The sequence below is a fragment of the Kineococcus esterisolvens genome (assembly GCF_050871405.1).
In the GTDB taxonomy this organism is placed as follows: Bacteria; Actinomycetota; Actinomycetes; order Actinomycetales; family Kineococcaceae; genus Kineococcus.
Map to the genome: position 1 here is coordinate 1 of NZ_JBJLRI010000034.1, position 42,853 is coordinate 42,853.

At 77.0% G+C, this 42,853-nt stretch carries 37 protein-coding genes, 5 tRNA genes, 1 other RNA gene and 1 pseudogene; 26 read left to right on the forward strand and 18 right to left on the reverse strand.

Annotated features, from left to right (window positions below; genetic code table 11):
- Positions 1-161: 161 nt before the first annotated feature.
- The 6 genes from ACRYR8_RS12015 to ffs all read right to left on the reverse strand — a co-directional run bounded on the left by ACRYR8_RS12015 (position 162) and on the right by ffs (position 6,223).
- On the reverse strand, positions 162-1,229 hold the full coding sequence (locus ACRYR8_RS12015) for an aspartate-semialdehyde dehydrogenase (protein WP_432484376.1): 1,068 nt from the start codon (positions 1,227-1,229) through the stop codon (positions 162-164).
- Positions 1,226-2,518 (reverse strand): aspartate kinase, encoded by a 1,293-nt coding sequence (locus ACRYR8_RS12020; RefSeq protein ID WP_432484378.1) that lies wholly within the window; start codon positions 2,516-2,518, stop codon positions 1,226-1,228. Before ACRYR8_RS12020 ends, ACRYR8_RS12015 begins: the two co-directional genes overlap by 4 nt.
- Before the next feature lie 114 nt (positions 2,519-2,632).
- Complete coding sequence (locus ACRYR8_RS12025) at positions 2,633-3,229, reverse strand: DUF5063 domain-containing protein (RefSeq protein ID WP_432484380.1); 597 nt, start codon at positions 3,227-3,229, stop codon at positions 2,633-2,635.
- Positions 3,222-3,821: a recombination mediator RecR gene (gene recR / locus ACRYR8_RS12030; RefSeq protein ID WP_432484381.1), complete on the reverse strand. Its 600-nt coding sequence runs from the start codon at positions 3,819-3,821 to the stop codon at positions 3,222-3,224. The genes ACRYR8_RS12025 and recR overlap by 8 nt, the downstream gene beginning before the upstream one ends.
- A 40-nt stretch (positions 3,822-3,861) precedes the next feature.
- On the reverse strand, positions 3,862-6,084 hold the full coding sequence (locus ACRYR8_RS12035) for a DNA polymerase III subunit gamma and tau (RefSeq protein WP_432484382.1): 2,223 nt from the start codon (positions 6,082-6,084) through the stop codon (positions 3,862-3,864).
- Between the two features lie 42 nt (positions 6,085-6,126).
- Positions 6,127-6,223, reverse strand: an RNA gene (gene ffs, locus ACRYR8_RS12040) — signal recognition particle sRNA small type.
- Between the two features lie 98 nt (positions 6,224-6,321).
- On the opposite strand from ffs, the gene ACRYR8_RS12045 reads away from it, so the two are divergent.
- The 3 genes from ACRYR8_RS12045 (at position 6,322) to ACRYR8_RS12055 (ending at position 7,472) form a co-directional block, all read left to right on the forward strand.
- Positions 6,322-6,406: transfer RNA gene (locus ACRYR8_RS12045), tRNA-Ser, on the forward strand.
- A gap of 120 nt (positions 6,407-6,526) precedes the next feature.
- Positions 6,527-6,826, forward strand: a complete 300-nt coding sequence (locus ACRYR8_RS12050; protein ID WP_432484383.1) for a type II toxin-antitoxin system VapB family antitoxin — start codon at positions 6,527-6,529, stop codon at positions 6,824-6,826.
- A 10-nt stretch (positions 6,827-6,836) separates the two neighbouring features.
- Positions 6,837-7,472, forward strand: a complete 636-nt coding sequence (locus ACRYR8_RS12055) for a LytR C-terminal domain-containing protein (protein ID WP_432484781.1) — start codon at positions 6,837-6,839, stop codon at positions 7,470-7,472.
- A 70-nt stretch (positions 7,473-7,542) separates the two neighbouring features.
- Here the strand turns inward: ACRYR8_RS12055 and ACRYR8_RS12060 are convergent.
- From ACRYR8_RS12060 to ACRYR8_RS12070, 3 genes are all read right to left on the reverse strand, one after another.
- Positions 7,543-7,629: transfer RNA gene (locus ACRYR8_RS12060), tRNA-Ser, on the reverse strand.
- Between the two features lie 78 nt (positions 7,630-7,707).
- Positions 7,708-8,172, reverse strand: a complete 465-nt coding sequence (tadA, locus tag ACRYR8_RS12065) for a tRNA adenosine(34) deaminase TadA (protein WP_432484426.1) — start codon at positions 8,170-8,172, stop codon at positions 7,708-7,710.
- Between the two features lie 5 nt (positions 8,173-8,177).
- On the reverse strand, positions 8,178-8,723 hold the full coding sequence (locus ACRYR8_RS12070) for a tRNA adenosine deaminase-associated protein (protein ID WP_432484385.1): 546 nt from the start codon (positions 8,721-8,723) through the stop codon (positions 8,178-8,180).
- Between the two features lie 27 nt (positions 8,724-8,750).
- On the opposite strand from ACRYR8_RS12070, the gene upp reads away from it, so the two are divergent.
- From upp to ACRYR8_RS12085, 3 genes are all read left to right on the forward strand, one after another.
- A complete protein-coding gene (gene upp / locus ACRYR8_RS12075) occupies positions 8,751-9,425 on the forward strand; it encodes a uracil phosphoribosyltransferase (RefSeq protein WP_432484386.1) in 675 nt (224 codons plus the stop codon).
- A 149-nt stretch (positions 9,426-9,574) separates the two neighbouring features.
- A complete protein-coding gene (locus tag ACRYR8_RS12080; protein WP_432484387.1) occupies positions 9,575-9,736 on the forward strand; it encodes a hypothetical protein in 162 nt (53 codons plus the stop codon).
- A 17-nt stretch (positions 9,737-9,753) separates the two neighbouring features.
- On the forward strand, positions 9,754-10,413 hold the full coding sequence (locus ACRYR8_RS12085; RefSeq protein WP_432484388.1) for a PH domain-containing protein: 660 nt from the start codon (positions 9,754-9,756) through the stop codon (positions 10,411-10,413).
- Between the two features lie 87 nt (positions 10,414-10,500).
- On the opposite strand, the gene ACRYR8_RS12090 is transcribed toward ACRYR8_RS12085, so the two are convergent.
- From ACRYR8_RS12090 to ACRYR8_RS12100, 3 genes are all read right to left on the reverse strand, one after another.
- Positions 10,501-11,181 (reverse strand): Lsr2 family DNA-binding protein, encoded by a 681-nt coding sequence (locus ACRYR8_RS12090; RefSeq protein ID WP_432484389.1) that lies wholly within the window; start codon positions 11,179-11,181, stop codon positions 10,501-10,503.
- Positions 11,182-11,889: 708 nt separating this feature from the next.
- Positions 11,890-11,965 (reverse strand) — tRNA-Arg (locus tag ACRYR8_RS12095).
- 235 nt (positions 11,966-12,200) lie between these two features.
- Positions 12,201-12,291, reverse strand: a tRNA-Ser gene (locus ACRYR8_RS12100).
- A gap of 44 nt (positions 12,292-12,335) precedes the next feature.
- Between ACRYR8_RS12100 and ACRYR8_RS12105 the strand changes: the two genes are divergently transcribed.
- The 8 genes from ACRYR8_RS12105 (at position 12,336) to ACRYR8_RS12140 (ending at position 19,549) form a co-directional block, all read left to right on the forward strand.
- The gene (locus tag ACRYR8_RS12105; protein WP_432484390.1) at positions 12,336-14,309 is read left to right on the forward strand and encodes a penicillin-binding transpeptidase domain-containing protein; all 1,974 of its coding nucleotides are present in this window, start codon (positions 12,336-12,338) and stop codon (positions 14,307-14,309) included.
- A gap of 329 nt (positions 14,310-14,638) precedes the next feature.
- Positions 14,639-15,763 (forward strand): septum site-determining protein Ssd, encoded by a 1,125-nt coding sequence (gene ssd / locus ACRYR8_RS12110; RefSeq protein WP_432484391.1) that lies wholly within the window; start codon positions 14,639-14,641, stop codon positions 15,761-15,763.
- An 8-nt stretch (positions 15,764-15,771) separates the two neighbouring features.
- Positions 15,772-16,968, forward strand: a complete 1,197-nt coding sequence (locus ACRYR8_RS12115; RefSeq protein WP_432484782.1) for a TadA family conjugal transfer-associated ATPase — start codon at positions 15,772-15,774, stop codon at positions 16,966-16,968.
- The gene (locus ACRYR8_RS12120; RefSeq protein ID WP_432484393.1) at positions 16,965-17,615 is read left to right on the forward strand and encodes a hypothetical protein; all 651 of its coding nucleotides are present in this window, start codon (positions 16,965-16,967) and stop codon (positions 17,613-17,615) included. Before ACRYR8_RS12115 ends, ACRYR8_RS12120 begins: the two co-directional genes overlap by 4 nt.
- On the forward strand, positions 17,612-18,238 hold the full coding sequence (locus ACRYR8_RS12125) for a type II secretion system F family protein (RefSeq protein WP_432484394.1): 627 nt from the start codon (positions 17,612-17,614) through the stop codon (positions 18,236-18,238). The genes ACRYR8_RS12120 and ACRYR8_RS12125 overlap by 4 nt, the downstream gene beginning before the upstream one ends.
- 173 nt (positions 18,239-18,411) lie before the next feature.
- Positions 18,412-18,705: a DUF4244 domain-containing protein gene (locus ACRYR8_RS12130; protein WP_432484395.1), complete on the forward strand. Its 294-nt coding sequence runs from the start codon at positions 18,412-18,414 to the stop codon at positions 18,703-18,705.
- Between the two features lie 5 nt (positions 18,706-18,710).
- A complete protein-coding gene (locus ACRYR8_RS12135; RefSeq protein WP_432484397.1) occupies positions 18,711-19,151 on the forward strand; it encodes a TadE family type IV pilus minor pilin in 441 nt (146 codons plus the stop codon).
- Positions 19,148-19,549 (forward strand): Rv3654c family TadE-like protein, encoded by a 402-nt coding sequence (locus tag ACRYR8_RS12140; RefSeq protein WP_432484399.1) that lies wholly within the window; start codon positions 19,148-19,150, stop codon positions 19,547-19,549. The genes ACRYR8_RS12135 and ACRYR8_RS12140 overlap by 4 nt, the downstream gene beginning before the upstream one ends.
- An 11-nt stretch (positions 19,550-19,560) precedes the next feature.
- On the opposite strand, the gene ACRYR8_RS12145 is transcribed toward ACRYR8_RS12140, so the two are convergent.
- Positions 19,561-21,972: a DNA 3'-5' helicase SftH gene (locus tag ACRYR8_RS12145; protein WP_432484400.1), complete on the reverse strand. Its 2,412-nt coding sequence runs from the start codon at positions 21,970-21,972 to the stop codon at positions 19,561-19,563.
- Positions 21,973-22,104: 132 nt separating this feature from the next.
- Here ACRYR8_RS12145 and ACRYR8_RS12150 point away from each other — a divergent pair, with 132 nt between their 5' ends.
- The 8 genes from ACRYR8_RS12150 (at position 22,105) to ACRYR8_RS12185 (ending at position 35,064) form a co-directional block, all read left to right on the forward strand.
- On the forward strand, positions 22,105-22,473 hold the full coding sequence (locus ACRYR8_RS12150) for an STAS domain-containing protein (protein WP_242128081.1): 369 nt from the start codon (positions 22,105-22,107) through the stop codon (positions 22,471-22,473).
- 8 nt (positions 22,474-22,481) lie between these two features.
- On the forward strand, positions 22,482-22,904 hold the full coding sequence (locus ACRYR8_RS12155) for an ATP-binding protein (protein WP_432484401.1): 423 nt from the start codon (positions 22,482-22,484) through the stop codon (positions 22,902-22,904).
- A gap of 133 nt (positions 22,905-23,037) precedes the next feature.
- The gene (locus ACRYR8_RS12160; RefSeq protein WP_432484402.1) at positions 23,038-25,374 is read left to right on the forward strand and encodes a sodium-translocating pyrophosphatase; all 2,337 of its coding nucleotides are present in this window, start codon (positions 23,038-23,040) and stop codon (positions 25,372-25,374) included.
- A 19-nt stretch (positions 25,375-25,393) separates the two neighbouring features.
- Entirely contained in the window at positions 25,394-26,905 is a 1,512-nt protein-coding gene (locus ACRYR8_RS12165; protein ID WP_432484403.1) for a DUF7059 domain-containing protein, read from the forward strand.
- Positions 26,906-27,105: 200 nt separating this feature from the next.
- Positions 27,106-29,988 carry a type I DNA topoisomerase gene (gene topA / locus ACRYR8_RS12170; RefSeq protein WP_432484404.1) on the forward strand — a complete coding sequence of 961 codons (2,883 nt, stop codon included), beginning with the start codon at positions 27,106-27,108 and terminating at the stop codon, positions 29,986-29,988.
- Positions 29,989-30,105: 117 nt separating this feature from the next.
- Entirely contained in the window at positions 30,106-32,292 is a 2,187-nt protein-coding gene (gene tmk, locus ACRYR8_RS12175) for a dTMP kinase (protein WP_432484405.1), read from the forward strand.
- Positions 32,289-33,467 (forward strand): DNA polymerase III subunit delta', encoded by a 1,179-nt coding sequence (locus ACRYR8_RS12180; protein WP_432484407.1) that lies wholly within the window; start codon positions 32,289-32,291, stop codon positions 33,465-33,467. Before tmk ends, ACRYR8_RS12180 begins: the two co-directional genes overlap by 4 nt.
- A 64-nt stretch (positions 33,468-33,531) precedes the next feature.
- Positions 33,532-35,064 carry an alpha/beta hydrolase gene (locus ACRYR8_RS12185; protein WP_432484408.1) on the forward strand — a complete coding sequence of 511 codons (1,533 nt, stop codon included), beginning with the start codon at positions 33,532-33,534 and terminating at the stop codon, positions 35,062-35,064.
- Positions 35,065-35,082: 18 nt separating this feature from the next.
- On the opposite strand, the gene ACRYR8_RS12190 is transcribed toward ACRYR8_RS12185, so the two are convergent.
- Positions 35,083-35,637, reverse strand: a complete 555-nt coding sequence (locus tag ACRYR8_RS12190; protein ID WP_432484409.1) for a TetR/AcrR family transcriptional regulator — start codon at positions 35,635-35,637, stop codon at positions 35,083-35,085.
- Between the two features lie 23 nt (positions 35,638-35,660).
- On the opposite strand from ACRYR8_RS12190, the gene ACRYR8_RS12195 reads away from it, so the two are divergent.
- The gene (locus tag ACRYR8_RS12195) at positions 35,661-37,175 is read left to right on the forward strand and encodes an MFS transporter (protein ID WP_432484410.1); all 1,515 of its coding nucleotides are present in this window, start codon (positions 35,661-35,663) and stop codon (positions 37,173-37,175) included.
- A gap of 78 nt (positions 37,176-37,253) precedes the next feature.
- A tRNA-Thr gene (locus ACRYR8_RS12200) sits at positions 37,254-37,327 on the forward strand.
- Between the two features lie 23 nt (positions 37,328-37,350).
- On the opposite strand, the gene ACRYR8_RS12205 is transcribed toward ACRYR8_RS12200, so the two are convergent.
- From ACRYR8_RS12205 to ACRYR8_RS12220, 4 genes are all read right to left on the reverse strand, one after another.
- Entirely contained in the window at positions 37,351-37,788 is a 438-nt protein-coding gene (locus ACRYR8_RS12205; RefSeq protein ID WP_432484411.1) for a PGPGW domain-containing protein, read from the reverse strand.
- A 95-nt stretch (positions 37,789-37,883) separates the two neighbouring features.
- Complete coding sequence (locus ACRYR8_RS12210; RefSeq protein ID WP_432484412.1) at positions 37,884-39,248, reverse strand: DUF2254 domain-containing protein; 1,365 nt, start codon at positions 39,246-39,248, stop codon at positions 37,884-37,886.
- 87 nt (positions 39,249-39,335) lie between these two features.
- Entirely contained in the window at positions 39,336-40,349 is a 1,014-nt protein-coding gene (locus ACRYR8_RS12215; protein WP_432484414.1) for a zinc-dependent alcohol dehydrogenase, read from the reverse strand.
- 41 nt (positions 40,350-40,390) lie between these two features.
- Positions 40,391-40,744 carry a hypothetical protein gene (locus ACRYR8_RS12220; protein WP_432484415.1) on the reverse strand — a complete coding sequence of 118 codons (354 nt, stop codon included), beginning with the start codon at positions 40,742-40,744 and terminating at the stop codon, positions 40,391-40,393.
- Positions 40,745-41,096: 352 nt separating this feature from the next.
- Here ACRYR8_RS12220 and ACRYR8_RS12225 point away from each other — a divergent pair, with 352 nt between their 5' ends.
- Positions 41,097-42,425: a bifunctional o-acetylhomoserine/o-acetylserine sulfhydrylase gene (locus ACRYR8_RS12225; RefSeq protein WP_432484417.1), complete on the forward strand. Its 1,329-nt coding sequence runs from the start codon at positions 41,097-41,099 to the stop codon at positions 42,423-42,425.
- Positions 42,426-42,505: 80 nt separating this feature from the next.
- Positions 42,506-42,853: pseudogene (locus tag ACRYR8_RS12230) on the forward strand (hypothetical protein); the annotation flags it as partial.

A 42,853-nucleotide genomic window follows, 5' to 3' on the forward strand; every position in this document is an offset into this window, starting at 1 on the left:
GCTGTCGTACTCCGTGGAGTACGTCGCCGGCTGCCTGCTCGCCGAGGTGGGGCTGACCCGGGCGCTGGTGCGGTTGTTCGAGGCGCGCTTCGCGCCCTCGCGCCCCGGCCAGGACGCCACCGCCCCGGTGGGGGCGGTGGGCCGTCGCGCGCGGGGAGCCGTCAGGCGGTCAGCTCGGCCGCCACCAGCTCGGCGATCTGCGCGGTGTTCAGCGCGGCACCCTTGCGCAGGTTGTCGCCGCACACGAACAGGTCGAGGGTGTTCGGGAAGTCCAGCGCCTGCCGGATGCGGCCCACCACCGTCGGGTCGCCGCCCACCGTCGTGGCCGGGGTCGGGAACACGCCGTTCGCCAGGTCGTCGCGCACCTCCACGCTGGGCGCCGCCTCCAGCGCCGCGGTCGCCTCCTCGACGGAGACGTCCTGCGCGAAGGTGGCGTGCACCGCCAGGGAGTGCGTCGTCAGCACCGGCACCCGCACGCAGGTGGCCGACACCTTCAGGTCCGGGATGCCGAGGATCTTGCGGGACTCGTTGCGGACCTTCAGCTCCTCGCTGGTCCAGCCGTCCGCCTTCAGCGACCCCGCGACGGGGATGACGTTCAGGACGAGGTTCTCCTGGAACGGGGAGTCCGCGCCGAGCTTCGCCTCGATCGCGGCGGCGGTGTCGCCCGCCCGCTGCCCCAGCGTGCGCTGGCCGGCCACGACCTCCAGCTCGTCGTAGAGCCGGTCCACGCCGGGCTGGCCGGCGCCGGAGGCGGCCTGGTAGCTGGCCACGACCAGTTCGGTGAGCTGCCACTTCTCGTGCAGGGCGCCGAGGGCGTCCATCATCGTCAGCGTCGTGCAGTTCGGGTTGGCGATGATGCCGCGCGGGCGGTTGCGGGCGGCCGCGCCGTTGACCTCGGGCACCACGAGCGGCACGTCCGGGTCCATCCGGAACGCCCCGGAGTTGTCCACCGCGACCGCGCCGCGCTGCGCCGCGACCGGCGCCCACTGCGCCGAGACCTCGTCCGGGACGTCGAACATGGCGACGTCCACGCCGTCGAAGACCTCCGGCGTCAGCTCACGCACGACGACGTCCTCGCCGCGCACCCGCAGCACCTTGCCGGCGGAACGGGCCGAGGCCACCAGGCGGATCTCCCCCCACACGTCGGGGCGCTCGGACAGGATCCCGAGCATCACGGAGCCGACGGCGCCGGTGGCGCCGACGACGGCGAGGGTGGGCTTGCGGCTCATCGTCCGGTACCTCCGTAGACCACGGCTTCTGCTTCGGCGTCCAGGCCGAACGCGGTGTGCACGGCGCGCACCGCGTCGTCGAGCTGCTCGGCGCGGGTGACGACCGAGATGCGGATCTCCGAGGTGGAGATCATCTCCATGTTGATGCCCTGCGCGCCGAGGGCGTCGAAGAACGTCGCGGACACGCCCGGGTGCGAGCGCATCCCCACGCCGATCAGCGACACCTTGCCGATCTGGTCGTCGAACTCCAGGCGCTCGAAGCCGACCGTCGACTTCACCTTGTCCAGCGCCACCGCCGCCGTCTGGCCCTCCGACTTCGGCAGGGTGAAGGAGATGTCGGTGCGGTTGGAGGCGCCTACGGAGTTGTTCTGGACGATCATGTCGATGTTGATCTCCGCCTCGGCGACCGCCTTGAAGATGGCGGCGGCCGTGCCCGGGGTGTTCGGCACCCCCACCACGGTGATCTTCGCCTCGCTGCGGTCGTGCGCGACGCCGGAGATGATCGGCTGTTCCACGGTTTCCTCCACGGCGTGGGAGCTGAGGCCGGCGGGGACGGGGGAGTCCGTCACCCAGGTGCCCTCGTGCGCGCTGAAGGAGCTGCGCACGTGGATGGGCAGGTCGTAGTTCCGCGCGTACTCCACGCAGCGCAGCATGAGGATCTTCGCCCCCGACGCCGCCATCTCCAGCATCTCCTCGCTGGCGATGCGGCTGATCTTGCGGGCGCTGGGCACGATGCGCGGGTCGGCGGTGAACACGCCGTCCACGTCGGTGTAGATCTCGCAGACGTCGGCGCCCAGGGCCGCGGCCAGCGCGACGGCCGTGGTGTCCGAGCCGCCGCGGCCCAGGGTGGTGATGTCCTTGGTGTCCTGGCTGACGCCCTGGAAGCCGGCGACGATGGCGATGGCGCCCTCGTCCAGGGCGGTGCGGATGCGCCCCGGCGTGACGTCGATGATGCGCGCCCGCCCGTGCGAGGAGTCGGTGATGACGCCCGCCTGCGACCCGGTGAAGGAGCGCGCCTCGAGCCCGAGGTTGCTGATGGCCATCGCCAGCACCGCCATGGAGATGCGCTCGCCCGAGGTGAGCAGCATGTCCAGCTCGCGCGCCGGCGGCATCGGGGTGACCTGCTCGGCGAGGTCGATCAGCTCGTCGGTGGTGTCGCCCATCGCCGAGACCACCACGACGACCTCGTGGCCGGCGCGCTTGGTCGCCGCGATCCGCTTGGCGACGCGCTTGATCCCGTCGGCGTCAGCGACCGACGAACCGCCGTACTTCTGCACCACGAGAGCCACGACGGGCGATTCTACGGAAGCGGCACCGGTGCTCCCGGCCGTGCCCGGCCCCGGCCTCGCGGGACGGGCAGAGCGCCCACCCGCACCGGGCCCGGGTGGGCGTTCTGCTCAGCCTCAGGGGTGCAGGGCGTCGAACTCGGCGTCCGAGACCGTCTCGGCGTCCACGTCCAGGCGCAGGTGGGCCAGCAGCGACTGCAGCACCCGCAGGGCCGAGGTGGCCCGCACCCCCCAGGAGGACAGGTACGAGAACTGCCACCACCACAGCGCCTCCGTGACCTCGCCGCGCTCGAAGTGCCGGACCCCGTGCACGAGGTCCGCCGCCACGGAGGCCAGGTCGTCCGACAGCGCCCCGCGCACCAGCTCCGCGTTCGTCAGCGGGTCCACCACGTCGGCGTAGTCGTCCACGCCCTCCAGGACGTTGGCCAGGCCCGCGCGCACCGGGTCCACGTCCGGGTCCGGGCCCGCGTCCGGCTCGAAGCGGCGCGCCGGGACGACGTCGGCCACGGCGCCCAGCCGGGCACCGGTCACCTGCAGCTGGCTGACGGCCAGCAGCAGCACCGACAGGGCGGTCGAACCCAGCTGACCGCTGGCCACCTCGGTCACGGCGTCGAGGTAGTCGCGCGCCTCGACGGCCGTCGCCGCCGCCAGCTGCCCCAGCTCCACGGCCTCGGCGGCCTCCGCGCCGGTCGTCTCGAACGTCTCGTCAGCCATCCAGGGACCTCCGTCCGGCGAACGCCCGTCCGAGCGTCACCTCGTCGGCGTACTCCAGGTCGCCGCCCACGGGCAACCCCGAGGCCAGGCGCGTCACCTTTAGGCCCATCGGCCGCAGCAGCCGGGCCAGGTACGTGGCGGTGGCCTCGCCCTCCAGGTTCGGGTCGGTCGCGATGATCGTCTCGGTGACCTCCCCGGAGCTCAGCCGCGCCAGCAGCTCGCGCATCCGCAGGTCGTCCGGGCCCACGCCCTCCATGGGGCTGATCGCCCCGCCCAGCACGTGGTAGCGGCCGCGGAACTCGCGGGTGCGCTCGATGGCGACGACGTCCTTGGACTCCTCCACCACGCAGATGACGCTCGGGTCGCGGCGGGGGTCGCGGCACACCCGGCACAGCTGCTCCTGCGAGACGTTGCCGCACACCTCGCAGAACCGGACCCTGCTCTTGACCTCGGTGAGGACCTCGGCGAGGCGGCGCACGTCGGCGGCGTCGGCGGACAGCAGGTGGAACGCGATGCGCTGCGCGCTCTTGGGGCCGACGCCGGGCAGCCGTCCGAGCTCGTCGATCAGGTCCTGGACGACTCCTTCGTACACGCGGCGAGCCTACGTGCCGCCGACGACACCGGCCGCCGCCTCAGCGCCCCTCGTCGGTGGAGATGACCTTGCCCCCCAGCAGCTGCTCCACGACGGCCGCGCCCACGAGCTGGGAGTCCTCGGCGTCCTCGTCGTCGCGGCTGGGCACGTCCTCCTCCGCCGGTGCCGCGGGATCCGGCCACGGCGCCTGCTGCGGGGCTGCCCGCTGGTGCTGCGACGGCTGGTGCGACGGCTCGTGCGGGGCCCGCTGGGCGGGGCGCGGGCGGCGCGGGGCCGACAGGTGCTCCTCGCCGGGATCGTCGATGGGCGCCTCCGGCGGCGGCACGTCGTCGTCGGGCCCGGCCGTCACCGGCGGCGGCGACCCGGCGGGCTGCTGCACCCGCCGGGAGGCGGCGGGTGCCGGGGGCTGGGCTCCCGATCCCCAGCCCCCGCCACCGCCGCCCGCACCCCCGCCGCCCGCACCCCCGCCGCCCGCACCCCCGCCGGCGGGTCGCGCGCGGCGGGGAGCCGCGCCGCGGCCGCCTCGGGCGGCGGCGCCCTCGGCGCCGGCGGCCTGCACGCTCGCCTCGATGCCGGTGACGTCCAGCAGCGCCTCGGCGACGAACCCGGCGTGGCTGCCGCGCCCGAACGTCGCGGCCAGGCCGGGGGTCTTGAACTGCAGGGTCAGCACTCCGCCGCGGCAGTCCTGCACCGTGGCGTTCTCCGCGACCAGCGACCACGTCGTCCGCTTGAGCCGGAACAGCGCGCCGAGCACGTCCGTCCACAGCCGCCGCACCGCCTCGGCCTCCGACGCGCCGTCGGCGGGTGCGGGGGCCGCGGCGGCCGGGGCCGGGGAGTCCGCCGGGGTGGGGCCGGGCCGCCCCGGGGCGTCGGTGGCCCCGGTGGCGGGCGCGGGGGAGCCCGGGGTGCGGGCGACCGGCCAGCCGTCGTCCGAGGTGGCGGGCACCTCCGGCGCGGCTGGTCCCGCCGCTCGCTCCGCCACCGGGCTCGCGGCCGGCTCCGCCGCGGGGCCGCTCCCGGGCCCCGCAGCCGGGACGTCCTGGACCGGGCGCGGGACGGGGGGTTCCGCCGCGGGAGCCGCCACCGGTGCTGCGGGGACCGGGACGCCCGCCGCCAGCCGGCGCTCCAGCCGCTCCAGGCGCGGACCCAGGCCGCCGTCGGCGTCCGCCCCCGGCAGGAGCAGGCGCGCGCACAGCAGTTCCAGCTGCAGGCGCGGGGAGGTCGCCCCCGTCATCTGCTCCAGCCCCGCGGCGACCACGTCGGCCGCCCGGGACAGCTCCGCGCGCCCCAGGTGCGCGGCCTGCGCGCGCAACCGCTCCAGCGCGTCCTCCGGCACCGCCAGCGCGTCGGCCGCACCCTCGCCCACGGCGGCGACGACGACGAGGTCGCGCAGCCGCTGCAGCAGGTCGTCGGCGAAGCGGCGCGGCTCCTGCCCCGACTCCACCACCCGCTCCACCGCGCGGAAGACCGTCGCGCCGTCGCCCGCCGCGACGGCCTCGACCACGTCGTCCAGCAGGGAGGCGTGGGTGTAGCCCAGCAGCGAGACGGCCACGTCGTAGGTGACGCCCTCGTCCCCGGCGCCGGCGATGAGCTGGTCCAGCACCGACAGCGAGTCGCGCACCGAGCCGCCGCCGGCGCGCACCACCAGCGGCAGGACGCCCTTGCCGATGCCCACGCCCTCGCGCTCGGCGAGCTCGCCCAGGTAGGTGCTCAGCCGGGCCGGCGGCACCAGGCGGAACGGGTAGTGGTGGGTGCGCGAGCGGATCGTGGTGAGGACCTTGTCCGGCTCGGTCGTCGCGAACACGAACTTCACGTGCGGCGGCGGCTCCTCCACGGTCTTCAGCAGGGCGTTGAAGCCCTGCGGGCTGACCATGTGGGCCTCGTCGATGATGTAGACCTTGAAGCGGTCGCGCGCCGGCGCGAACGACACCCGCTCGCGCAGGTCGCGGGCGTCGTCGACACCGCCGTGGCTGGCGGCGTCGATCTCCACCACGTCGACGCTGCCGCCGCCGCCGTTGGCCAGGTCGACGCAGGAGTCGCACGTCCCGCAGGGCGTGGGCGTGGGGCCCTGCGCGCAGTTCAGGCAGCGGGCCAGGATGCGCGCGCTGGTCGTCTTGCCGCAGCCGCGCGGACCGGAGAAGAGGTACGCGTGGGTGACGCGGCCCTTGGCGATGGCCTGCGACAGCGGCACGGTGACGTGCTCCTGGCCGATGACCTCCGCGAAGCTCTCGGGCCGGTAGCGGCGGTACAGGGCGCTCGTCACGACCCCGAGGCTAACCCTCCCCGCCGACAGCCCCGCCGGGCACGAAGGGACCCCCCGCGCACCCGCCAGAGCCCGCCTACCCTTGCTGCCTTCCGGCCCTGGGGGGGTTCAGCTGGATGACGCCACGCGAGGGGTCTGCCTCCACTGTACGGGGCGGGCGGGGGTGCGGTCCAACCGCGGGGGCCGCACCCCCTCGGGTCGAGGGCACCCCTCGGGGCGCGCTACGCTGGGGGCACTGGAGGATTCGCCTAGTGGCCTATGGCGCACGCTTGGAAAGCGTGTTGGGTTAACGCCCTCGCGGGTTCAAATCCCGCATCCTCCGCCGGCCGAGGGGCCCGGGACCGCTGCGGCGGTCCCGGGCCCCTCGTCGTGACCGCTCCCCGGGCACGCCTCGCGCGTCCCTCCCCGCACCGGCGCTCAGGGACGCCTAGAATCACTCACCGTGATCTTCCAGGCGGTCGGTGCGGAGCGGCCCTACCCGCGTCACGGGTACGAGACGCCCGGCCAGTGGTCCGCGGTCCCCCCGCGGCAGGTGCGCCTGGACGAGCTGACGACCACCCGGCGCACCCTCGACCTGGACGCCCTGCTGGCCGAGGACTCCACCTTCTACGGCGACCTGTTCGCCCACGTCGTCGCCTGGCGCGGTCGCCTGTACCTGGAGGACGGCCTGCACCGCGCCGTGCGCGCCGCGCTGCACCAGCGCCAGGTGCTGCACGCGCGCGTGCTCACGCTCTCGGACTGAGGGAGGTCCCGTGGACGACGAGCGCGCAGGCGCCCGGCCCGACGACGGTCTCGAACCCGACGGCGGGGTCCTGGCCGGTGCCGGGGACGACCTCGACGAAGCCTCGTACGAGCGCCTGCAGCGGCGGCGCGTGCGCCGCCGTCGCCGGCAGCGGATCGTCTTCGCCGTCGTGGTCGTGCTGGTCCTGGCGGTCGGCGGCGCCGCGGCCCTGGTGTGGACCGGGCGCTGGCAGCCTGGCGCCGACCCCGTCGCGGCGCCGGCGAGCCCGACCTGCGCCCCACCGGCGGAGCAGCCGCTGCCCGCGCCCGCCGAGGTGCCGGTGGAGGTGCTCAACGGCACCACCCGCACCGGCCTGGCGGCCGGGGTCGCCGACCAGCTGCGGGGCCGCGGCTTCACCGTGCCCGACATCGGCAACGCCCCCGTGGCCGCCGGACCCGTCACCGCGGTGGTGCGGTACGCGCCCGAGCTGCTGGCGCAGGCGCGTGCCGTCGGCGCTCGCGTCCCGGAGGCCCAGCTCGTCGAGGACCCCGCGGCCACGCCCGTGGAACTCACCCTCGGCGACGGCTACCAGCAGCTGCTGCCCGAGGACGCCCTGGCACCGCCCGCACCGCCGCACCCGCTGCGCCAGCCCGACCCGCCCGGCTGAGCCGCCGGGGGCTTCCCGGGAACGACGAGGGCCCCCGGTTCCGCGGAACCGGGGGCCCTCGTCGTGCGAGCGGTGGCGGTGGGATTTGAACCCACGGAGGAGTTGCCCCCTCACACGCTTTCGAGGCGTGCTCCTTAGGCCGCTCGGACACACCACCGACGCCAACGATACACGCTGCCCGGCAACCCTCCCGCCGGGGTGGACGACCCCGCCGGGGCGGGCGGCGCGGTGGTGCTCACCCGCGGCGATCCGCGAAGAAGCCGTCCAGCAGCGCCGAGCACTCCGCCTCCAGCACACCGCCGGCCACCTCCACCACGTGGTTGAGCCGGCGGTCGCGGACCACGTCGCGCAGGGAGCCCGCGGCACCGAACCGCGGGTCCCACGCCCCCAGCACCAGCCGGTCCACGCGCGCCAGCACGAGCGCGCCGGCGCACATCACGCACGGTTCCAGCGTCACCACCAGCGTGCAGCCGGACAACCTCCACCGGCCGCGCGCGCGGGCCGCCGCCCGCAGGGCCAGCACCTCGGCGTGCGCGGTCGGGTCGCCCGCGGCTTCGCGCTCGTTGCGCCCCGCGCCCAGCACGGTGCCGTCGGCGTCCACCACGACCGCCCCCACCGGCACGTCCCCGGTGTCACGGCACGCCCGCGCCTCCCGCAGCGCCAGCCGCATCCACTCCGGCCACTCCGGCGGGTGCGCCAGGCCCCTCAGCGCAGCGACTCCAGGACGTCGGCGAACCCGAGCAGCTCCCCGACCTCCACGGTCGCCGCCGACGGGTCCGTCCCGGCCAGCGCCAGCCGGACCAGCACCGCCGGCGGGCAGCCCAGGTCGGCGAGGAGGTCGGGGTCACCGGCCCACACGGCCTCGGCGACGGCCGGCGCGGCGACCGCGGCGGCAGGTGCGGCGTCGGCCCCCTCCGGGACGGTGCCGGCGTCCCCGCCGCCACCGTCCGCGTCGCCCGCACCGGGCGCCGGCACCTGCGTCGCCGGGGGCAGCTCGGCGAACAGCTCGGCGTAGGAGCTGTCGGCCGCGGCGACCGCGTCGGAGACGAACACCCGCGTGTCGTCCCCGTCGGTGCGCACCAGCGCGAACCACTCGTCCTCGCGCTCCAGGACGGCCAGGACCACGGCGTCGTCGCCCACGGCGCCGCGCAGCACGTCGCCCAGCTCCTCGGGGGAACCGGCTTCCAGATCGACGTCGACGGAACGCCAGCCGTCGCCGTCGGGGGTCAGGACCGCGGTGAAGTACGCCACGCGACCATGGTGGCAGCACGCTCGCCGATGCCGCCAGCACCGACGGGGCGGCTAGGTTGGGCCCCCGTGCGCCTCTCCGTCATCGAGCACCCCCTCGTCGCCCACAAACTCACCGCGCTGCGGGACGCGAGCACCGACTCGCCGACCTTCCGCCGCCTCGCCGACGAACTCGTCACGCTGCTGGCCTACGAGGCCACCCGCGACGTGCGCGTCGAGCCCCACCCCGTGACCACCCCCGTCGCCCCCACCACGGGCGTGCGGCTGTCCTCGCCCAAGCCGATCGTCGTGCCGATCCTGCGCGCCGGCCTCGGCATGCTCGACGGCATGGTGCGGCTGCTGCCCACCGCCGAGGTCGGTTTCCTCGGGCTGCTGCGCGACGAGGCGACCCTCCAGGCCACCACCTACGCCAACCGGCTGCCCGACGACCTGTCGGGCCGGCAGTGCTACGTCCTGGACCCCATGCTGGCCACGGGCGGCACCCTCGTCGCGGCCGTCAACTACCTGCTCGAACGCGGAGCGGTGGACGTCACCGCCATCTGCCTGCTCGCGGCCCCCGAGGGCCTGGAGGTCGTGCGCTCCGCGTTCGACGAGCACGCCCACGTGAGCGTGGTCACCGCCGCCGTCGACGAACGGCTGAACGAGCACGGGTACATCGTCCCCGGACTGGGCGACGCGGGCGACCGCCTCTACGGCGTCGTCTGAGGTCCGCCGGCGCCCGGAACGGTGCTGATCCGTCGGCGCGGGTGGTCGAGCCCGTGTCGACTTTCCGGCAGGATGACGCCTGATCGTGCTGATTTCCTGACTTCTGGTGACGACGAGCGGCGTTCGGGGAACGCGGGGAGGGGCTGGGCATGAAGTGGCGCCGAGTTCTGGGCTGGATCCTGGTGGTGTTCGCTCTGTACGCCGTCTACCGCTCGCCGGAGTCGGCGGCGGCATTCGTGCGCGGTGTCGGGGAATCGCTCGGCACCCTCGTGAACAGCATCACCGCGTTCTTCGACGGCCTGCTGAGCTGAGCGGGCGGAGCGCCGGCGTGCGGGGGGCGTCCACCACCGGTTCCTCGCGCGCCGAGCTCGCCGCCGCGGACGAGGCCGATCCCGGCCGGGCGATGCTGCCCCGCTGGGTGAAGCGGCGACTGCTGGCGGGCGAGCGGACCCACGTGACGGCCCAGCGGCACTGGGCCCAGCTGGTGGGGACCGTCGCCGGGGTCGTCGCGGGCTTCGCGGCCGTCCTGTGGCTCGGGTCCCGGCTGCCGCTGGACCCGCCGCTGCTGCGCGACGTGCTGTTCCTGGCCTGGGTGGTGCTTCTGGCGCGCGCGGTGTGGCACCTGCTGCTGTGGCGCAACGGCTGGTTCATCGCCACCGACAAGCGCCTGCTGCTGACCCGCGGAGTGGTCAACCGCCGCACCGCCATGATGCCGCTGAGCAAGGTGACCGACATGAGCTACAACCAGTCGGTGCCCGGTCGCCTGCTCGGGTACGGGCAGTTCGTGCTGGAGTCGGCGGGCCAGGACCAGGCGATGCGGCGCATCGACTGGGTGCCGGACCCCGACGAGAAGTACCGCGACCTGTGCGAGGTCATCTTCGGCCGCCCCGCGGCCCCTTCCGCCGCCGCGGTTCGCTCCCGCCGTCGCCGGGGGAGCCGGGTGGGCCGGGCGCTGGTGCGGCTGGCCCGCCGGGCGGCCGGCCGCTGACCCCTCCCCACCGCCACGCGGTGGGGAACGCCACAGGGGCGGGATCCTGGAGGATCCCGCCCCTGTGGCGTTCAGCGTGCGCGCTGCTCAGGAGGTGGCGGCGCGGAACTGGTCGATGATGCTCGAGGAGATCGGACCGCGCGGGGCGACCGTGATGCCGTTCTCGGCGGCCCACTGGCGCACGGCGCGCGCGTCGACCGCGCCGGAGGTGGAGGCGGCCGCAGCCGACTTCTTGGCCGCGGGCGCGGACTTCTTCGCGGCCGGCGCGGACTTCGCGGCGGACTTGCGGCCGGACGCGCGCTTGGCGGGCGCGGGGGCCTCGGTCGCCTCGGGGGCGGTTTCGGCCGGTGCGGCCTCGGGCGCGGCCTCGGGCTCGGCGGCAGGAGCCGGGGCGGCGGCCGCCTTCTTCGAGGTGGCCTTCTTCGCCGTCGTCTTCTTCGCGGCGGGCGCGGCCTTCTTCGCCGGGGCGGCAGGTGCGGCGGCGGGGGCGGCGGCCCCCGACAGCGCGGCCGGCAGCTCCTCCCACGTCACCGACGTGGGGGCCTTGGAGGTCGAGGGGTTCCAGGAGACGCCGTTCGCGTTCACGGTGAACGTGCCGATCTTGCGGCCGTTCCGCTTGACGGGGATCTCGAGGTCGACGGCACCGACCGGCAGTTCGGTGGCCACCTTCAGTGCGACGTCGTGGCTTGCCATGCTGGACTCCCGGGAGGAGGTGGGTTGATTGATGCTGAACACCATGAAACCACAGTTCTTCTGGAGTTCGCGCATCGAGGCGGCATTCTCCGGGCGATCAGGTGGGTTCTCCCGTGGTTCGTGCGCACCTGTTCCGGAGGTGTACTGAGGAACTGCCGCTGCTGTGAACGGGAATGGGCTCCGGGGATCTCCGGGCCCGTCCGCACCGTCCCGAACCCCCCCGGCCGCGGAACGGTGCGGGCGGGTGAACCCGGGGAGCGGGTGGGAGGGCCGCTGTGCCCGCCGCTTCGCCGGTTCTCCCACCGCTGCTTCTCCCACCGCTGCGGCCCCGGCGGCACCCGGGTGCCGGCGATGCCGACGGGGTGTTCCGCGATCGTTCCGGTGTTCTGCGCGCCGGCGGAGAATGGCCCGGAACGTCCGTGGCGGTTCCGCCCGGCGGTCCACCCGCACCGCCGCGGGTGGGGGTGGACCGGTCCCGCACGGCGGGCCGTGCGACGGGCCGTGCGACGTCCTGCGGGGAAGTCCTGCGGGGAACGCGGGTGCCGGCGGCGTGCGCCTCGTTCGCCGCCGCGGCGGACCCGGCCCGGGGCTGTGCTGGACGCGCGCCCGGGGTCGTGATCCGCAGGGGCGGGGCTGGGCGGCGCGGGCCCGGAACCGCCGGGCGCTCGAGGAGGCCCACCGCCCGCCGCGTGCAGCGGTGGTGCCGGACCCTGCCGGCAGGACCCGGGGACGACGAAGGGCGGGCCTCCCGGAGGAGACCCGCCCTGTGCGGCCTGACGGCCGTGGTGCGCCCGAAGGGACTCGAACCCCTAACCTTCTGATCCGTAGTCAGATGCTCTATCCGTTGAGCTACGGGCGCCGGTGCCGCGTTGCCGCAGCAGCCGTGGACTACTTTAGCGGCCTCCGCGCCGGATCACCAATCGGCTGCGCTGCAACGCCTCCACGGCCTTCCAGGGCCGTCGAGGGCCTCCCGGGGGCGTCGGCCCACCGCTGAGCTCCAGCCGTGCGGGCGCCGCCCGGGCGCCGGCGAGCGGTGATCACCTCCGGGGACGACGAAGGCCCCGTCCGCGGTGCGGACGGGGCCTTCGGGCCTGCGGAGGTGGCGGGATTTGAACCCGCGAGGGGGTTGTAGCCCCCAACCCGCTTAGCAGGCGGGCGCCATAGACCGGACTAGGCGACACCTCCAACGCCCAGAAGGCTACCAGCCGACGCGTGCGAGCATCGAGGCGATGAGCAGCGAGCCCACCCCCCAGCCCGGTCCTCCGCCCGGTCGGCGCCCGCGGCGGCGCACCGTGGTCGCCGCGGGCGCGGCCGCGGCGACCGTCGCAGCCGCCGGCGGCGCCGTCGTCTGGGCGCGCACGCGCGACGACGGCGCGGACGGCGCCCGGCGCCTCGCCGAGGAGGTGGCCCGCGACTGGTCCGCCGGGGCGTGGCGGCCCGAGCTGTTCACCTCCACCGGCCAGCTGCCCGCCGACCTGGCCGCGGAGTACGCGCGCCTGGCCGGCGGGCTGGCCGGCGCCCCGCCCGCCGTGACCGTGACGTCGGTGGACACCGAGCGGGCGGGGGAGGGCAGCGCCGAGGCCGCCCTCGGCATCTCCTTCGACCTCGCCGCCCACGGTGCCCCCGGCGGCAGCGTCATGACCTACACGACCACCCTGGGGCTGCGGCGCGGCGACGACGACCGGTGGCGGGCGGTGTGGGCGCCGGAGCTGGTCCACCCCGCGCTCGCCGGGGGCGCCACCCTCCAGCTGCAGCGCACCCAGCCCCCGCGCGCCGACGTCCTGGGCCGTGACGGCACCCCCGTCGTGACCGCGACCCCCGTCGTGCAGGTCGGCGTGCAGCCCTCGCGCACCAGCGACCCGGCCGCGACCGCCGCATCGCTGGCCGAGGCGCTGGACGTCGACGCCGACGCGCTCGCCGAGCGGATCCGCCAGGCCGACCCCGACGCGTTCGTCGCCGTCATCACTCTGCGCCGAACCGACTACGACGCGCAGCGCGACGTGCTGCAGCCCGTCCCGGGCGCCGTGTTCCGCGAGTCCACCCTGCCGCTGGCGCCGACGCGGGCGTTCGCGCGCGGCCTGCTCGGCACCGTCGGGCAGGTCACGGCGGAGAAGGTCGAGGAGTCCGGCGGCCGCTACGCCGCCGGCGACGTCGCTGGCCTGTCCGGGCTGCAGGCCCGCTACGACGAGCGGCTCGCCGGCCGCGTCGGCGTCCTGGTGCGCACCGACGGCGGCGAGGGGGAGGCGCAGGAGCTGTTCTCCGCGCCCCCCGAGGCGGGCGAGCCGGTGCGCACGAGCCTGGACGAGGCGCTGCAGCTGATCGCCGACGACGTGCTGGCCGCCACGACCTCCCCCTCGGCCCTCGTGGCCGTCGACACCGCCACCGGTGAGGTCCTCGCAGTGGCGAACTCCCCGGCCGACGAGGGCGACCGGGCGCTGTCCGGCCGGTTCCCTCCCGGCTCCACGTTCAAGGTCGTCACCACGGTCGCGCTGCTGGCCGGCGGCCTGGACCCGGGGGAGACGGTGACGTGCGCGCCGACGTTCACCGTGGACGGCCGCTCGTTCCGCAACTTCGAGGGCGAGGCCTTCGGCGACGTGCCCTTCCGCACCGACTTCGCCCAGTCGTGCAACACCGCCTTCGCCAGCCTGAGCTCCCGCCTGGACGACGGTGCGCTGCCCGCCACCGCCGCCCAGCTCGGCGTCGGGGCGGAGTGGGCCACCGGTGTGGACGCCTTCGCCGGGGACGTGCCGGCCGCGGAGTCCGCGGTCGACCTGGCCGCGGCCAGCTTCGGGCAGGGCCGCACCCTGGTCAGCCCGCTGGCGATGGCGGTCGCCGCCGCGTCCGTGGCCGCGAGGCAGCTGCGCCGGCCGGCGATCGTCCTGGACCCCGCCCCCGCCGCACCCGCCGACCCGTCCACGGCCGCCGACCCCGCGGACCTGGCCACGGTGGGGGTCCTCATGCGCGAGGTCGTGACCTCCGGCACCGCGACCGTGCTGGGCGGCGTGCCGGGCGAACCCGTGCACGCCAAGACCGGCACGGCCGAGCACGGCACGGGCGACCCGCTGCCCACGCACGCCTGGACGATCGGCTACCAGGGCTCGCTCGCCTTCGCCGTGTTCGTCGGCGACGGGTCGAGCGGTGGCGCGGTGGCCGCTCCGCTGGCCGCGGACTTCCTCACGCGCGCGGCGGCCGTGCGCCCCTGATCCCCGCGGGGCCGGAACGGACCCGAGTCGCCGGCCCGGAGGAATTGCCAGCGGGGCTCCGATGAGGTGAAATGGTGAAGTCCGCCTTCGGGCGACATCGCGGGCCCGGCTCATCCCCCCCGAGCCGGACCGTGGACGGCCCCCGCTCCCCCCCAGCGGGGGCCGTCGCTCTTCCCCTCCCCTCCAGCGCGGAAGCGCCGGTCCTCCTGCGCGTCCACAGCTCCGCGCGCCCGGCCCGGCGTCCACAGGGACGCCCCGCCGGGCGTCCGCGGGGTGCGCGGCGCGGCCACGGTGACGCGTGACCACCGCGACCCGCCAGGAGGACCCCCGTGCCCGCTGACCGCCGCCCCCGCCGCGCCACCACCCCGGCCGATCCCGCCCGCGACGCCCCCGGGCCCGGCGCGGCGCTGCTCTGCGCCGACGACGCGCTCGCGGCAGCCGTCCTGCGCCTGGCCGACGTCGCCGGGTGCGGCGTCCTGCGCGAGCCGGTCCCGCCCGGTGCGGGCGCCCGTGACGTGCCGCCGCTGCTCCTGGTCGGCACCGGCACCCCCGCGCAGCGGGTCGCCGACGCCCGGGCCCGCGGCGCCGCCGAGGTCGTCCTCGTCGGGTGCGCCCCCGTCGGCCCGGAGTGGTGGCGGCACGCCGCCGAGGTGGACGCCGACCACGCGGCGCTGCTGCCGGAGGCGGAGCCGTGGCTGCTGGACCGGCTGGTCGACGCGGCCGGTGGTCCCCGCCCCGCCGGCCGCGTCGTCGGCGTGGTGGGCGGCAGCGGTGGGGGCGGTGCCAGCGTCCTCGCGGCCGCCCTCGCCACGGCCTGCGCGGCCGCCGGGGACGTCCTGCTGCTGGACGCCGACCCGCTGTCCGGCGGCCTGGACCTGCTCGTGGGCGCCGACCAGGTGCCCGGGCTGCGCTGGGGGGACCTCGCCGGCGTCTCGGGGCGGCTGCGGCCCGACGTGCTGCGCTCGACGGTCAGGCTGGACGAGGGGCTGCACCTGCTGACCGGGGACCGGCGCACCGGGACGGGACCCTCGCCCGAGGCGCTCGCCGCGGTCCTGGGGGCCGCGCGCAGCGCGTTCACCACCACCGTCGTCGACCTGCCGCGCGGTCGTCTGGAGCACCTGGGGCCCGAGGTCCTGCGCGCCTGCTGCGAGGTCCTGGTCGTCGCCCCGGCGACCACCCGTGCCGCGGCCGCCGCCTGCTGCACGGTCGACGAGGTCCGCCGGCTGGCCGGTGCAGCGGCTCCCGACGTGCGCCTGGTCCTGCGCGACGTCGGTTCCGGTGCGGACGCGGAGGTCCTGGCCGACGTCGTGGGGGCGCCGCTGGCCGCGTCGCTGCGCGCCGAGCGCGACCTCGAGGCGTCGCTCGAGCGCGGCGAGGGCCTGCCCACCGGGCGCCGCAGCGCGGTGCGGGCCTTCGCGGACCGCTGGGCGGCGGCCGCCGCACCGGCGTGGTGACGGGCCCGGTGGCGGGCCTGGTGACGGGGGCGGCGGGCGCTGCCGCCGGGGGCGACCTGGCCGACCGGGTGCGCAGCCGGCTGACGGGACCGGTGGAACCGGCCGCGGTGGCCGAGGCGGCCCGGGCGGAGGGGGTCGTGCTGGGTGCCGCGGCCCTGCTGCGCCTCGTCGACGACGTGCGGGCCCGGGTGACCGGCGCCGGGCCCCTGCAGCCGCTGCTCGCGCTGGAGGGCGTCACCGACGTGCTCGTCAACGGCGGTGGGCGCGTGTGGGTCGACGACGGCTCCGGCCTGCGGCCCGCAGGCGTCGAGGTGGGCGGCGAGGAGCGGGTGCGTGCCCTCGCGGTGCGGCTGGCCGCCGGCGCCGGGCGCCGGCTCGACGAGGCCAGCCCGTTCGTCGACGCACGCCTCGCCGACGGCACCCGGCTGCACGCCGTGCTGCCGCCCCTGGCGCCGGACGGCACCTGCATCAGCCTGCGCGTGCCCGCCCGGCGCCGCTGGCGGCTGGAGCAGCTCGCTGCCGCCGGCGCGGTCCCCGACGGCTGGCTCCCCGTGCTGCGCGCCGTCGTCGACGCCCGCCTGTCCGTGCTGGTCAGCGGCGGCACCGGCACGGGCAAGACGACGCTGCTGCAGGCGCTGCTCGGCGAGGTGGACCCCGGTGAGCGCGTCGTGCTGGTGGAGGACTCCGGCGAGCTGCGGCCCGACCACCCGCACGTGGTGCGGCTGGAGGCCCGCCACGACAACGTCGAGGGCCGCGGCGGCGTCGGCCTGGACGTCCTGGTCCGGCAGGCGCTGCGGATGCGCCCGGACCGCCTCGTGGTGGGCGAGTGCCGCGGTGCGGAGGTGCGCGACCTGCTGGCCGCGCTCAACACCGGCCACGCCGGCGGTGCGGGCACCGTGCACGCCAACACCGCGGCCGACGTCGTCCCGCGCCTGCACGCCCTCGCGGCGGCCGCCGGGTCGGCGCCCGAGGCCGTGGACGCGCAGCTGCTCGCGGGCGTGGACGCGGTCCTGCACGTCGCGCGGCGCGCCGGCCGGCGCGGGCTCGCCGAGGTCGCGCTCGTGCGGCCCACCGAGGCGGGGCGGGCCGGGGTGGTGGCGGCGCTGCAGCTGGAGGACGGCGGATCCACGCGGCACGGGCCGGGCTGGCCGGTGCTCGCCGCTCGGCTGGGGCTGACCGGCCCCGCCGGGAGGGGAGCGGCGTGAGCAGCGCCGTCGTGGTCGCCACCCTGGTCGCCGCCCTGGCCGGCGGTGCCGTCGCGCTCGGCGGTCGGCGGCCGCCGCGCCGCGACCACCCCACCGCCGCACCCGCGCGGGCCCGCCCCACCGGGCGCCGGCGCCGCCCGCCCCCCGACGCGGAGCTGCTCGACGGTGCCCGCCTCGCCGAGCGCGTCGCGGCGCTGCTGCGCGCGGGCCTGACCCCCGCGCAGGCCTGGCGGCACGCCGCCGGGGAGGGGCCGGGCGGTGCTGCCGGCGACGGGGCGGCGGCCCGCACCGGCCCCGGACCCGGCGCACCGCAGGGCGTGCGGGCCGTGTGGCGCCTCGTCGAGCGCACCGGTGCACCGGCCGCCGAGGCCCTGGAGCAGTGCGCCGCCGGGCTTCGGGCCGAGGCCGACACCCGCGCCGCTCTGCGCGCCGCGACCGCCGGCGCCCGGGTCAGCGCACGCACCGTCTCCCTGCTGCCGCTGGCCGGCCTCGCCCTGGGTGCCGCGCTCGGGGCGCCGCCGTGGGAGGCGCTGCTGGGCACCGGCGCCGGGCGGGCGTGCGCCGTCACCGGCGGCGCACTGCTGTTGGGGGGCCGCTGGTGGAGCGCGCACCTGGTGCGTGCCGCGACCGCGGCAGGCGGCTCGTGAACGCCCCGGCGGCCGGTGCCGCGGTCGTGCTGCTCCTCGCGACCGCGCTGCTGCTCGTGCGGGCCGGCCCCGCTCCGGTGCCGCCGCGCGGTGGGGCGCCCGCGGCCGCGCCGCCCCCCTCCCCGGAACGGGTGCGGGCGCTCGCCCGCCGGGTGCAGCGGCTCCGCCGCGCCCGGCGGGCCCGGCAGCCGCCCGGGCCGGACCTGGCGCAACTGCTGGAGCTCACCGCCGCCGCGGCGGCGGCGGGGCTGCCACCGGGCCGTGCCCTGCAGCGGGCCGTGGAGTCCCTGCCGGGCCCGGTCCCCGCGGAGCTGGCGCGGGTGTGCGCGCAGCTGGACGGGGGCGGCGACCCCGAGCGGGCCTGGGAGGGGGCCGACCCCCGGTGGCGCCCCCTGGCGGAGCCGCTGCTGCTGTCGGCGCGCACCGGCGCCTCCACCGCCTCCCTGCTGGTCTCGGCGGCGGCCCAGCACCGCGCCGAGCGCCGGCGCGCCGCGGCCGAGGCCGCCGCGCGCCTGGGGTCGCAGCTGGTGCTGCCGCTGGGGCTGTGCACCCTGCCGTCGTTCCTGCTGCTCGGCGTGGTGCCGGTCGTGCTGACCCTCGCCCGCGACGTCCTCACCGGGTGAGGCACCGCGCGGTCCGCACCCGCCGCGCCGTCCACACCCGCCGCCCCAGGGCCGGTCTCCACAGCCGCCGCCGGGCGGCGACCCTCGCGGTCGGCGGCGGCCCAGGGTGGTCCCGGGCCGGCGGGGTGCCGGTCCGGGACGGCCGGCCCGGTGCCGGCGGTGAGGAGGAACGGGTGGACGAGCGCGTGCGGGGCGGGCTGCGGGGCGGGCTGCGGGGGCGCGGGGGTGCGGGACGGCCGCGCCGGGACCGGGGACCGGAGGTCGTCGAGGCGCCGGTGGCCGCGGCGCGGGGGCGGGTGGCCGTGGCCGGGCACCGCACCGGCGACGAGGGGATGGCCACGGCCGAGTACGCGATGGCCACGCTCGCGGCGTGCGGCTTCGCGGGGCTGCTCATCGCGGTCCTGCGCAGCGACGAGGTGCGTGGGCTGCTGCTCGGCGTCGTCCGCCAGGCGCTGGCCCTCGGGTGACCGGGGTGCGGCCGCGCGGTCGGGCCCCCGCCCGGGCACGAGCACGGGACCGGACCCGGCTCCGGTCCCCCGAGCGCGAGGGCGGCTCCGTCGTCGCGGAGTTCGCCGTCGCCCTGCCGGCGGTCCTGCTCGTGCTCGCCCTCGTGCTGGGCGCCGCGCGGGTCGTGATCGCCCAGGTCGGCTGCGTGGACGCCGCCCGCTCCGGTGCCCGCGCGGCCGCGCGGGGCGAGGACGCGGCGGTGGTCCGCGCCGCCGCCGCGGCCGCGGCCCCCGCGGGCGCCTCCGTCGCCCTCCTGCGGGGCGACGGCACGGTCGAGGTCGAGGTGCGCTCGGTGCAGCGCCTCGCCGGGCCCCTGGGCGGTGAGGTGCTGGTCCGCTCCACGGCCACCGCCGCCGTCGAGGACCCCCCGGCCGCGGGCGGCGGGCCGCCCGCGGCTCCCCGGTGAGCGGGGGCCGCCGCGGCGACGACGGCAGCGGCAGCGTCCTGCTGCTGGGCGTCGTGGCCCTCGCCCTGGCGCTCGTCGTGGCCGTGTCGGGCCTGGGCGCGGCCGTCACGGCCCGGCACCGGGCGCAGGCTGCCGCCGACCTCGCGGCGCTCGCGGGGGCCGACGTCGTGCTCGGCCGCGCCGGCGGGGACGCGTGCGGACGGGCGGCGCGGGTCCTGCGCGCCCACGGCGCGCTCGGCGGGTGCACCCTCGAGGCCGGCGGCGCGGTGCGGGTGGAGGCCCGGGTGGCGGTGGGCGGTCCGCTGGCCGCGCTGCTGGCCGGCTCCCCGGCGCGGTCGGCGGCCCGCGCGGGAGCACCCGCGACCCCGGCTCCCCGGGACGGGGCGGGGGCGCCGTGAGCGGCCGCGGGTCAGGACGCGGGCGCGCCTCCCGCGTCCAGGGCCGCCACGACGGCGCCCAGCACGGCGACCGCCCCGGCCTTGTCCAGCGGTTCGTTGCCGTTGCCGCACTTGGGCGACTGCACGCACGCCGGGCAGCCGGCGGCGCACCGGCAGGCGTCGACCGCGTCGCGGGTGGCCCCCAGCCACTCCCGCAGCCGCTGGTGCCCGCGGTCGCTGAACCCCGCGCCGCCGGGCACCGCGTCGTGGACGAAGACGGTCGGCAGGCCGGTGTCCGGGTGGAGGGCCGTGGACAGGCCCCCCAGGTCCCAGCGGTCGCACGTCGCCAGCAGCGGCAGCAGGCCGATCGCGGCGTGCTCGGCGGCGTGCAGCGCGCCGGGCAGCCGTGCTCGCACGCCGCCCACGGCGTCCTCGGCCACCTCGTCCCGCAGCGACCACCACACCGCGCGGGTGCGCAACCGGCGCTCGGGCAGGTCCAGCGGTTCCTCGCCCAGCACCTGCCCCGTGCCGGCGCGGCGGCGCAGGAAGCCCGTCACCCGGCTGGTCGCCTCCACCACGCCGCGGCAGACGGTCAGCGGCCCGTGCGCGGCGCTCTCGTCCACGGCCAGCACGCGCACCTCGCTGCGGCTGCGGGCGTGCGTGGTGTGCTCGGGGGTCTCCGCGTGCACGAGGGCCACGCCACCGGTCAGGTCCAGCTCGTCCACGACGTAGCTGCGGCCCTGGTGCACGTGGACCGCGCCCGCGTGCACGGCCGAGTCCGCGGCGGACGCCTCCACGGTGCCCAGCACGCGCCCGGTGCCGGACTCCACGACCCGCACGGTGCCGCCGGCGCCGCGCAGGTCCGTCAGGTCGCTCGCCCGCTCGGGGCGCGTCCGGAACCAGCCCCGCGCGCGCCGGCGCAGCAGCCCGCGCGCCACCAGCAGGTCCAGCACGTCGCGGGCCGCCGGGCCGAACAGCTCCAGGTCCGCCTCGCTCAGCGGCAGCTCCTGCGCCGCGGCCGCCAGGTGCGGGGCCAGCACGTACGCGTTGGAGGGGTCCAGGACGGTCGCCTCCACGTCCACGCCGAACAGGGCCTCGGGGTGGTGGACCAGGTAGGTGTCCAGCGGGTCGTCACGGGGGACGAAGACCCCCAGCGCCGGCCGGCCGCGGCGCCCGGCCCGGCCCAGCTGCTGGCGGAAGGAGGCGCGGGTGCCGGGCCAGCCGGCGATCAGCACCGCGTCCAGGCCCGCCACGTCCACGCCCAGCTCCAGGGCGCGCGTGGAAGCCATGCCCAGCACGCGGCCCGAGCGCAGGCCCTCCTCCAGCTCGCGGCGCTCCTCCGGCAGGTAGCCGCCGCGGTACGCCAGCACCGCGGTCGCCAGGTGCGGGGCGTCCTCGAGCAGGCGCCGGCGCGCGCCCGCCGCCACGGACTCCGCGCCCGCGCGGCTGCGCACGAACGCCAGTGTCCGCACGCCCCGCGCGACCAGGCCCGCGAGCAGGTCGGCGGTCTCCGCGGTGGCGGTGCGCTGCTCGCCCCCCTCGGCCCGCTCCCCGCCGGGTTCCGCGGTCCCCCCGGCGGGCGCCCGGCGCCGGGGCGGCTCCCACAGCGCCACCGACACGGGGGGGCGGGCGGAGGTGTCCTCGGTGACGGCGTGGACCTCCACGCCCGTCAGGCGCCGCGCGGTGGTGGCGGGCTCGGCGACCGTCGCCGAGGCCAGCACGAACACCGGCTCGGCGCCGTAGCGGTCGGCCAGCCGCCGCAGCCGGCGCAGCACCGCCGCCGCGTGCGAGCCGAACACGCCGCGGTAGGTGTGGCACTCGTCGACCACCACGAAGCGCAGCCGGCGCAGGAAGGGGGCCCAGTGCTCGTGGCCGGGCAGCACCGAGCGGTGCAGCATGTCGACGTTGGTGAGCACCAGGGAGGCGTTGCGGCGCACCCAGCGGCGCAGCTCCGGCGGGGTGTCGCCGTCGTAGGTCGACGTCAGCGGCCGGTCCAGCCCCAGGGCGCGCAGCCGGGCGTCCTGGTCCGCGGCCAGCGCCTTCGTGGGCGCCAGGTACAGGGCGGTGGCGCCGCGGCCGGAGCCGTCGCCGGCAGGCCGGCGCAGCTCGGTCAGCAGCGGCAGCTGGAACGCCAGCGACTTGCCCGAGGCGGTGCCCGCGGCCAGCACCGTGGAGCGGCCCGCGTGCACCGCCTCGGCCGCCAGCACCTGGTGCCGCCAGGGGCGGCCGCCCGTGCCGCGCTCCAGCGCCGCCACGACCTCGGGGTCGGCCCACGCCGGCCAGTCCGCGCGCTCCCCGGCCCGCTCCGGCAGCACCTCCACGTGGCGCAGCCGGCCGTCGCGCCGGCCCTCCTCCAGCAGCCCCCGCCAGGCGGGCGCGGCCGTCCCGGGGGCCGGGCCGGGGGTCGGTGGGGGAGTCCGTCCCCCCGCCGGTGCCCGCGTCACCCCCCCAGTGTCGCCCCGTCGCGCGGTGACCCACCGCCCGCTGGGCGCGCCCCTCACTCAGCGCGATGGTTCAATGCTTCAGGGGCGTGTCGCCCGGCACGTTCGACGCCAGCAGCAGCGAGGAGGGGTCCTGTGGACCTGTCGGTGACCAGCCGTGAGGAGAGCGGCCGGACCGTCGTCGAGGTGTCCGGTGAGATCGACGTCTACACCGCACCGACCTTGCGCGAGCGGCTCAACGAGCTGGTCGGCGCCGGTCACCACCACCTGGTGGTCGACATGGAGGGCGTGGAGTTCCTGGACTCCACGGGGCTCGGTGTCCTGGTCGGCGGCCTCAAGCGGGTCCGTTCGCACGACGGTTCCCTGCACCTGGTCTGCCAGCGCGAGAAGATCCTGAAGGTCTTCCGCATCACCGGTCTGACGAAGGTGTTCCCGATCCACGACACGGTCGCCGAGGCCATCGCCGCGTCGGCTGCCGCCGACGAGGCCAACGCGACCTCCTGATCTCTCCCGTGCCCACCGTCGACCTGCGCTTCACCCCCCTGCCCGAGCACGTCCGCACCGCCCGGCTGGTGGCGGTGTCGGTGGCCCGGCGGGCGGGGTTCGGCGAGGAGCAGCTGGACGAGATCCGCATCGCCATCGGGGAGGCGTGCGCCCGCGCGGTGAGCGCCACCGAGGCCGCCGCGGGCCGCGCCGGCCTGGTGGACATGCGCTTGAGCGACGACGAGGACCGTCTGGACGTGACGGTCCTGCAGTGCGGGCAGGACGGTTCGCCGCTGCCCGAGGCGGTGGTGACCGCCACCGAGCAGGACCCGCTGTCCCTGGCCCTCATGACGGGGGCGGCCGGCGCGAGCGCCCCCGCCACCGCCCCGGGCGGGGTGCGGCTGACCTGGGTCCTCGAGCGGGACGGCGCGGCGGTGCAGCCGCTGGGCTGAGCGCGCGCCCGGGCGGGGGCCGGAGCCGGCCCCGCCCGAACACCCCGCCGCGATCGGGCGATGTGATCACCTAGGCACGGCCCGTGCTGAACTCCTACGCTGCGTGCACGTCGCTGCACGTCGAGGAGGACGCATGGGCACGTCCGAAGGTCTTTCCAGCACCGCGCAGGGCGTCGTCGGCGCCGTGGCGGTGATCGCGGCCGCCGCGCTCGCGGTGGCCTGGGTCTTCCGCCGGCAGGTGCTCGCCGCGGGCGAGGGCACCGAGCGGATGCGTGAGATCGCCGCCGCGATCCAGGCCGGCGCCGGCGCGTACCTGCGCCGGCAGTTCCGCACCCTGGCGTGGTTCGCGATCGCCGTGGTCCTCCTCCTGCTGGCCCTGCCCGCGGACGGCTGGGACCTGCGCGCGGCCCGCAGCGTCGCCTTCCTCGTGGGGGCGGTGTTCTCGGCGGCGATCGGCTACCTGGGCATGTCGCTGGCGGTGCGCGCGAACCTGCGCGTGGCGGCCGCGGCCCGCGAGGGCGCGGGCGGACGCGAGCGCGGCATGCGCCTGGCGTTCCGCACCGGCGGCGTCGTCGGGATGACCACCGTCGGGCTGGGCCTGCTGGGCGCCTCCGTGGCGGTGCTGGTGTACGAGGGCGACGCCCCCACGGTGCTGGAGGGCTTCGGGTTCGGTGCGGCGCTGCTGGCGATGTTCATGCGCGTCGGCGGCGGCATCTTCACCAAGGCCGCCGACGTCGGCGCCGACCTCGTCGGCAAGATCGAGCAGGGGATCCCCGAGGACGACCCGCGCAACCCCGCCACCATCGCCGACAACGTCGGTGACAACGTCGGCGACTGCGCGGGCATGGCGGCGGACCTGTTCGAGTCGTACGCGGTGACGATCGTCGCCGCGGTCATCCTGGGCAGCACCGCGATCGGCGAGGAGGGCCTGGTCCTGCCGCTGCTGGTTCCGGCCATCGGTGCGATCACCGCGGCGCTGGGCGTGGTGCTGGTGCGCGCCAAGCCGGGCACCTCGGGCCTGACGAGCATCCAGAACGGCTTCTACCTGTCGGCGGCCGTGGCGCTGGTGGGCACGGCGATCGCCTCCTTCGCGTACCTGCCGTCCACGTTCGACGGTTTCGCCGGGGCGGACGCGTCGGTGGTGGTGCTGGAGGGCGACCCGCGGCTGGTGGCGCTCAGCGCCGTGTTCCTGGGGATCCTGCTGGCCGTCCTCATCCTGTGGATCACCGGCTACTACACGGGTACCGAGTCGCGCCCCACGCGGGACGTGGCGGAGGCTTCGCTGACCGGTGCGGCGACGGTGGTGCTCAGCGGCATCGGCCTGGGCCTGCAGTCCGCCGTCTACACGACCCTCGTCATCGCCGGCGCGGTGTACTTCGCGTTCCTCCTGGCCGGGGGCGTCCTGGCGCTGGCGATGTTCCTCATCGCCCTGGCCGGGTGCGGGCTGCTGACCACGGTCGGGGTCATCGTGGCGATGGACACCTTCGGCCCGGTCAGCGACAACGCGCAGGGCATCGCGGAGATGAGCGGCGACGTCGACGAGGAGGGCGCCGCCGTCCTCACCGAGCTGGACGCGGTGGGCAACACCACGAAGGCCGTCACCAAGGGCATCGCCATCGCCACGGCGGTGCTGGCGGCGACCGCCCTGTTCGGCTCCTACCAGGAGGCGGTGACCAGCCGCATCGCCGAGGTCGCGGCGGGCATCGAGGCGCCCTCGCAGTACCTGCAGCGCACCATCGGCGACTTCTCCGTCTCCACGCCCACGACGCTGGTGGGGGTCCTGCTGGGGGCCGCGGTGGTGTTCCTGTTCTCCGGCCTGGCCGTGGACGCGGTGGGCCGCTCGGCCGGTGCGGTCGTGCTGGAGGTGCGGCGGCAGTTCGCCGATCACCCCGGGATCATGGCCGGCACCGAGAAGCCCGACCACGGCCGCGTGGTGGACATGTGCACGCGCGACGCGCTGCGCGAACTGGCCACGCCGGGCCTGCTGGCGGCGTTCGCGCCCATCGCGGTGGGCTTCGGGCTGGGCGTGGCGCCGCTGGCCGGTTTCCTGGGCGGCGCGATCGCGGCCGGTGTCCTCATGGCGGTGTTCCTGGCGAACTCCGGCGGGGCGTGGGACAACGCCAAGAAGCTCGTCGAGGACGGCCGGCACGGCGGCAAGGGTTCCGAGGCGCACGCCGCCACGGTCATCGGCGACACCGTCGGCGACCCGTTCAAGGACACGGCCGGCCCGTCGATCAACCCGCTCATCAAGGTGATGAACCTCGTCGCGCTGCTGGTGGCACCGGCGGTCGTGTCGCTGAGCCTGGGCGAGGGCGCGAACCCGTGGCTGCGCTACGGCATCGCCGCGGTCGCCACCGCCGTCGTCGTGGTGGCGGTGGTCGTCAGCCGGAACCGGAAGGTGGACCCGGCCGCCCCGGCGGGGGGCGTGGACGTGCGCGAGCAGCAGGGGCTGGACCTGGAGAAGTCGTGAGCGGTGGCACGATCGGGGCGTGAACCCCCTCGATCTGCTGACCGGCCTGCGCGAGGACCTCGCCGGTGCCGGCTACACCGTCGACGGCGTCGGCGAGCTCGTCGGGGACGTGGCCTCCGCGGCGCTGGACCGCGAGCAGCCGCTGCCGGCGCTGCGCGCCACGGAGGGCTCGCGGGAACCTGCGGCCGTGCTGCTGCGCTGCTGCACGCTGGGCCGCACCGTCACGCGCGGTGAGCTGGACGCGGCGCTGCCGCGCACGGGGACGGCGGGGGCGGTCGCGCTGGGCCTGGTCGCCGCGGCCGGCGAGGAGCCCGGCGACGAGGTGCGCCCGCTGGTGGACCTGCGCCCCTACGAGGTCGACGACGCCGCGGGTGCGGCGTCGTGGTGGCTGGTCAGCGACCTCGGCGAGCTGGCCACGGGGCAGGCGCTGCGCTCGGACCACGTGCTGGGCGTGGGCGGGGCGTCGCTGACGCTGGCGTCGGCGACGGTGCGCACCCCGGTGGACCGGGTGCTGGACGTGGGCACCGGCTGCGGGATCCAGGCCCTGCACGCCTCCCGGCACGCCCGGCGGGTGGTCGCCACGGACACCTCCGAGCGGGCCCTGGACCTGGCGGCCGTCAACGCCGCCCTCAACGGCGTGCGCCTGGACCTGCGGGCCGGCTCGCTACTGGAACCGGTCGCCGGCGGTGAGCGCTTCGACCTGGTGGTGTCCAACCCGCCGTTCGTCATCACCCCGCGCCGCCCGGGGGTGCCGCAGTACGAGTACCGCGACGGCGGGATGCCGGGCGACTCGCTGGTGGCGCGACTGGTGCGCGAGGTCGGCGGGGTGCTGGCGCCCGGCGGGGTGGCGCAGCTCCTGGGCAACTGGGAGCTGCGCGACGGCGAGCACTGGTCGCAGCGCCTGGAGTCGTGGCTGGCCGGCACCGGCCTGGACGCCTGGGTGGTGCAGCGCGAGGTGGCGGACCCCGCGCTGTACGCCGAGACGTGGATCCGCGACGGCGGGCAGAAGCCGGGGCCGGTCTTCGACGAGCTGTACGCGGCGTGGCTGGACGACTTCGCCGCGCGCGGCGTCACCGGGGTGGGCTTCGGCGTGGTGACGCTGCGCCTGCCGGCGCGCGGGGGTGCGCCGCTGCGCCGCTTCGAGGAGGTGCTGTCCACCCTGAGCGACCCGCTGGGCGGGGTGCTCGCCGCCGGCCTGGCCGCGCACGACCGCCTGTCGGCGCTGGACGACGAGGCGCTGGCCGGCACGGCGCTGCGGGTGGCGCCGGACGTCACCGACGAGCGCTACCACGCGCCCGGCGACCCGGACCCGCGCGTGGTGCTGCTGCGCCAGGGCGGTGGCCTGCGCCGCGCGGTGCAGGCCGACGGGGACCTGGCCGGCCTGGTGGGGGCCTGCGACGGGGAGCTGACGGTCGGGCAGATCGCCGCCGGGCTGGCGGTGCTGCTGGAGGAGGACGCGGCCGGGCTGCGCGCCCGGCTGCTGCCGCGCGTGCGCCGCCTGGTCGAGGACGGCCTGCTCCTGCTGCCCTGACCCTCCCGGGCGGGCGGGGCGGGCCGAGGGGTCCACAGGTGGCGCGGACGCGCCGGTTGCACGCCCTCCCGCCGCCCGTGACACATTGAAGGTGCCCCGCGTGCGACAGTGCGGGGCGGGCGCGCGCCGGCCGAGGGCCGGGCGGGTGCGCCCCGGCGGTCGCAGACCGCGACGAGAGCAACCGTGGAGAGGCAGGGCCAGTGGCGGGGAAGTCGAAGGCGGCGGCGGGGGCCGGGGACGGTCTGCGTCGCCTGGTGATCGTCGAGTCGCCCAGCAAGATCGACAAGATCTCGACGTACCTCGGCCCCGGCTACCAGGTGGAGGCCAGCTACGGCCACATCCGCGACCTGCCCCAGCCGTCGCAGCTGCCCGAGGACGTCAAGAAGGGCCCCTTCGGCAAGTTCGCCGTCGACGTCGAGCACGGCTTCGAGCCGTACTACGTCGTCGACGACGACAAGAAGAAGAAGGTCAACGAGCTCAAGCGCGCCCTGAAGGAGGCCGACGAGCTCATCCTCGCCACCGACCGCGACCGCGAGGGCGAGGCCATCGCCTGGCACCTGGTGCAGGCCCTGGAACCGCGCGTGCCCTACCGGCGGATGGTCTTCGGCGAGATCACCCGCGAGGCGATCCAGCAGGCCGCGCAGGACCTGCGCGACATCGACGACCGCCTCGTCGACGCGCAGGAGACCCGCCGCATCCTGGACCGCCTGTACGGCTACGAGCTGTCGCCGGTGCTGTGGCGCAAGGTGCGCGCCGGGCTGTCCGCCGGGCGCGTGCAGTCCGTGGCCACCCGCCTGTGCGTGGAGCGCGAGCGCGAGCGCATGGCGTTCCGCGCCGCCGGCTACGCCGACGTCACCGGCGACTTCGCCCCGGCCGGCGAGAACGCCTTCGGCGCGCGGCTGGTGGCCCTCGACGGCCGTCGTGTCGCCACCGGCCGCGACTTCGACGACTCCGGGCAGCTCAAGCCCGCCGCGGTGCGCGACGGCGTCGCGCACCTGGACGTGGCCGCCGCCGAGGGGCTCGTGCGGGCCCTGGAGGGCGCCGCGTTCTCGGTCCGCTCGGTCGAGGAGAAGCCCTACAGCCGCCGGCCGGCGGCGCCGTTCATCACCTCCACGCTGCAGCAGGAGGCCTCCCGCAAGCTGCGCCTGAACGCCCGGCAGGCGATGCGCGTGGCGCAGGGCCTGTACGAGCGCGGCTACATCACCTACATGCGCACCGACTCGATCCAGCTGTCGGCGCAGGCGCTGTCGGCGGCGCGCTCGCAGGCGCGCGAGCTGTACGGGCCGGAGTACGTGCCCGACAGCCCGCGCGCGTACGCCTCCAAGTCGAAGAACGCCCAGGAGGGCCACGAGGCGATCCGCCCCGCGGGGGAGGTCTTCCGCACCCCCGCGCAGGTCTCCGGCGAGCTGCGCGGCGACGACTTCCGCATGTACGACCTCATCTGGAAGCGGACCGTCGCCTCCCAGATGCAGGACGCGCGCGGCACCACGGCCACCGTGCGGGTGGGGGCCGCGGCCGCCGACGGCCGCGACGCCGAGTTCTCCGCGTCGGGCACGATCATCACGTTCCGCGGGTTCCTCGCCGCCTACGAGGAGGGCCGCGACGAGTCCCGCGACGCCGACGCCGACGCCACCGACCGCCGCCTGCCGCCGGTGAGCGCGGGGCAGGCGCTGGCCGCGAGCGGCCTGGCCGCCGACGCGCACGTGACGTCCCCGCCGCCGCGCTACACCGAGGCGAGCCTGGTGAAGACGCTGGAGGAGAAGGGGATCGGGCGCCCCTCCACGTTCGCCTCGATCATCTCCACGATCGTGGACCGCGGGTACGTGCGCTACAAGGGTTCCGCGCTCGTGCCCACGTGGCTGGCGTTCGCCGTGACGCGGCTGCTGGAGGAGCACTTCCCCAAGCTCGTCGACTACGACTTCACCGCCTCCATGGAGAACGACCTCGACGCCATCAGCCGCGGCGAGGCGGAGCGCGTGGACTGGCTGACGCGCTTCTACTTCGGTGCCGACGGCCCGGCCGGCCCGGGCGGGGTGCCCGGCACCGGCGGTGCGCCCGACGGCGACGGCTCCGACGGCGACGGCTCGCACGGTCCCGACGGTTCGGCGGTGCCGGCGATGGAGGGCATCAAGGGCCTGGCCGACGACCTCGGCAAGATCGACGCCCGCGAGATCTCCACCGTCCCCATCGGCGAGGGCGTCGTGCTGCGGGTGGGCCGCTACGGCCCCTACCTGGAGGGCCCGGACGCCGAGACCGGTGAGCTGCTCAAGGCGTCGGTGCCCGACGACGTGGCGCCCGACGAGATGACGGTCGAGAAGGCGCGCGAGCTGCTCACCTCCCAGTCCGACGGCGACCGCGTGCTCGGCCAGGACCCGGCGACCGGCCGCACGGTCGTTGCCCGCACCGGCCGGTACGGGCCCTACGTCACCGAGCTGATCGAGGACGACGCGCCCGCAGCGCCGGCAGCGCCGGAGGGCGCCCCGAAGAAGCGCGCCGCGAAGAAGGCCGCCAAGGCCAAGCCGCGCACCAGCTCGCTGTTCAAGGACATGTCCGTGGAGACGGTCACCCTCGAGCAGGCCCTGCAGCTGCTGTCCCTGCCGCGCGTGGTGGGCACCGACCCGGAGTCCGGCGACGAGATCACCGCGCAGAACGGCCGGTACGGGCCCTACCTGAAGAAGGGCACCGACTCGCGCTCGCTGGCGGCCGAGGAGCAGCTGCTGACGATCACGCTGGAGGAGGCGCTGGCGGTCTACGCCCAGCCCAAGACGCGGCGCGGGCAGGTCGCCAAGCCGCCGCTGAAGGAGCTCGGCGCGGACCCGGAGTCGGGTCAGCCGATGGTCGTCAAGGACGGCCGCTTCGGCCCGTACGTCACCGACGGGACGACCAACGCGACCCTGCGCAAGGACGACGACCCGGAGACCATCACGCCCGAGCGCGGTGCCGAGCTGCTGGCCGAGAAGCGCGCCAAGGGCCCGGCGCCGAAGAAGACCGCGGCGAAGAAGACGGCCGCCAAGAAGACCGCGGCGAAGAAGACGGCCGCCAAGAAGACCGCGGCGAAGGCGTCGGCGGCCACCGCCGACTGACCCGGCCGACTGACCCGGCGGGGTGACCCGGCGGGCCGGGCCCGCCCCGTCCGGCCGACCGGGACACCCCCCGGTCGGTGGACGGGGACCGTCCGGCCCGGCATCTACCCTGACCGCGTGAGCGACACCGCGGCGGCCCCCGACCACGACGTGCGGGCGCTGCTGCGCGGCAACCCGGACTTCCGGCGGATGTGGCTGTCGCTGATGCTGTCCAGCTTCGGCGACTGGCTGGGGATGCTCGCCAAGCTGGGCACCGCGGCGGGCCTGTCGCAGATGGCGGGCAGCACCGCCACCCAGACCAGCGTGGCCGTGTCCACCGTGCTGGTGCTGCAGCTGGCGCCGGCGGCGCTGCTGGGGCCGCTGGCCGGTGCGCTGGCCGACCGCCTGGACCGCCGCCTGACGATGGTCGTGGGTGACGTGCTGCGCTTCGCCCTGTTCGCCTCCATCCCGCTCGTGGGCGACCTGACCTGGCTGTACGTGGCGACGCTGCTCATCGAGCTGGTCACCCTGTTCTGGGGGCCGGCCAAGGACGCCACCGTCCCCAACCTGGTGCCGCCCCGGCAGCTGGAGGCGGCCAACCAGGTCAGCCTCGTCGCCACCTACGGCACCGCCCCGCTCGCCGGCCTCGCCTTCATCGCCCTGACGCTGCTGACGGGCGTGCTGGACAACGTGCTGCCGTTCCTGACGGGCACCCAGTCCTCCCTGGCGATGTACGTCAACGCCCTCACCTTCCTCGTCGCCGCGGCCGTGATCTGGCGCCTGGACATCCCCCCGCGCGAGCGGGCGCCGCGCACCCGCGGCCTGGCGCCCACCCTGTGGCGCGACGTCGTGGAGGGCTGGCGGTTCGTGGGCGGCTCGCCGCTGCTGCGCGGCCTGGTCGGCGGGATGCTCGTGGCGTTCGCCGCCGGCGGCGTCGTCATCAGCCTGGGGCGGGCGTTCGTCATCGGCCTGGGCGCCGGCGACCCCGGGTTCGGCGTGGTCGTCATGGCCGTCTTCGCGGGCGTGGCGCTGGGCGTGTGGCAGGGGCCGCGGTGGCTGTCGGGGCTGTCGCGCCGGCGCACCTTCGGCGTGGCGCTGACCGCCGCGGGCGTGTCCCTCGTGCTGGTCGCCCTCAGCGGCGACATCGTCCTGGCCGCCCTGTTCGTGGTGGCCCTGGGCCTGTTCACCGGCCTGGCGTACGTCTCGGCGTACACGCTGCTGGGCCTGGAGGTGGACGACGACGTGCGCGGGCGCACGTTCTCCTTCGTGGGGGCCAGCACCCGCGTCGTCATCGTCCTGGTGATGCTCGTCGCGCCGTGGGTGGCGCAGCTGCTGGGCGACCGCACCCTCGTGGCGACGCCGACGTGGTCCAAGCCCCTGCCCGGCTCGGCGCTGGCGCTGGTCCTGGCCGGGGCGGTGACCGCCCTCGCCGGCCTGGTCGCCTACCGGCTGGTGGACGACCGCCGCGGCACCGGCCTGCGCGAGGACCTGGTGCGGGCCTGGCGCCGCCGCGGTGAGCCGTCCACGAGCGCCCCGGTGCCGCCGGCCCCCGCCCCGGCGGACGGCACCTCCCGCACGGGGTTGTTCGTGGCGCTGGAGGGCGGCGACGGCACCGGCAAGTCCACCCAGTCGCGGCTGCTGGCGCAGTGGCTGCGCGAGCTGGGCCACGAGGTCGTCACCACCCGCGAGCCCGGCGGCACCGCCACCGGCGCGGCGCTGCGCGAGGTGCTGCTGGCGCACCGCGGGGACGGCGCCGAGCTGCACCCGCGCGCGGAGGCGCTGCTGTTCGCCGCCGACCGCGCCCAGCACGTCGCCGAGGTCGTGCGGCCGGCGCTGCACCGCGGCGCCGTGGTCGTCACCGACCGGTACGTGGACTCCTCCCTGGCCTACCAGGGCGCCGGGCGGGACCTGCCCGCCCGCGAGGTGGAGCAGCTGTCCGCGTGGGCGACCGGCGACCTGCTGCCGGACCTGACCGTCGTGCTCGACGTGGACCCCGCCACGGCGGCGCAGCGCCGCGGCCACGACCCGCACCGGGCCGGGGAGGACCGCCTGGAGGCGGAGTCCCGGGCGTTCCACGCGCGGGTGCGCGAGCAGTTCCTGCGCCTGGCCGCGCGCGACCCGGGCCGCTACCTGGTGGTCAACGCCGCCGCCGACCCCGCCTCCGTGCACGAGCGGGTGCGCGAGGCGCTGGCGGAACGGCTCCCCGCGCCCCCCGCCACCGCGGCCCCGGGGGAGCGGCACGCCCGGGGGCGGGCGCGGGAGGCCCGGGAGGGCGCGGAGCGCGACGCCGAGCGGGGAGCGGGGGAGCAGGTGCCCGCCCCGTGAGCGTCTGGGACGAGGTCGTCGGCCAGGGGCCGGCGGTGCGGGTGCTGTCCCGGGCCGCCACCGCAGCGCGCGGTGGACCCGGCGCGGCCGGCATGACCCACGCCTGGCTGCTCACCGGCCCGCCCGGTTCGGGGCGGTCGGTGGCCGCGCGCGCGTTCGCCGCGGCCCTGGCCTGCGAGGACCCCGCCGAGGTGGGGTGCGGGCGCTGCAGCGGCTGCCGCACCGCGGTCGCCGGCTCGCACGCCGACGTCACCGCCTTCGCCACCGAGCACACGCAGATCCGCCGCGTGGACGTCGAGCCGCTCATCCAGACCGCGCAGCGCCGGCCGTCCGTGGCGCGCTGGCGGGTGATCGTCGTGGAGGACGCCGACCGCCTCAACGACACCTCCGGCAACGTGCTGCTGAAGACCATCGAGGAGCCGCCGCCGGCAACGGTGTGGCTGCTGTGCGCCCCCGCCGTCGACGACGTCCTGCCCACCATCCGTTCCCGCACCCGCCACGTGCCGCTGCGGGTGCCGCCCGCCGACGCGGTCGCGGAGCTGCTGGTTCGCCGCGACGGCATCGACCCGGCCATGGCCGCGTTCGCCGCGCGCGCCGCGCAGAGCCACGTCGGCCTGGCCCGCCGCCTGGCCCGCGACGAGGGCGCCCGCAACCGCCGGCGCGAGGTGCTGCGCCTGCCGCAGCGCGTGCGGGGCGTGGGCGACGCGGTCGTCGCCGCGGGGGAGCTGGTGGACATCGCCGCCGAGGAGGCCGGCGCGTCCGGCGCCCAGCGCGACGCCGCCGAGCGCGCCGAGCTGCTGCGGGCGCTGGGCGCGGAGAACGCCGCCACCCTGCCGCCGGCGGTGCGGGTGCAGGTGCGCCAGCTGGAGGACGACCAGAAGCGCCGCTCCCGCCGCCACCAGACCGACGTGCTGGACCGGGCCCTGGTGGACCTGCTGGGGCTGCTGCGCGACGTGCTCGTCGTGCAGCTGGGGGCCCCGGTGGACCTGGTGAACCCCGACGTTGCCGCCGACGTGCGGGCCATGGCGGCCGACTCCAGCGCGGAGGAGACGCTGCGCCGCGCGGACGCGGTGGCCCTGGCGCGCCGGCGCCTGGGCCAGAACGTGGCGCCGCTGCTGGCGGTGGAGGCCCTGGCGCTGAGCCTGCGCCCGCGGGGGGCCGGCGCGGCGGGGTGAGCGGGACGCGGGTCGAGCGCGGCGGGTGGGCCCGGCCGGGTCCTTCTGAGACGCTGGGTCGACCATGCGCCGTCCCGCCCCCGCCCTCGTGACCGCTGCCGCCGCGCTGCTGCTGGGCGGGTGCTCCCTGCTCCCCGGCGGCGGTGAGCCGGAGCCCGCGCCCGTGGGCACGGCCGCGCCCGTCGCCTCCGAGGCGGCCACCGACCCGGCGCTGGCGGCCTTCTACGGCCAGGACCTGGAGTGGGCCGACTGCGGTGGCGGTTTCGAGTGCACCCGCCTGACGGTGCCGGTGGACTACGCGGAGCCTTCCGGTGCCACGGCGTCGCTGGCCGTGGTGCGGCTGCGCACGGACGCCGCCGGTGACGACCGGCTCGGCTCGCTCGTGCTCAACCCGGGCGGGCCGGGAGCCTCCGGCGTGGAGTACGCCCGCGCCGCCGCGAACGTCGTCACCGACGACGTTCGGGGCCACTTCGACGTGGTCGGCTTCGACCCGCGCGGCGTCGGCGGCTCGGACCCCCTGCAGTGCCTCGACGCCGCCGAGGTCGACGAGTTCCTCGCCGCGGACCCGACCCCCGACGACGACGCCGAGGTGCGCCGGCTGCAGGAGCTGAGCGCGCAGCTGGGCCGCGGGTGCGCCGCCTCCGGGGAGCTCGCCGCGCACGTGGACACCCGCACCGCCGCGAAGGACCTCGACGTGCTGCGCGCCGTGCTGGGCGACGAGAAGCTGACCTACCTGGGCAAGTCGTACGGCACCTACCTGGGGGCCCTGTACGCCGAGCAGTTCCCGCAGCGCGTCGGGCGCCTGGTCCTGGACGGGGCCATCGACCCGTCCCTGAGCAGCGCGCAGGTCAACGCCGGTCAGGCGGCCGGGTTCGAGCTGGCGCTGCGCTCGTACGTGCAGGACTGCCTGGCCGGCGAGGAGTGCCCGCTGGCGGGCGGCACCGACGCGGCGGTGGGGCAGGTGGGGGCGCTGCTGGAGCGCCTGGACGCCGAGCCCCTGCCCGCCGGCGGCCGTGAGCTCACCCAGGGCCTGGCGTACTACGCGCTGGCGTACCCGCTGTACGCGCCGTCGCTGTGGCCGCGGCTGACCGAGGCGCTCACCGCGGCGCTCGCGGGGGACGGCACCGCGATGCTGGTCCTGGCCGACGCCTACGCCGCCCGCCGCGCCGACGGCGGCTACGCGAACAACTCCTCGACCGTCATCCACGCCGTGAACTGCCTGGACCGCGCCGACGAGCAGACGCCCGCGCAGGTGCGGGCGTCGGTGCCGGAGTTCGAGGCGGCCTCGCCGACGTTCGGCGCGTTCCTGGCGTGGGGCGGGCTGACGTGCGCGGAGTGGCCGGTGCCGGCGGTGGGCCCGGCCGCGCCCGTGGACGCCGCCGGGTCCGCGCCGATCCTCGTGGTGGGCACCACGCGCGACCCGGCCACCCCGTACGCGTGGGCGCAGGGTCTGGCGGAGCAGCTGGACTCCGGGCGCCTGCTGACGTACGACGGCGACGGGCACACCGCCTACCGCACGGGCAGCGCGTGCGTGGACGAGGCCGTGGACGCGTACCTGCTGGCGGGGGAGCTGCCGGAGGGGGGTGCGCGCTGCTGAGCCGGCCGGTGGCGCGGTTCAGAGCGCCGCCAGCAGGGTGCGCAGGCTCGCGCGCAGCGCCTCCTGAGCCGCCGGCACGTCGGCGGGGGAGTGCAGCAGGCGGAGCGCGAAGCCGTCGGCGAGCGCGACGACGGCCTGCGCGGTGCGGGCCGCCGCGGCGTCACCGCCGAGCAGGCCCGTCAGGTCGTGCAGCACCGCGGTCGTCTGGGCGTGCAGGACCTCGGCGATCCACGGGGTGCGCGCGGCTTCCAGGCTGAACGCGGTCCACACGAGGGCCTCGTCGCGGCGGCGCTCGTCGAGCGGGAGGGTCTCCTCCACGAGGGCGAGCAGGTCGTCGACGGGGCCGCCGGTGAGCGGGAGGCGGTGCAGCCGCTCCTGCACGCGCCGGTCCATGAGGTCCACGGCGGCGCGCAGCAGGTCCTCCTTGGTGGCGAAGACCTTCTGCAGCGCGCCGGCGGACCAGCCCGCCTCGGCGGCGACGGTGCGCACGCTGACCGCCTGCAGGCCGCCGCGCGCCACGAGCCGCAGCGCGGCGTCCGCGAACTCCTCCGCCCTGCCCCCTGGTCCCGGCATGAATACGACTGTATCTTGCCGATGTGGATACGACTGTATCTCCCGGTGCGGGGACAGGGCGGGCGCAGCAGCGCGAGGCCCGGGTGCTGTGGGCGGCGGCCCTCGTCAACGGCCCCGCCGAGCTGGTCGACTTCGTGCTGCCGCTGTGGGCGGGGGCCGTCCTCGGGGCCGGCCCCGCCGCCGTCGGCGCGCTCGTCGCCCTCGAGCTGGCCGTCTCGGTGCTGCTGCGCCCCGCCGCCGGCGTCCTGGCCGACGCCCGCGAACGCCGCACCGTCGCCGCCGCCGGCGCCCTGCTGTACGCGCTGTCCTGCGCCGGGTACGCCCTCGCCCCGGCGCTGCCGGTCGCGTTCGCCGCCGCCGTCCTCGGCGGCGCCGGCGGTGCGCTGTTCTGGGTGCCGGTGCGTGCCGCGGTCGCGGAGCGCCTCGACGCGGACCCCGGCGTCTACCCGCGACTGGTGTCGTGGGAGGAGACCGGCTCCTGGGTCGCGTTCGTCGCCGGGCTGTCCCTGCTGCCGGCGCTCGGCGAGCGCGGCCTCTTCGCCGGGTGCGCCGCGGCCTGCGCCGTCGCCGCCGGGGTCCTGCTGACCGCTCCCCGGCGCGCCTCGAGCGCGCCGGGTCAGGAGCGGGGGCCCGCGGCGAGCGCCCTGCTCCGCAGGCTGCGGCCGGTGCTGGTGGCGGTCGCCGCCACCGCCACCGCCGAGGCGGCCGTGTCCGTGCTGCTGCTGCTGCACCTGCAGCGCGGGTTCGGGCTGGGGATCGTCGAGGCGGCGCTGGTCTTCCTGCCCGGCGCGGTCGCCATGGGTGCGCTGCCCGGGCCGCTGGGCCGGCTGGTGCTGCGGCACGGCCGCCGCCGCGTGCTCGTCGGCGGCTCGCTGGCCAGCGCGGCGTTCGCCGCGAGCCTGGCGGTGGCCCCCTCACCACCGGTGCTCGCCGTGCTGTGGGTGCTCAGCGCCGCGGCGTACGCGGCCGTCGTGCCCGTCCAGCAGGCCGTCGTCGCCGAGGCGTCCGGAGCGGGCGCCGGCCGCGGACTGGGGCTGTACGAGGCTTCCGCGCTGCTCGGCGGTGCGGTGGGCGCGGCCGCCGCGGGCGTGCTCTACCAGGGGGCGTCGTGGGCGGTGGGGTGCCTGGTGGCGGCGCTGGTCCTGGCCGCTGGTGCGGTGCTGGTGCCGCGGGCGGTTCGCGCCCTCGGGGTCGCCGACCGGCCCGCGGTCCCGGTGCTCGAGCCGGCGCGGCCCGTCGTCGCGGTGCCCGGGCCGGAGCCCGCTCCCGGGGTGTGGGCGCCGGTGCGGCCGGCGAAGACCCCGGCGCAGCGGCTGCGGGAGCTGGCGCAGCACGTCGTGCTCGTCGCCGTGGTGCAGGTGGTCCTGGTGCTCGTGGACCTGTCGTGGCTCGCCGACCGGTTCGCCGGTCAGCCTCGCGACCTCGACGGCGCCGCCGCCCTCGTGCACGGCGCGGGGCGCGTGTGGTTGGTCGTGCTGGCCGTGGACGTCGTCTGGACGCTCGTCACCGTCGTCCGCTCGCGCCGGCCCGTCCCGTGACCGGTGGCGGGGACGCGGCGCGGTCGAGCGGGGACGTGACGTCCTGTAAGCTCTTGCACCGTGCCCCAGGGGGCACGTGCCGCCTTAGCTCAGTCGGCCAGAGCGACGCACTCGTAATGCGTAGGTCCGGGGTTCGATTCCCCGAGGCGGCTCGTCCCGGACGGGGGACACCCACTCAGGGTGTCCCCCGTCCGTCGTCGTGGGGGCGGTGCCGTCGCGCCCGGTGCGCAGCGCGCGCCCGGCGCCCCCGCCCGGTGTGCGCCCAGGTGACCACCGCCGCCAGGAACAGCCCGCTCAGCACGAGGAACGCCCCCGTCAGCGGCCCCACCAGGGGCAGCGGCACCCCGGCCACCCCCAGCGCACCCACGACCACCAGCGTCGCGGCGCTGAGCACCGACAGCACCGCCCGCCACCGGCTGCGGCCCACCTCGTCCACGCCGCGCCACGCCTCGCGCTGCGCGCGCCGCAGCGGCCGCCGCGCCCACGCGTACTGCGTGCCCAGCACCGCCAGGCCCGCGGCGACCAGCACGAACCCGGGCCCGGGCAGCACCAGCAGCGCCGCCCCGGCCAGCGTCAGCGCTGCGCCCACGACCGTGACGGCGGTCTTCTTCACCGCCCGCGCCGATCCCGGCACCCGACCCCCTCCCGGTGCGTCGTCCGCACCGATCGTGGGCCACGGGACCGGCCGCCGCACCCGCGCCCGCGCGGTCAGCGCTCCCCGCTCGCCTCGAGCCGCGCCAGGTCCGCGGCCAGGCGCGCCGCGCGCTCGTGGACCTGCCGGCGGTCCTCGCTCGTCCACTGCTGCTGCTCCGGCACCAGCTCCAGGACCTGGCGCACCTGCGTCAGCAGCGGCCCGGCGCGGCCGGCGGGCACGCGCTCGCCGAGGGCGCCGAGCACCTCCAGCAGGCGCAGCGTCACCGACACGTGCTCGGCGCCGGCCCGTCGCAGCTGGCTGAAGGCCGCGTCCACGTGCTCGGGCCAGTCCGGGCGCTCCACCAGCAGCCGAAGGCGCCCGTCGCGGGCCAGGCGCACCGGGGAGGGCAGGTCCCGGCCGGCGACGGTGCCCAGCGCGTCACCCAGGTGCAGCAGGACGTGCTCGGCGGTGGTGGGGTCGTTCGTGGAGGGCGACAGGGCCCGCAGGCCGACGTCGACGAGCTGCTGCACCACGAACAGCGGGTCGCGGTGGGGGGTGCGCTCGTCGGCGAGCACCACGGAGCGGCGGACCTCGTTGAGGGTCCCCTCCGCCGGCGGCGGGGCCACCGCGGCGACCACCGAGCCGCGCGCCACGAAGCTGCCCACGCCGGCGCGCACGTGCACCGTCAGCGTCCGCCCGGCGTCGTGCTCCTCCCCGGCGCTCAGCAGCACCCGGGTCTCCAGGTCGCGGACGAAGCCACCGCGCTCGGCGCGCACCAGGGCGTGCGGGCCGTCGTACAGCTCCTCGCGCAGGGCGGCGACCTGCCCGGGCACCTCGCCGGGTCCGCCCGCCGGGTCCCCGGAGCGGCCGGGGTGCAGGGCCTCCAGCTCCTCCAGCAGGTCGTCGCGCAGCCGGGACACCACGACCGAGACCTGCAGCGACTGGGAGACGCGGTGGATGAAGAGGACGAGCAGGCCGATGCACGCCACGGCCAGCACCACGGCGACGGTGACCGCCAGCCCGGGCACGAAGGCGGGCCCGTCCTCACCGCTGCGGACGGTCCGCAGCACCATCAGCGCGTAGATGAAGGTGCCGGAGAAGGCGCCGACGACGAGCTGGGTGGTGCGGCTGGAGGTGAAGCCGCGCAGGATGCGCGGGGAGAACTGCGAGGACGCCTGCTGCAGCGCCACCATCGTCAGGGAGAACGAGATGGACAGCGCCGTCAGCAGCGAGCCGGCGATGGCCGACAGCAGGGTCCGCGCCGCGTCGGCGGACCCGCTGAACAGCCAGGAGCCCGCGGCCCCGGTCGTGTCCCCGAAGGCGCTGTCGACGCGGACGAGCCCCTCGGCCAGAGCGGCACCGCCCACGACGAGGACGCCGGGCAGGAACCACATCTGCGACCGGAGCTCCTCCCAGCGGCTCCTGACCGGTGTGCGCACCCGGCGAGCATGACCGCTCGGGTCGCCGCCCGCCCGCCGGGACCGCGCGCCGCCGTCCCCGGCGGGCGGTCCCGGCGGCCGCCGGGTTCAGGGGTGCAGCAGGACCTTCAGGGCGCCGGAGGAGCGGTCGCCGAGCACGTCGAGGGCCTGCGCGGCGTCCTCGACGGCGAACTCGTGGGTGATGAGGACGGTGGGGTCCAGGACGCCCGCGGAGAAGGCGCGCACCGCGTACGCCCAGGCGCGGGTGGGGGCGCCGAAGACGGTCATCACGTGCACGTTGCGGGAGACGAGCTCGAGGGAGGAGAGGTCGTCGGCGTCGGCGGCGGGGATGCCGGTGAGCACGACGCGACCGCCGCGGCGGGCCAGGCGCACGGAGGTGCGGGCCACGCCGGGGGCGCCGGCGGCCTCGACCACCGCGTCGAAGGTGCCCTCCAGCTCCGCGGCACCCTCGGTGGTCGTGTAGTGCGCGGCGCCGCACCGGCGGGACAGCTCCTCGCGGCTGTCGTTGCGGTGCACGACGGTGACCTCGCAGCCGGCGCCGCGCAGGAGCTGCACGGCCAGCAGGCCGAGGGTCCCGGCGCCGACGACGGCGACCTTCGAGCCGGCGGAGACGTCGGCGAGCAGGACGGCCTCGGCGACGCAGGCGGCGGGCTCGATGCCGGCGGCGGCGCGCAGGTCGGCGCCCTCGGGGAGCAGGTGCAGGTAGCGGGCGGGGATGGTCAGGTACTCGGCCCAGCCGCCGGGCAGCGTGAAGCCGGTCTCCTCGTACTCCTGCTCCCAGCCCTCGGTGTCGCCGGCCACCGAGGCCGGGGTGCCCTCGGCGGTGCGGATGCCCTGGCCGACGACGCCGCGCCCGACGATCCCGTCGGGCACGCCCTCGCCGACGGCCTCGACGGTGCCGGACCACTCGTGCCCGGGCACGACGGGGTAGCGCACGAACTCGGCGGGGCGGGTGCCGGCGAACACCTCGCGGTCGGAGCCGCAGATGCCGCAGTGGGCGATCTTGACGAGCGCCTCGCCCGGGCCGGGGGGCGCCACCTCCACGTCGACGACCTCGAGCTGACCGGGGGAGACGATGCGCACGGCGCGGGACTGGGGCATGCCCCAGAACCTAGTGCCCGTCCCCGGCGGGGCGTGCCGGGCTACCGGCCGCTGCCCTCGGCGCGCTCGATGACCTCGCCGAGGGCGGCGACGAGACGGCGGGCCTCGGCCAGCGACAGCTGCGTGGTGTCGCCGATGAAGACGCGCGGGCCGAAGCGGCGCAGGACGGTCTGCCCGCCCTCGGCGTAGGCGAGGTCGGTGCACTCCAGCCGCACGGGGCAGGGGCGCTCGGCGCCCTCGTCGCCCTCCAGCGGGACCACGCGCGCCTCGTAGGCGTGCAGCCAGCCGCCCTCGACCTCCAGGCCGCGCGAGGCCCAGGCGGGGGCGTCCCAGCGCACGACCTGGATCGAGTCGTCCGCGACGGCGGCCTGGGCGGTCGTCGGCTTGTCGTCCATGGTGCTCCAGCTGCTCCAGTCGGTTCGCGGGCGTGGTGATCCTGTGTGATCAATGTGTCGCCCGGTGTGGTCGCCTTCAGGGTGCCAGAGGACGCGCCACACCGCCTCGTGTGCGAGTGATTACTTTGTGTGACACAAGTGAGGGGGTGGGTCACCCTCCGCGTCCGGCGCCGCGGGGGAGTTGCCGTGGCGCCCGTCCCGGCGGCACCATCGGGCCATGCTCCCGGCCCTGGTCGTGCTCGACCCGTTCTGGCCGGGACGGCGCCCGTACCTGTTCGACGGCTGGTGTCCGCGTCACCGCTGACGCCCCCACCACCCCCCCCGACGGACCCGACGGACGAGGACGCCCACCGTGAGCACCGACCAGAGCCCCACCCCGAGCACGCCCGCCACCACCGCCGCGTGGAGCTTCGACACCCTCCAGGTCCACGCCGGCCAGCAGCCCGACCCCACCACCGGCGCCCGCGCCCTGCCGATCTACCAGACCACCAGCTACGCCTTCCGCGACACCGACCACGCCGCGGCGCTGTTCGGGCTCACCGAGCTCGGCAACATCTACACGCGGATCATGAACCCCACCCAGGCGGTCGTCGAGGAGCGCATCGCCGCCCTCGAGGGCGGCCTGGGCGCCCTGCTCGTCGCCAGCGGGCAGGCCGCCGAGACCCTCGCGGTGCTCAACATCGCGCAGGCCGGCGACCACGTCGTCGCCAGCCCCCGCCTGTACGGCGGCACGTACAACCTCTTCCGGCACACCCTGCCGAAGATGGGCGTCACCACCACGTTCGTCGCCGACCCCGACGACCCCGCCTCCTGGAGCGCCGCGGTGCGCCCGGAGACGAAGCTGTTCTACGCCGAGACGATCTCCAACCCCGCGGGTGACGTCCTCGACGTCGCCGCCGTCGCCGGGGCCGCCCACGCCGCCGGCGTGCCGCTGGTCGTGGACAACACCATCGCCACCCCGTGGCTGCTGCGCCCCATCGAGCACGGCGCCGACGTCGTCGTGCACTCGGCCACGAAGTTCCTCGGCGGGCACGGCACCTCCATCGCCGGCGTGGTCGTCGACTCCGGCCGCTTCGACTGGGCCGCCTCCGGGCGCTTCCCGGGCCTGAGCACCCCCGACCCCAGCTACCACGGCGTCGTCTTCACCGACGCCGTCGGCCCGGCCGCCTACGTCACCAAGGCCCGCGTGCAGCTGCTGCGCGACCTCGGCCCGGCCGCGGCGCCCTTCAACGCGTTCCTCGTCGCCCAGGGGCTGGAGACCCTCTCGCTGCGCATGGAGCGGCACGTGCGCAACGCCCGCGCCGTCGCCGAGTTCCTCGACGGCCACGCGCAGGTCCGCTCGGTGAACTACGCGTCCCTGCCGTCCTCGCCGTGGCACGCCAACGCGCAGAAGTACACCCCGCGCGGCTCCGGCGCCGTGCTGGCCTTCGAGATCGACGGCGGCCTGGAGGCCGGCAAGCGGTTCGTCGACGCCCTCGTCCTGCACAGCCACGTCGCCAACATCGGCGACGTGCGCTCCCTCGTGGTGCACCCCGCCTCCACCACGCACAGCCAGCTCAGCGTGGAGGAGCAGTTCAGCTCCGGCGTGACCCCCGGCCTGGTGCGCCTGTCCGTCGGCATCGAGGCGATCGACGACATCCTCGCCGACCTCGCCCTCGGGTTCGCCGCGGCCGCCGCCTGAGCGCGGCCGGCCGGCGGCGCGGGCGGGGCGGGACGGGACTGGGCGGGACGGGACTGGGCGGGATGGGGAGCGGGGGAGACGTGGCGGTCGACGTGGGCAGCGCCCGGGAGGTCGCGGAGTCGGTGCGCGCGGTGGCGGCGGCGCTGCCCGCCGCGCGCACGGCGGCACCGCCGCCGGCGACGGGCGCCTGGCGCGAGGGCGACCCCGCCGGCCGGCGCCGGTTCGCCGACGTCGGCGACCTGCCGCTGCAGCTGGGCGGTGTGCTGCCCCGGGTCCGGCTGGCCTACGAGACGTGGGGGGGGGGGGGCCCCCCCCGCCCCCCCCCCCGCCCCCCCGCCCCCCCCCCCCCCCCCCCCCCCCCCCCCGCCCCCCCCGGCGCCGACCTCGTCGCCGGCTTCGAGCACGAGGGGTTCCAGACCGCGCTCGAG

Excerpts from the sequence above, each read along its gene's own strand:
- ACRYR8_RS12215 (WP_432484414.1), bottom strand. The coding sequence starts at position 40,349 with ATGCCCCAGTCCCGCGCCGTGCGCATCGTCTCCCCCGGTCAGCTCGAG.
- ACRYR8_RS12080 (WP_432484387.1), top strand. The coding sequence starts at position 9,575 with ATGAAGTGGCGCCGAGTTCTGGGCTGGATCCTGGTGGTGTTCGCTCTG.
- ACRYR8_RS12105 (WP_432484390.1), top strand. The coding sequence starts at position 12,336 with ATGAGCAGCGAGCCCACCCCCCAGCCCGGTCCTCCGCCCGGTCGGCGC.
- ACRYR8_RS12090 (WP_432484389.1), bottom strand. The coding sequence starts at position 11,181 with ATGCGCGAACTCCAGAAGAACTGTGGTTTCATGGTGTTCAGCATCAAT.
- ACRYR8_RS12185 (WP_432484408.1), top strand. The coding sequence starts at position 33,532 with ATGCGCCGTCCCGCCCCCGCCCTCGTGACCGCTGCCGCCGCGCTGCTG.
- ACRYR8_RS12015 (WP_432484376.1), bottom strand. The coding sequence starts at position 1,229 with ATGAGCCGCAAGCCCACCCTCGCCGTCGTCGGCGCCACCGGCGCCGTC.
- upp (WP_432484386.1), top strand. The coding sequence starts at position 8,751 with ATGCCGCCAGCACCGACGGGGCGGCTAGGTTGGGCCCCCGTGCGCCTC.
- ACRYR8_RS12190 (WP_432484409.1), bottom strand. The coding sequence starts at position 35,637 with ATGCCGGGACCAGGGGGCAGGGCGGAGGAGTTCGCGGACGCCGCGCTG.
- ACRYR8_RS12220 (WP_432484415.1), bottom strand. The coding sequence starts at position 40,744 with ATGGACGACAAGCCGACGACCGCCCAGGCCGCCGTCGCGGACGACTCG.
- ACRYR8_RS12160 (WP_432484402.1), top strand. The coding sequence starts at position 23,038 with ATGGGCACGTCCGAAGGTCTTTCCAGCACCGCGCAGGGCGTCGTCGGC.
- ACRYR8_RS12025 (WP_432484380.1), bottom strand. The coding sequence starts at position 3,229 with ATGGCTGACGAGACGTTCGAGACGACCGGCGCGGAGGCCGCCGAGGCC.